The organism is Mycobacterium sp. NGS34, from assembly GCF_059812845.1.
The window spans coordinates 1-55,194 of record NZ_JCALDM010000002.1; the positions used below are offsets into that span (position 1 = coordinate 1).

Annotated in this window: 60 protein-coding genes (1 of these 60 only partly in view); 37 read left to right on the top strand and 23 right to left on the bottom strand. The window is 69.7% G+C overall.

The features are described from left to right. The 3 genes from AC5Y7V_RS04835 to AC5Y7V_RS04845 form a co-directional block, all read right to left on the bottom strand. On the bottom strand, positions 1-833 hold an 833-nt coding region (locus tag AC5Y7V_RS04835), incomplete at its 3' end, for a cyclopropane mycolic acid synthase family methyltransferase (RefSeq protein ID WP_499878934.1). A 144-nt stretch (positions 834-977) separates the two neighbouring features. Next, complete coding sequence (locus AC5Y7V_RS04840; RefSeq protein ID WP_499878935.1) at positions 978-1,991, bottom strand: prenyltransferase; 1,014 nt, start codon at positions 1,989-1,991, stop codon at positions 978-980. A gap of 13 nt (positions 1,992-2,004) precedes the next feature. Next, a complete protein-coding gene (locus AC5Y7V_RS04845; RefSeq protein WP_499878936.1) occupies positions 2,005-2,706 on the bottom strand; it encodes a TetR/AcrR family transcriptional regulator in 702 nt (233 codons plus the stop codon). A 133-nt stretch (positions 2,707-2,839) separates the two neighbouring features. Here AC5Y7V_RS04845 and AC5Y7V_RS04850 point away from each other — a divergent pair, with 133 nt between their 5' ends. The 6 genes from AC5Y7V_RS04850 to deoC all read left to right on the top strand — a co-directional run bounded on the left by AC5Y7V_RS04850 (position 2,840) and on the right by deoC (position 7,029). After that, the gene (locus tag AC5Y7V_RS04850) at positions 2,840-4,177 is read left to right on the top strand and encodes a DUF445 domain-containing protein (RefSeq protein WP_499878937.1); all 1,338 of its coding nucleotides are present in this window, start codon (positions 2,840-2,842) and stop codon (positions 4,175-4,177) included. A gap of 83 nt (positions 4,178-4,260) precedes the next feature. Beyond that, a complete protein-coding gene (locus AC5Y7V_RS04855) occupies positions 4,261-4,680 on the top strand; it encodes a helix-turn-helix domain-containing protein (RefSeq protein WP_499878938.1) in 420 nt (139 codons plus the stop codon). Between the two features lie 280 nt (positions 4,681-4,960). After that, positions 4,961-5,554 carry a heparin-binding hemagglutinin HbhA gene (hbhA, locus tag AC5Y7V_RS04860; RefSeq protein ID WP_499878939.1) on the top strand — a complete coding sequence of 198 codons (594 nt, stop codon included), beginning with the start codon at positions 4,961-4,963 and terminating at the stop codon, positions 5,552-5,554. A 100-nt stretch (positions 5,555-5,654) separates the two neighbouring features. Then, positions 5,655-5,918, top strand: a complete 264-nt coding sequence (locus AC5Y7V_RS04865; protein WP_499879609.1) for a DUF2516 family protein — start codon at positions 5,655-5,657, stop codon at positions 5,916-5,918. 4 nt (positions 5,919-5,922) lie between these two features. Then, the gene (locus AC5Y7V_RS04870; RefSeq protein ID WP_499878940.1) at positions 5,923-6,342 is read left to right on the top strand and encodes a DUF2599 domain-containing protein; all 420 of its coding nucleotides are present in this window, start codon (positions 5,923-5,925) and stop codon (positions 6,340-6,342) included. Further along, complete coding sequence (gene deoC, locus AC5Y7V_RS04875) at positions 6,343-7,029, top strand: deoxyribose-phosphate aldolase (RefSeq protein WP_499878941.1); 687 nt, start codon at positions 6,343-6,345, stop codon at positions 7,027-7,029. It abuts the gene before it with no gap. Here deoC and AC5Y7V_RS04880 read toward each other — a convergent pair. From AC5Y7V_RS04880 to AC5Y7V_RS04890, 3 genes are read right to left on the bottom strand one after another with little or no spacing between them, the layout of a single operon-like run. Beyond that, complete coding sequence (locus AC5Y7V_RS04880; RefSeq protein WP_499878942.1) at positions 7,026-8,066, bottom strand: LmeA family phospholipid-binding protein; 1,041 nt, start codon at positions 8,064-8,066, stop codon at positions 7,026-7,028. The genes deoC and AC5Y7V_RS04880 overlap by 4 nt on opposite strands. Beyond that, positions 8,063-8,905: a carbon-nitrogen hydrolase family protein gene (locus tag AC5Y7V_RS04885; RefSeq protein ID WP_499878943.1), complete on the bottom strand. Its 843-nt coding sequence runs from the start codon at positions 8,903-8,905 to the stop codon at positions 8,063-8,065. Before AC5Y7V_RS04885 ends, AC5Y7V_RS04880 begins: the two co-directional genes overlap by 4 nt. 10 nt (positions 8,906-8,915) lie before the next feature. Further along, the gene (locus AC5Y7V_RS04890) at positions 8,916-9,440 is read right to left on the bottom strand and encodes a DUF2505 domain-containing protein (RefSeq protein ID WP_499878944.1); all 525 of its coding nucleotides are present in this window, start codon (positions 9,438-9,440) and stop codon (positions 8,916-8,918) included. Positions 9,441-9,466: 26 nt separating this feature from the next. On the opposite strand from AC5Y7V_RS04890, the gene AC5Y7V_RS04895 reads away from it, so the two are divergent. Both AC5Y7V_RS04895 and AC5Y7V_RS04900 read left to right on the top strand, forming a co-directional pair. Next, positions 9,467-10,576 (top strand): UDP-N-acetylmuramate dehydrogenase, encoded by a 1,110-nt coding sequence (locus AC5Y7V_RS04895; RefSeq protein WP_499878945.1) that lies wholly within the window; start codon positions 9,467-9,469, stop codon positions 10,574-10,576. Positions 10,577-10,606: 30 nt separating this feature from the next. Beyond that, a complete protein-coding gene (locus AC5Y7V_RS04900; protein ID WP_499878946.1) occupies positions 10,607-11,965 on the top strand; it encodes a L,D-transpeptidase in 1,359 nt (452 codons plus the stop codon). On the opposite strand, the gene AC5Y7V_RS04905 is transcribed toward AC5Y7V_RS04900, so the two are convergent. Beyond that, complete coding sequence (locus AC5Y7V_RS04905) at positions 11,949-12,698, bottom strand: SDR family oxidoreductase (RefSeq protein ID WP_499878947.1); 750 nt, start codon at positions 12,696-12,698, stop codon at positions 11,949-11,951. The two genes, AC5Y7V_RS04900 and AC5Y7V_RS04905, sit on opposite strands and share 17 nt — an antisense overlap. Positions 12,699-12,871: 173 nt before the next feature. Between AC5Y7V_RS04905 and AC5Y7V_RS04910 the strand changes: the two genes are divergently transcribed. From AC5Y7V_RS04910 to regX, 6 genes are all read left to right on the top strand, one after another. Beyond that, the gene (locus tag AC5Y7V_RS04910; protein ID WP_499878948.1) at positions 12,872-14,179 is read left to right on the top strand and encodes an ROK family protein; all 1,308 of its coding nucleotides are present in this window, start codon (positions 12,872-12,874) and stop codon (positions 14,177-14,179) included. Positions 14,180-14,232: 53 nt separating this feature from the next. Then, on the top strand, positions 14,233-15,564 hold the full coding sequence (gene mshA, locus AC5Y7V_RS04915) for a D-inositol-3-phosphate glycosyltransferase (RefSeq protein WP_499878949.1): 1,332 nt from the start codon (positions 14,233-14,235) through the stop codon (positions 15,562-15,564). Further along, positions 15,561-16,076, top strand: coding sequence for a type III secretion system chaperone family protein (locus tag AC5Y7V_RS04920; RefSeq protein ID WP_499878950.1), 516 nt, complete (start codon positions 15,561-15,563; stop codon positions 16,074-16,076). Before mshA ends, AC5Y7V_RS04920 begins: the two co-directional genes overlap by 4 nt. A 26-nt stretch (positions 16,077-16,102) precedes the next feature. Then, on the top strand, positions 16,103-16,852 hold the full coding sequence (locus tag AC5Y7V_RS04925; RefSeq protein ID WP_499878951.1) for a phosphoglyceromutase: 750 nt from the start codon (positions 16,103-16,105) through the stop codon (positions 16,850-16,852). A 149-nt stretch (positions 16,853-17,001) separates the two neighbouring features. Continuing rightward, on the top strand, positions 17,002-18,222 hold the full coding sequence (locus tag AC5Y7V_RS04930) for a sensor histidine kinase (protein ID WP_499878952.1): 1,221 nt from the start codon (positions 17,002-17,004) through the stop codon (positions 18,220-18,222). A 28-nt stretch (positions 18,223-18,250) separates the two neighbouring features. After that, positions 18,251-18,934 (top strand): two-component sensory transduction protein RegX, encoded by a 684-nt coding sequence (regX, locus tag AC5Y7V_RS04935; RefSeq protein WP_046187060.1) that lies wholly within the window; start codon positions 18,251-18,253, stop codon positions 18,932-18,934. 86 nt (positions 18,935-19,020) lie between these two features. Here regX and AC5Y7V_RS04940 read toward each other — a convergent pair whose 3' ends face one another. Genes AC5Y7V_RS04940 through AC5Y7V_RS04950 form a run of 3 tightly spaced genes read right to left on the bottom strand, consistent with a single transcriptional unit; the run spans position 19,021 to position 22,153 of the window. Continuing rightward, positions 19,021-20,874, bottom strand: a complete 1,854-nt coding sequence (locus AC5Y7V_RS04940; RefSeq protein ID WP_499878953.1) for a GMC family oxidoreductase — start codon at positions 20,872-20,874, stop codon at positions 19,021-19,023. Continuing rightward, on the bottom strand, positions 20,871-21,200 hold the full coding sequence (locus AC5Y7V_RS04945; protein ID WP_499878954.1) for a hypothetical protein: 330 nt from the start codon (positions 21,198-21,200) through the stop codon (positions 20,871-20,873). The genes AC5Y7V_RS04940 and AC5Y7V_RS04945 overlap by 4 nt, the downstream gene beginning before the upstream one ends. Continuing rightward, positions 21,197-22,153: a tocopherol cyclase family protein gene (locus tag AC5Y7V_RS04950; RefSeq protein ID WP_499879610.1), complete on the bottom strand. Its 957-nt coding sequence runs from the start codon at positions 22,151-22,153 to the stop codon at positions 21,197-21,199. The genes AC5Y7V_RS04945 and AC5Y7V_RS04950 overlap by 4 nt, the downstream gene beginning before the upstream one ends. A gap of 76 nt (positions 22,154-22,229) precedes the next feature. Here AC5Y7V_RS04950 and AC5Y7V_RS04955 point away from each other — a divergent pair, with 76 nt between their 5' ends. Then, positions 22,230-22,952 (top strand): FadR/GntR family transcriptional regulator, encoded by a 723-nt coding sequence (locus tag AC5Y7V_RS04955; protein ID WP_499878955.1) that lies wholly within the window; start codon positions 22,230-22,232, stop codon positions 22,950-22,952. On the opposite strand, the gene AC5Y7V_RS04960 is transcribed toward AC5Y7V_RS04955, so the two are convergent. Further along, positions 22,953-23,738, bottom strand: a complete 786-nt coding sequence (locus AC5Y7V_RS04960; RefSeq protein WP_499878956.1) for a DUF3109 family protein — start codon at positions 23,736-23,738, stop codon at positions 22,953-22,955. Positions 23,739-23,833: 95 nt separating this feature from the next. Between AC5Y7V_RS04960 and AC5Y7V_RS04965 the strand changes: the two genes are divergently transcribed. The 9 genes from AC5Y7V_RS04965 to AC5Y7V_RS05005 all read left to right on the top strand — a co-directional run bounded on the left by AC5Y7V_RS04965 (position 23,834) and on the right by AC5Y7V_RS05005 (position 31,252). Continuing rightward, entirely contained in the window at positions 23,834-24,850 is a 1,017-nt protein-coding gene (locus AC5Y7V_RS04965; protein WP_499878957.1) for a Ppx/GppA family phosphatase, read from the top strand. After that, entirely contained in the window at positions 24,847-25,791 is a 945-nt protein-coding gene (locus AC5Y7V_RS04970) for an Rv0497 family membrane protein (protein ID WP_499878958.1), read from the top strand. The genes AC5Y7V_RS04965 and AC5Y7V_RS04970 overlap by 4 nt, the downstream gene beginning before the upstream one ends. Positions 25,792-25,807: 16 nt before the next feature. Then, on the top strand, positions 25,808-26,650 hold the full coding sequence (locus tag AC5Y7V_RS04975) for a sugar phosphate isomerase/epimerase family protein (RefSeq protein ID WP_499878959.1): 843 nt from the start codon (positions 25,808-25,810) through the stop codon (positions 26,648-26,650). A 13-nt stretch (positions 26,651-26,663) separates the two neighbouring features. Then, entirely contained in the window at positions 26,664-27,491 is an 828-nt protein-coding gene (locus tag AC5Y7V_RS04980; protein WP_499878960.1) for a thioesterase family protein, read from the top strand. Between the two features lie 28 nt (positions 27,492-27,519). Beyond that, positions 27,520-28,392: a pyrroline-5-carboxylate reductase gene (proC, locus tag AC5Y7V_RS04985; protein ID WP_499878961.1), complete on the top strand. Its 873-nt coding sequence runs from the start codon at positions 27,520-27,522 to the stop codon at positions 28,390-28,392. A 140-nt stretch (positions 28,393-28,532) separates the two neighbouring features. Then, a complete protein-coding gene (locus AC5Y7V_RS04990; protein ID WP_066917724.1) occupies positions 28,533-28,790 on the top strand; it encodes a cell division/environmental response transcriptional regulator in 258 nt (85 codons plus the stop codon). Between the two features lie 100 nt (positions 28,791-28,890). Further along, complete coding sequence (locus tag AC5Y7V_RS04995) at positions 28,891-28,992, top strand: 30S ribosomal protein bS22 (protein ID WP_003402602.1); 102 nt, start codon at positions 28,891-28,893, stop codon at positions 28,990-28,992. A 71-nt stretch (positions 28,993-29,063) separates the two neighbouring features. After that, positions 29,064-30,179, top strand: a complete 1,116-nt coding sequence (locus AC5Y7V_RS05000) for an SDR family oxidoreductase (RefSeq protein WP_499878962.1) — start codon at positions 29,064-29,066, stop codon at positions 30,177-30,179. Further along, entirely contained in the window at positions 30,161-31,252 is a 1,092-nt protein-coding gene (locus AC5Y7V_RS05005) for a lysophospholipid acyltransferase family protein (protein ID WP_499878963.1), read from the top strand. Before AC5Y7V_RS05000 ends, AC5Y7V_RS05005 begins: the two co-directional genes overlap by 19 nt. Positions 31,253-31,254: 2 nt before the next feature. On the opposite strand, the gene cmaA2 is transcribed toward AC5Y7V_RS05005, so the two are convergent. The 7 genes from cmaA2 to AC5Y7V_RS05040 form a co-directional block, all read right to left on the bottom strand. Further along, entirely contained in the window at positions 31,255-32,175 is a 921-nt protein-coding gene (gene cmaA2, locus AC5Y7V_RS05010; RefSeq protein WP_499878964.1) for a cyclopropane mycolic acid synthase CmaA2, read from the bottom strand. A gap of 12 nt (positions 32,176-32,187) precedes the next feature. Beyond that, complete coding sequence (locus tag AC5Y7V_RS05015; RefSeq protein WP_499878965.1) at positions 32,188-32,700, bottom strand: FAS1-like dehydratase domain-containing protein; 513 nt, start codon at positions 32,698-32,700, stop codon at positions 32,188-32,190. A gap of 43 nt (positions 32,701-32,743) precedes the next feature. Next, a complete protein-coding gene (locus AC5Y7V_RS05020; protein ID WP_499878966.1) occupies positions 32,744-33,652 on the bottom strand; it encodes an HAD family hydrolase in 909 nt (302 codons plus the stop codon). Positions 33,653-33,759: 107 nt separating this feature from the next. Further along, on the bottom strand, positions 33,760-34,434 hold the full coding sequence (locus AC5Y7V_RS05025; protein ID WP_499878967.1) for a hypothetical protein: 675 nt from the start codon (positions 34,432-34,434) through the stop codon (positions 33,760-33,762). 28 nt (positions 34,435-34,462) lie between these two features. Beyond that, on the bottom strand, positions 34,463-36,973 hold the full coding sequence (locus AC5Y7V_RS05030; protein ID WP_499878968.1) for a TNT domain-containing protein: 2,511 nt from the start codon (positions 36,971-36,973) through the stop codon (positions 34,463-34,465). Positions 36,974-36,977: 4 nt separating this feature from the next. Beyond that, positions 36,978-37,268, bottom strand: coding sequence for a WXG100 family type VII secretion target (locus tag AC5Y7V_RS05035; RefSeq protein ID WP_499878969.1), 291 nt, complete (start codon positions 37,266-37,268; stop codon positions 36,978-36,980). Next, a complete protein-coding gene (locus tag AC5Y7V_RS05040) occupies positions 37,261-37,572 on the bottom strand; it encodes a WXG100 family type VII secretion target (protein WP_499878970.1) in 312 nt (103 codons plus the stop codon). The genes AC5Y7V_RS05035 and AC5Y7V_RS05040 overlap by 8 nt, the downstream gene beginning before the upstream one ends. Before the next feature lie 64 nt (positions 37,573-37,636). On the opposite strand from AC5Y7V_RS05040, the gene AC5Y7V_RS05045 reads away from it, so the two are divergent. From AC5Y7V_RS05045 to AC5Y7V_RS05075, 7 genes are all read left to right on the top strand, one after another. Continuing rightward, entirely contained in the window at positions 37,637-37,906 is a 270-nt protein-coding gene (locus tag AC5Y7V_RS05045; RefSeq protein WP_499879611.1) for a glutaredoxin family protein, read from the top strand. 97 nt (positions 37,907-38,003) lie between these two features. Continuing rightward, complete coding sequence (locus AC5Y7V_RS05050; protein WP_499878971.1) at positions 38,004-39,374, top strand: glutamyl-tRNA reductase; 1,371 nt, start codon at positions 38,004-38,006, stop codon at positions 39,372-39,374. A 13-nt stretch (positions 39,375-39,387) separates the two neighbouring features. After that, the gene (hemC, locus tag AC5Y7V_RS05055; protein WP_499879612.1) at positions 39,388-40,332 is read left to right on the top strand and encodes a hydroxymethylbilane synthase; all 945 of its coding nucleotides are present in this window, start codon (positions 39,388-39,390) and stop codon (positions 40,330-40,332) included. 22 nt (positions 40,333-40,354) lie between these two features. Then, the gene (locus AC5Y7V_RS05060) at positions 40,355-42,022 is read left to right on the top strand and encodes a bifunctional uroporphyrinogen-III C-methyltransferase/uroporphyrinogen-III synthase (RefSeq protein ID WP_499878972.1); all 1,668 of its coding nucleotides are present in this window, start codon (positions 40,355-40,357) and stop codon (positions 42,020-42,022) included. After that, positions 42,022-43,002 carry a porphobilinogen synthase gene (gene hemB, locus AC5Y7V_RS05065; RefSeq protein WP_499878973.1) on the top strand — a complete coding sequence of 327 codons (981 nt, stop codon included), beginning with the start codon at positions 42,022-42,024 and terminating at the stop codon, positions 43,000-43,002. The genes AC5Y7V_RS05060 and hemB overlap by 1 nt, the downstream gene beginning before the upstream one ends. Before the next feature lie 13 nt (positions 43,003-43,015). Next, the gene (gene mce1N, locus AC5Y7V_RS05070; RefSeq protein WP_499878974.1) at positions 43,016-43,582 is read left to right on the top strand and encodes a transport-regulating membrane protein Mce1N; all 567 of its coding nucleotides are present in this window, start codon (positions 43,016-43,018) and stop codon (positions 43,580-43,582) included. After that, positions 43,579-43,815: a hypothetical protein gene (locus tag AC5Y7V_RS05075; RefSeq protein ID WP_499878975.1), complete on the top strand. Its 237-nt coding sequence runs from the start codon at positions 43,579-43,581 to the stop codon at positions 43,813-43,815. Before mce1N ends, AC5Y7V_RS05075 begins: the two co-directional genes overlap by 4 nt. Here AC5Y7V_RS05075 and AC5Y7V_RS05080 read toward each other — a convergent pair. Further along, entirely contained in the window at positions 43,812-44,126 is a 315-nt protein-coding gene (locus tag AC5Y7V_RS05080) for a hypothetical protein (protein ID WP_499878976.1), read from the bottom strand. The genes AC5Y7V_RS05075 and AC5Y7V_RS05080 overlap by 4 nt on opposite strands. Continuing rightward, a complete protein-coding gene (locus AC5Y7V_RS05085) occupies positions 44,127-44,783 on the bottom strand; it encodes a DJ-1/PfpI family protein (protein ID WP_499878977.1) in 657 nt (218 codons plus the stop codon). A gap of 74 nt (positions 44,784-44,857) precedes the next feature. On the opposite strand from AC5Y7V_RS05085, the gene AC5Y7V_RS05090 reads away from it, so the two are divergent. Continuing rightward, a complete protein-coding gene (locus AC5Y7V_RS05090) occupies positions 44,858-45,811 on the top strand; it encodes a GlxA family transcriptional regulator (protein ID WP_499878978.1) in 954 nt (317 codons plus the stop codon). On the opposite strand, the gene AC5Y7V_RS05095 is transcribed toward AC5Y7V_RS05090, so the two are convergent. After that, on the bottom strand, positions 45,808-46,239 hold the full coding sequence (locus tag AC5Y7V_RS05095) for an STAS domain-containing protein (RefSeq protein WP_499878979.1): 432 nt from the start codon (positions 46,237-46,239) through the stop codon (positions 45,808-45,810). The genes AC5Y7V_RS05090 and AC5Y7V_RS05095 overlap by 4 nt on opposite strands. A gap of 319 nt (positions 46,240-46,558) precedes the next feature. Here AC5Y7V_RS05095 and AC5Y7V_RS05100 point away from each other — a divergent pair, with 319 nt between their 5' ends. Next, the gene (locus AC5Y7V_RS05100; RefSeq protein ID WP_499878980.1) at positions 46,559-47,800 is read left to right on the top strand and encodes an acyltransferase family protein; all 1,242 of its coding nucleotides are present in this window, start codon (positions 46,559-46,561) and stop codon (positions 47,798-47,800) included. Between the two features lie 168 nt (positions 47,801-47,968). After that, positions 47,969-48,664, top strand: coding sequence for an Rv0518 family GDSL lipase (locus AC5Y7V_RS05105; RefSeq protein ID WP_499878981.1), 696 nt, complete (start codon positions 47,969-47,971; stop codon positions 48,662-48,664). A 226-nt stretch (positions 48,665-48,890) separates the two neighbouring features. On the opposite strand, the gene AC5Y7V_RS05110 is transcribed toward AC5Y7V_RS05105, so the two are convergent. Next, complete coding sequence (locus AC5Y7V_RS05110) at positions 48,891-51,005, bottom strand: acyltransferase family protein (RefSeq protein ID WP_499879613.1); 2,115 nt, start codon at positions 51,003-51,005, stop codon at positions 48,891-48,893. A 51-nt stretch (positions 51,006-51,056) separates the two neighbouring features. Beyond that, positions 51,057-51,917 carry an alpha/beta hydrolase gene (locus AC5Y7V_RS05115; protein WP_499878982.1) on the bottom strand — a complete coding sequence of 287 codons (861 nt, stop codon included), beginning with the start codon at positions 51,915-51,917 and terminating at the stop codon, positions 51,057-51,059. A gap of 106 nt (positions 51,918-52,023) precedes the next feature. On the opposite strand from AC5Y7V_RS05115, the gene AC5Y7V_RS05120 reads away from it, so the two are divergent. The 3 genes from AC5Y7V_RS05120 to AC5Y7V_RS05130 form a co-directional block, all read left to right on the top strand. After that, a complete protein-coding gene (locus AC5Y7V_RS05120) occupies positions 52,024-53,619 on the top strand; it encodes a phospholipase C (protein WP_499878983.1) in 1,596 nt (531 codons plus the stop codon). A gap of 91 nt (positions 53,620-53,710) precedes the next feature. Further along, the gene (locus tag AC5Y7V_RS05125; RefSeq protein WP_499878984.1) at positions 53,711-54,856 is read left to right on the top strand and encodes an LLM class flavin-dependent oxidoreductase; all 1,146 of its coding nucleotides are present in this window, start codon (positions 53,711-53,713) and stop codon (positions 54,854-54,856) included. Between the two features lie 3 nt (positions 54,857-54,859). After that, positions 54,860-55,194 carry the 5' end (the start) of an MFS transporter gene (locus AC5Y7V_RS05130; protein WP_499878985.1) on the top strand. The gene runs 1,006 nt beyond the window's last position, so 335 of the gene's 1,341 nt are visible here — the first part of the coding sequence; it begins with the start codon at positions 54,860-54,862; its stop codon lies off the right edge, out of view.

Here is a 55,194-nt window from a genome sequence, read left to right on the forward strand (position 1 = left end):
GTGTAGCCCTGGCGGAACAGCTTGGCGCAGCCGGTCAGGTACTTCATGTACCGGTCGTAGACCTGCTCCGACTGGGTCGCGATGGCCTCGTCCTTGTTGGACTCGAGCGCCGCGGCCCAGAGTTCCAGCGTCCTCGCGTAGTGCAGCTGCAACGACTGGATCCGGCTCAGCTTGAAACCGGCGTCGGCCGCGTGCTCCTCGACCGACGGGATAGTCGGCAGCCATCCGCCGGGGAAGATCTCGGCCAGGATGAACTGGGTGAAGTGGACGACCTCGTGGGTCAACGGGTTGCCCTGCGCCCTGGCCTCCTTGAAGGTCGGACGCGTGATGGTGTGCAGCATCATGACCCCGTCGGCCGGCAGCACCCGGTAGGCCATCTTGAAGAAGTGCCCCCACCGCTGGCGGCCGAAGTGCTCGAAGGCGCCGATCGAAACGATGCGGTCGACTGGCTCGTCGAACTTCTCCCAGCCCTCCAGCAGCACCCGCGCCGAGCGGTTCGTGTCCAGCTGGTCGAACGTCTGCTGGACGTGTTCGGCCTGGTTCTCCGACAGCGTCAGGCCCACGACGTTGACGTCGTACTTCTCGATGGCGCGGCGCAACGTGGCGCCCCAGCCGCAACCGATATCGAGCAGCGTCATTCCCGGCTCGAGCCCGAGCTTGCCCAGCGACAGGTCGATCTTGGCGATCTGCGCCTCCTCGAGCGTCATGTCGTCCCGCTCGAAGTAGGCGCAGCTGTAGGTCTGGGTCGGGTCGAGGAACAACCGGAAGAAGTCGTCGGACAGATCGTAGTGCGCTTGCACATTCCCGAAATGTGGCGTGAGCTGCACAGACATCAGCAGTAGAGCCTTTCTGTATCTCGGGTTCCGGACGGCCTGGCAACCCTGCGCCCCGGGTTTACCCCCGATGCATCCCCTGCATGCTAGCCGCTAAGGCCGTACAAGTCGCATTCCCGAAGTCGGCTTTGCGTCACACCCGGATCACAATGCCGTGTGCCACACGGCGCCCGCCGCAAGCCCGATGACCAGCAGCGCACCCGCCTGGCGCACGTGCACCCAGGCCAGCGCCGCGTACCACAGCGGCCACACCGGAAACTTCGGTGGCGGCTCGTCGGGCCTCGGGCGGCGGAAATACGGCCACACCTTCGCCAGCCGCGGCAGCGCCAATGCGACGATCAGCGCGGGCCACGGCATCGCCCCCACCGCGACGGCGACGGCCACCAGCGCATAGAAGCCGACCATCATGCCCAGCGTCACGGCCCGGGCGCGCGCCTCGCCGAGCAGCACGGGCAGGGTGCGGATGCCGAGCGGCTCGTCATAGGGGATCTTGTCGATGTGCTTGCCCATCAGCACCGTCGTGCACAGCAAGCCGTAGGGCAGCGATGCCACGACGACGTCCCAACCGACCGAGCCCACCGCGGAGTAGTAGGTGCCGCACACCATCAGCGGACCCCACACGACGAAGACGTCCGGTTCGCCGAGGCCGCGCTTCTTCAGCCGCAGCGGTGGCGCCGTGTAGGCGACGCTGAGGGCGAACCCGCCGAGCGCGAACGCCACCACCGGCCACCCCCTCGCCCACGCCAGCGTCACCAGGATGGCCAGATCCGCGACATTGACCAGCAGGATCGCCAGGACGAGCGTGCGGCGGCTGATCAGCCCCGAGAGCACCGGGTGCGGGGCGTACAGCGCGCGCGGGTAGGTGGCGCTGTCGGTGCCGACCTGGGTGTCGTAGAGGTCGTTCATCAGGTTGTTGGCGGTGTGCGCCAGCGTGATGCCCAGCACGGCCAGGACCAGCCAGCGCCAGTCCAGCCCGGGCTTGCCCACCGCCAGCAGGGCCGCCACCAGGCCGGCGACCAGGGTCATCGGCAGCACCGCGGCCCGGGTGACCACGAGCCACCGGGTCACGGCGTCGACCGGCCCGTCCGGGGGCGGGTTGGTGGTGCGCAGCGCGTACGCCCACGACCGCAGGCGCGAACCCGCGCTCACGTCAGGCATGGCGCCCCCCGGCTCATGGCTCCCGCGGCGGCAGGATCGGCGAGGGGTGCGGCTGTCCGCGGAACTTCTCCAGCGAGCCGCCCGCCTCGACGATCCCGCAGATCGCGCTCCAGCTCAGCATGGTCAGGTAGTCGATCAGCTCGTCGGCGCTCATCCGCGGGTCGGAGATCCAGGAGTGGGTGGCCAGCTGCACGCCGCCAACCATGATGTAGGACCACGTCTCCACCCCGCCGGTGTCCATCCCGGCCTCCTGCATGCGGCGCCGCAACATCATGGCCAGCATGCGGGCGATGATTCGCTCCGAGTCGGCGATCACCTTGCTCTTGGTGGGCGAGCTGTTGGCCATCACGAACCGGTAGGGCTCCGGCTCGTCGGCGACGGTCTCGACATACACCCGAATGATCTCGCGGGTCAGGTCGAAGCCGTCCAGGTTGGAGGTCAGCGCGCCCGCCATGTTGGGAATCAGCGTCGACTGCGCGAAGCGCATCAGCACCGCGGTGGTCAGGTCGTTCTTGTCGACGAAGTAGCGGTACAGCACGGTCTTGGAGACGCCGATCTCCGCCGCGATCTCGTCCATGCTCAGGAACCGGCCGTGCCGTCGGATCGCCACGATCGTGCCGTCGACCAGCTCGTTGCGGCGCTCCACCTTGTGTTGGTGCCAGCGCCGTTTGCGACCATCCGTCTTCACGGTCACAGCCGGGATCCGCTCTGCCACTCTCGCCGCTTCCCACTCATCAGACGCCCCCGATACTACGGCTTGCGCACGCCGTTCCGGCGGATGGGCCGCGCGTGCGCGGGCCGTCCGAGCAGGGCGGTAACACTAACTGGCCGCGGGGATACATGATGGTGTGGTGGCACACCGAGCCTCACCTGGCGGCGACGCACCGGCCGGGCAGCTTCGCACCTCCCTGGCGGAATCGTTCGCCGGGGCGGATCCCGAGGCCGATGCCCAGCGGCGGGTGGCGCTACGCCGGATGAAGATGGTGGCGCTGGGCTTCCTGGTCGGCGCCACGGGCCTGTTCCTGGCCTGCCGGTGGGCGCAGGCCCACGCGATCACGGCGACCTGGGTCGGCTACGTCGGTGCGGCCGCCGAGGCGGGCATGGTGGGCGCGCTGGCCGACTGGTTCGCGGTCACGGCGCTGTTCAAGCACCCGCTGGGGATACCGATTCCGCACACCGCGATCATCAAGCGCAAGAAGGACCAACTCGGTGAGGGCCTTGGCACCTTCGTGCGGGAGAACTTCCTGTCGCCGCCCGTCGTCGAGACCAAGCTGCGCGACGCCCAGGTGCCCAGCCGGCTCGGCAAGTGGCTCTCGGAGGCCGCGCACGCCGAGCGGGTGGCCGGCGAGACGGCGACGGTGCTGCGCGTGCTGGTGGAGCTGTTGCGCGACGAGGACGTCCAGCAGGTGATCGACCGGATGATCGTGCGGCGCATCGCCGAACCGCAGTGGGGCCCGCCGGTGGGCCGGGTGCTGGCCACGCTGCTGGCCGAGAACCGCCAGGAGGCGCTGATCCAACTGCTGGCCGACCGGGCGTTTCAGTGGTCGCTGAACGCCGGGGAGGTGATCCAGCGCGTGGTCGAGCGGGACTCGCCGAGCTGGTCGCCCCGGTTCATCGACCACCTCGTCGGCGACCGGATCCACCGCGAGTTGATGGACTTCACCGACAAGGTGCGCCGCAACCCCGACCACGAGTTGCGCCGCTCGGCGACGCGCTTCCTATTCGAGTTCGCCGACGACCTGCAGAACGACCCGGAGACCATCGCGCGCGCCGACGCGGTCAAGGAACAGCTGATGGCGCGTGACGAGATCGCCAACGCCGCGGCGACGGCGTGGAAGACGTTGAAGAGGCTGGTGCTCGAGGGGGTCGACGACCCCTCCAGCACCCTGCGGACCCGCATCGCCGACACCGTGGTCCAGATCGGCGAGTCGCTGCGCGACGACGCCGAGCTGCGCGACAAGGTCGACAACTGGATCGTGCGGGCGGCCCAGCACCTGGTCTCGGAGTACGGGGTGGAAATCACCGCGATCATCACCGACACGATCGAGCGCTGGGACGCGGAGGAGGCCAGCCGGCGCATCGAGCTGCACGTGGGTCGTGACCTGCAATTCATCCGGATCAACGGCACCGTGGTCGGTTCGCTGGCGGGGCTGATCATCTACGCCGTCGCGCAGCTGCTTTTCTAGGGGTGCTAACAAGTGCTTGCAAAAGCAAGCACTGGGTCGTAGTCTGGGGCCGTAAGCAACGCCAACCGACCCGAGGAGTATCGATGCCGCAGGAGGAGAAGCTCTCCGCCAAGGTGTCGACGGCGGCCTCCGACATGGCCTCCGACCTCGGCAGCTTCATCCGCGACCTGCGTGAGAACGCGCAAGTCTCGGTGCGGCAGCTGGCCGAGCGGTCCGGCGTCAGCAATCCGTACCTGAGCCAGGTGGAGCGCGGGTTGCGCAAGCCGTCCGCGGACGTCCTGAGCCAGATCGCGAAGGCGTTGCGGATCTCCGCCGAGGTGCTCTACGTGCGGGCCGGAATTCTCGAGCCCAGCGACAAGAACCAGGTGCGCGACGCCATCATCACCGACACGGCGATCACCGAGCGTCAAAAACAGATCCTGCTCGACATCTACGCGTCATTCGCCGAGCAGAACGAATCCAATTTCGAGGAGTGTCCGAGCGAATCCGACAGCGACGAGTGAGGCATTCGCAGTCGCGCCACTGACACCGATGACTTGGTGACGCATAGATGCCAAGCCGCTTGGTTACCCACAGGGAAGGGGTTTGACGCCAGGCCCAACCAAGTCCGGATGCCTGGCCACGCTGCGAACTCGATCAGCCGACCCGATCAATCAGGAGGTTCCCCCCGGCAAGTTGCGGGCCACGTCAATCCGCGGGTCTTGACCCAGTCCCCGCCTGCCCTTTCTCCCAGATCAGACACGCAGTAACCCCCATAAGAAACAAATTATGAAAGGAAACACCATGGCTGAAAACACGAACGTCGAGGACTTGAAGGCTCCGTTGCTGGCGGCGCTCGGCGCGGCCGACCTGGCCCTGGCCACCGTCAACGACCTGATCACCAACCTGCGTGAGCGGGCCGAAGAGACCCGCACCGAGACCCGCAGCCGGGTCGAGGAGCGCCGCGCGCGCCTGTCCAAGCTGCAGGAGGACCTGCCCGAGCAGTTCACCGAGCTGCGGGAGCGCTTCACCTCCGACGAGCTGCGCAAGGCCGCCGAGGGCTACCTGGAGGCCGCGACCAGCCGCTACAACGAGCTGGTCGACCGCGGCGAGGCCGCCCTGGAGCGCCTGCGCAGCCAGCGGCCCTTCGAGGACGCCTCGGCGCGCGCCGAGGGTTACGTCGACCAGGCCGTCGAGCTGACCCAGGAGGCGCTCGGCACCGTCGCGTCGCAGACCCGGGCGGTCGGTGAGCGCGCCGCCAAGCTGGTCGGCATCGACCTGCCCAAGAAGGCTGAGTCGACCAAGAAGGCTCCGGCCAAGAAGGCGCCCGCCAAGAAGGCTCCGGCCAAGAAGGCTCCGGCCAAGAAGGCCTCGGCCAAGAAGGTCACCCAGAAGTAGTTCCACGCGCGACTCCGAGTTGTCCCCGGACAACTCGGAGTCGACGTTTTGGACGGTGCCCGCATACCCTTGATGCGTGACCCACGCCGTGAGCATCGTCATGTTCGTCCTGCAGATCGCCGTCGCGCTGACGGCGCTGTACGCCTTCGTGCACGCCGCGCTGCAGCGAACCGACGCCTATACCGCCGCCGACAAGCTGACCAAGCCGGTGTGGTTGGTGATCCTCGGCGTGGCCGTGGCACTTTCGTCCGTCTTGAGTTTCGTGTTCGGCGTGCTGGGCATGGCGATCTCCGCCTGCGCCGCTGGGGTGTATCTGGTCGACGTGCGGCCGAAACTGCTTGAGATTCAGGGCAAGTCGCGCTAGCGGGATGAGAGCCCAGCTGGCCGCGCCGGCACTGGTCCTGGTCGCCCTGTTGTGCCCACCGGCCCCCGCGTCCGTCGCTAGGGCCGACGCCACCCCCGCACCCCCATTCGTCGACCACACCCAGTGGTCCCGCTGGCAGGGCCTGTTGAGCCTGCGGGTTTTTCCGACACCGTCCGGGCGGGTGGCCGCCAGACAGCCGGGCACCGCGGCGCAGGCCGACGAGGCCTGGGCGGAGGTGCTCGCGATGTCGCCGGACGCCGACACCCCCGGCATGCGCGCGCAGTTCGGCTGCCATTGGCAGCTCGCCGAGTTCGTGCAGCCGGGCAAGACCAGCTGGAACCTGGAGCCTTGGCGCCCGGTGGTCGACGACGCCGAAATGTTCGCCACCGGCTGCAATCCCGGCGGTCCGGAGGAAGGCTTCTAGGTGACGAGCCGACCCACGCGGGCCCGGCTTGCGGCCCTGATCGACCACACCCTGCTCAAACCCGAGGCCACCCGCGCCGACGTGGCCGCGCTCGTCGCGGAGGCGATCGACCTCGGTGTCTACGCGGTGTGCGTCTCGCCGTCGATGGTCCCGGCCGCGGCGCGGGCCGCCGGCTCAGGCGTCCGGGTGGCAGCGGTGGCGGGCTTTCCGTCGGGCAAGCATGTCCCGGCGATCAAGGCGCACGAGGCCGCGCTGGCAGTCGCGGCCGGCGCCGGCGAGATCGACATGGTCATCGACGTCGGCGCCGCGCTGGACGGTGACGTCGCCGCCGTGCGATCCGACATCGAGGCGGTGCGGGCCGCGGTGCCCCGAGCCGTGCTCAAAGTCATCGTCGAGTCGGCGGTGCTGCTGTCCGGGGCGGACGAGGGCACGCTGGCCGACGTGTGCCGCGCGGCCGAGGACGCCGGCGCTGACTTCGTCAAGACCTCGACCGGCTTTCACCCGGCGGGCGGGGCGTCGGTGCGCGCCGTCGCCGTGATGGCCGAGACCGTCGGCGGGCGGCTGGGCGTCAAGGCCAGCGGCGGCATTCGTACGGCCGCCGACGCGCTAGCGATGCTGGACGCCGGTGCGACCCGGCTCGGCCTGTCGGGCACCCGGGCGGTGCTCGACGGGCTCCGCGCTTCCTAGAGGTTGGCGAAGCAGGGGTCGGTGGTGTTGTCGTTCGGGATGCTGGCGTTCTGCGTCGAAAAGTGGGCTGTCACACCGGTATCGGTCACCTGCACGCTGTCGGCGTGGATGCCCAGCGGGTAGTTCTTGGTGAATTGCGCGGTGAAGTCGTCCAGCGTCGACTGCACCGATTCCTTCGGCATGGTGAAGCCCAGCGCGTTGAAGCTGACGATCTGCAGTTGCAGCCCGGTGCCGGACACCACCGGCTTGGCCGTGATGTTGTCCAACATGCCCTTCAGCTCGATGGTGCCGTCGGCCGGGTGAGTCGTCACGCTGTTGGTGACGAACGGACCCAGGACCGGGATCGCGTTCTGCACCGACTGCTTGATGCCGTCATTGGTCCAGGTGATGCTGGCGTCCAGCGAGCCGATGGTGCCTTTCGAGTTGGCGCTCGACTGGAGGCGGACGTCGCGGATGTTGAGGTCGAGCTTCATGCCCTTGGCGTCGCGGATGTTGTTGCCGGCCGTCTGCACCGAGATGTTGGTGTAGTGCTTCGTGGCGTGTTGCCACAGCATCAGCGGCGTCACGCCGAAGGAGGCGGTGGCCTGGTCCTTGACCTCGCACGCCACCGCCTGGGCGACTTTGGAGTTCGCCTCGTGACGGACGTACAGCTCGCCCCCGATCAGCGCGGCGATGAGGAGCGCGAAAACGATGATGCAGATCAGCGCGATGGACAGCGGGTCGCGAAGGAGGCGTCGTTTTCTCTTCACCGGTGCCGGCTCTTCGTCGGGCGTGGCGAGCTTCTCCGTCGGGCCCGCGGGCGGGACGGGCGGCGGCGGGTAGGGAGGCCGCGGCGGGTTCTGGTGCGGGACCGCCAACTGCTCGGTCTGCTGACCCGCAGCGGCCGGCGGCGGCGCCTGCTGCGCCGGACCTCCCGTGCTGATGCGTTCGGTCGGCCGCTCAGTCGGCGGCTGGCCGAAGGGGCCTTGGTTGCCGGGACGGGCCCATGTCGACGGGCCCTCGTTCGGTGGTCCTGGTGGGCCCTGTGGGTTCGTCACCCAACCGATTCTGCCCTATCCACCTGAGCAAAGTCGGAGCGGTTGCGCAGCACCGCGATGCTGTCCCGGGCCGCCGCGACCCGGTCGACGTCGATGTCGGCGACCACGAGCTGGGGGCCGTCCCCGGCCGAGGCGACCACCTCGCCCAGCGGCGAGACGACGAGACTGCCACCCACCCCCAGCGGCGCGCCCGCGCCGGACCCGGAATTGGTCAGGCCCTCGCCGGGATCGGCCTGACCGACCGCGGCGACGTAGCTCATCGAGTCCAGCGCGCGGGCCCGGGCCAGCAGCGTCCACTGGTCGAGCTTGCCGGGCCCCGAGCCCCAGGACGCGCAGACGACGATCAGCTGGGCGCCGCGGCGGGCGAGCTCGGTGTAGAGCGCGGGGAAGCGGACGTCGTAGCAAACGCTCAACCCCACCCGGACGTCGTCGACCTCGACCACCACCGGGTCGTGGCCCGGTGCGACGGTGCGCGACTCCGTGAAGCCGAACGCGTCGTACAGGTGGATCTTGTCGTAGTGGGCGTCCGGCCGGTTGGGGGCGCCCGGCCCGGCCACGATCAGCGTGTTCTTCACCCGTCCGTCGCCGGCCGGCGTGAACATGCCCGCGATCACGGTGATCCCGGACTCGGTCGCGATCGCGCGCACGCCGTTCGCCCAGGGCCCGTCGACGGGCTCGGCGATCGGGGCCAGGGGGACACCGAAGCGGCACATGGTCGCCTCGGGGAAAGCCACCAGCCGGGCGCCCGCGTCGGCGGCCCGGCGGGTGTGCTCGCGGACCAGCTCGAGGTTCGCCGCCGGATCCCTGCCACTGAGGATCTGCGCCAGGGCGATTCGCATGGGCGCAAGCCTAGGCGCTCTTGGCGATCCACTCCGCGGTCAACCGTTGTTCCCGGCTGACCAACTCGTCCAGCTGAGCGCCGATGAGCCGCTCCACCTTGCCGCCGATGATCGGGATCCGCACCTGGACGGTGACTTGGCACGTCAGCCGGGCGCCGCCGGAGTCGGCGAGCGGCGCCAGTTCCCCCGGGCCCGACACGTTCACCGGGGTATCGAGGATGCTGACCGCGATCGAGCCCATGGCGGTGCCGTCGACGAGGGGACCCCAGGTTTCCCGGCGCCTGATGCGGATGTCGCCCCGGTGTAGCTGCTTGACGACGGCGTGCAGGTTGTGGCTGCGCACCACCTGCAGCGTGACCACCTCGACGGTGCCGTCCCGTCCGGACTCGCCGCCGACCCGCATCGACTCCAGCTCCGCTTCGTCGACGGGAATGTCGGCCAGCCTGGCCCGCCAGTAGCCCTCCTCCTGGAAAGCCCGATGTACCTCTTCGACGCTTTCCTCGTACTCGGCCGACAACTCGAATGAATGCGGCATAGCTGGCCAGGCTACCGTTACGGGCCATGAAAACGAGCGGTGCCGGTTCGCTCTTCGCCGGCGCGCGTGTCGACGAGACGGTGCCGCTGGCACCGCTGACCACCTTGCGGGTTGGGCCGGTCGCGCGACGCCTGATCACCTGCGCCAGCACCGAGCAGGCGGTCGCGGTGTTGCGGCAGTTGGGCTCGGAAGCCCGGGCGACCCCGGTGCTGGTGTTTGCTGGCGGGTCGAACCTGGTCATCGCCGATACGTTGACCGACCTGACCGCGGTGCGCCTGGCGAACGACGGCATCACCGTGGACGGCAACGTGGTCCGCGCCGAGGCGGGCGCCGCGTGGGACGACGTGGTGGTCACGTCGATCGAGCACGGTTTGGGCGGGCTGGAGTGCCTGTCGGGCATCCCCGGGTCGGCCGGCGCCACGCCCGTGCAGAACGTCGGCGCCTACGGCGCGGAGGTGTCCGACACCATCACGCGGGTCCGGGTACTCGATCGCGAAAGCGGCGACGTGCGCTGGGTGGCGGGCGACGAGCTCGGCTTCGGGTACCGCACCAGCGTCTTCAAGCAGGCCTCCCACTCGGGCCGCGAAATCCCTTGGGTGGTAATGGAAGTCGAGTTCGCGCTGGATCCGTCGGGCCGCAGCGCGCCGTTGCGCTACGGCGAGCTGACGGCGGCGTTGAACGCGGGCAGCGGCGAGCGCGCCGACCCCGCAGCCGTGCGCGAGGCGGTGCTGACGCTGCGGGCGCGCAAAGCCATGGTGCTCGACGCGAACGACCACGACACCTGGAGCGTGGGTTCGTTCTTCACCAACCCGGTGGTGGCACCGGAGGCCTACGAGCGGCTGGCCGGCGACGTCGAGGGGCCGGTTCCGCACTACCCGGCGCCGGACGGGGTCAAGCTGGCGGCCGGCTGGCTGGTGGAGCGCGCCGGCTTCGGCAAGGGCTATCCCCAGCCGGGGCCCGGCGAACCCGAGGCGCCGTGCCGGCTGTCGACCAAGCACGCGCTCGCCCTGACCAACCGCGGCCGGGCGACCGCGGAAGACGTCATCGCGCTGGCCCGAACCGTGCGTGACGGAGTCCATGCTGTGTTTGGCATCACACTGAAACCCGAGCCTGTCCTGCTCGGCTGCAGGCTGTAGCGGCTAATTGCACGTTGCCGCCGAATTGTCGTGGCGCCGTTGGGGTCTATTCTCCCGGTATCTTTAGGTGTCGTGAGCACCTCCAGTTCCCCGCCGCCGGTTAACCGGCGTTTGGCCCTGGCGGCCCTCGGGCTCGGCGTGTTCGCCCCCAGCGTGTTGGCCGCCTGCGCGGGCACCGTGGCCAAGCAAGCCGAGAGCAAGAAGGAGCCGCCGGCGCCGCAGCTGAAGTTCCAGCCCGCGGACGCCGCCGCCGACGTGGTCCCGATCTCGCCGATCAGCGTCCAGGTGACCGACGGCTGGTTCCAGAAGGTGGCGCTGACGAACTCGTCGGGCAAGGTGGTCGCGGGGTCCTTCAACGCCGACCGCACGGTCTACACGACCACCGAGCCGCTGGGCTACGACGCCACCTACACCTGGAGCGGTTCGGCCGTCGGCCACAACGGCAAGGCGGTCCCGCTGAGCGGCAAGTTCGCCACCGTGGCGCCGAGCAAGAAGATCGGCGGGGCCTTCCAGCTGGCCGACGGCCAGACCGTCGGTGTCGCCGCGCCGATCATCATCCAGTTCGACGCGCCGATCAGCGACAAGGCGTCCGTCGAGAAGGCGCTCACCGTGACCACCACGCCGCCGGTCGAGGGCAGCTGGGCGTGGCTGCCCGACGAGGCGCAGGGGGCACGCGCGCACTGGCGTCCCCGCGAGTACTACCCGGCGGGCACTACCGTCAACGTCGACGCCAGGCTCTACGGACGGCCGTTCGGCGACGGTGCGTTCGGCGCCGACGACATCTCGCTGCACTTCCAGATCGGCCGCAAGCAGGTCGTCAAGGCCGAGGTCACCTCGCACCGCATCCAGGTCGTCACCGACGCCGGCGTCATCATGGACTTCCCGTGCAGCTACGGCGAGGCCGACAAGGCGCGCAACGTCACCCGCAACGGCATTCACGTGGTCACCGAGAAGTACGCCGACTTCTACATGTCCAACCCGGCGGCCGGCTACACCAACGCCCACGAGCGCTGGGCGGTGCGGATCTCCAACAACGGCGAGTTCATCCACGCCAACCCCTCGAGCGCCGGCGCGCAGGGCAACAGCAACGTCACCAACGGCTGCATCAACCTGTCCACCGCCGACGCCGCGGAGTACTACCCGACCGCGATGTACGGCGACCCGGTCGAGGTGACCGGCAGCTCGATCCAGCTGTCCTACTCCGACGGCGACATCTGGGACTGGGCGGTGGACTGGGACACCTGGGTGGCGATGTCGGCGCTGCCGCCCCCGACGGCGCACCCGCCGGCCACTCAGATTCCGGTGACCGCGCCGGTGACCCCGTCGAACGCCCCGACGCTGTCGGGGACGCCCACGACCACCACCACCTCGCCTAGCCCCGGCGGTTAAACCGCGTCGCGCTGGCCTGGTCGCGCGGCTTCATGACGATCAGGTCCAGGTCGACGTGGGACGGGCGCGAGGCGACGAACCCGATCACCTCGGCGACGTCGGCGGCCGTCAGCGGCGTTAACCCGGTGTACACCGCGTCCGCGCGCTGCTCGTCGCCGTCGAAACGGACCAGCGAGAACTCGGTTTCGACCGCGCCCGGGGCAATCTCGGTGAGCCGCACCGGTTTTCCGAGTAGCTCACCGCGCAGCGTCCGGTGCAGCGCGCCCTGGGCGTGTTTGGCCGCCGTGTAGCCGGCGCCGCCGTCGTAGGTCTCCAGCGCCGCGACCGAGGTGACGGTGACGATCAGGCCGTCACCGGAGTCGACCAGCTTGGGCAGCAGCGCTCGGGTTACCCGCAGCGTGCCCAGCACGTTGGTCTCCCACATCCATCGCCAGTGCTCGAGGTTGGCGTCGGCGACGGGTTCGAGGCCACGGGCGCCACCGGCGTTGTTGATCAACACGTCGACCCGGCCGAGCCGCTCCGCCAGCGCTTGCACCGCGGCATCGTCTGTGACGTCGGCCACAATGCCCGTCCCGCCGATCTCGTCGGCCAGCGCGTTGATCCGCTCCGCGCGACGGGCCACGGCGACCACGTGAAAGCCAAGGGCGGCAAGGACTTTGGCGGTCGCCTCGCCGATGCCGGAGCTCGCACCGGTGACCACCGCGACCCGTTGTTGCCCCCCAGTGCCGTTCATCGGAATAACTCTAATAAACGTGCTAAATTCTCGGAGTGCACCTCAGCGCCCTGTTCGACAACACCGCCGCGTGTCTTTGCGCGGCGAGTGCGTGTTGTTGCCGCGCACTTTGCCGCTCCTGACTTTTCAGGCGTGGCCGAAGCCGGCCATTCGAACTCGGACAAAGGACGCTCGTGCGCTCGACAACTCTCACCCACACCCATTCCCCCAGCCGCAAGGGCCCGCTGCGGTTGCACCGCCAGATCCTGCCCCCGGCTCTGCACATCTCCGATTCGGCCGCGGCATCGGTCTTCCGGGCCGTCCGGCTGCGCGGGCCGGTCGGCCGTGACGTCATCGCCGGCGTCACATCGCTGAGCATCGCCACGGTCAACCGGCAGGTCATCGCGCTGCTCGACGCCGGCCTGCTGCGCGAGCGCGCCGACCTGGCCGTCTCCGGCGCCATCGGACGCCCACGGGTGCCGGTGGAGATCAACCACGAACCGTTCGTGACGCTGGGCATCCACATCGGCGCGCGCACCACCAGCATCGTGGCGACCGACCTGTTCGGTCGCACCCTGGACACCGTCGAGACCCCGACCCCGCTCAGCGCGGCCGGGTCCGCGCTGGCGTCGCTGGCCGAGAGCGCCAGCCGCTACCTGCGACGCTGGCACCGCCGCCGCGCGCTGTGGGTCGGGGTGGCGATCGGTGGCACCGTCGACAGCGCCACGGGCCACGTCGACCACCCGAGGCTGGGCTGGCGGCAGGCGCCGGTGGGCCCCGTGCTGGCCGACGCGCTCGGACTGCCCGTCTCGGTGGCCTCGCACGTCGATGCCATGGCCGGCGCCGAGCTGCTGCTGGGCCTGCGGCGATTCGCGCCGAGCTCGCCCACCAGCCTGTACGTCTACGCCCGCGAGACCGTGGGCTATGCGCTGGTGATTGGCGGGCGGGTGCACTGCCCGACCAGCGGCCCCGGCACCATCGCGGCCCTGCCCGCCCACTCCGAGCTGCTCGGCGGCGCCGGCCAGCTGGAGTCCACCGTGAGCGACGAGGCCGTCCTGGCCGCCGCGCGCCGGCTGAAGATCCTTCCCGGCGTCGCCCCGGCGACCCGCATCAACGGGTCCGCGTCCGCGATGACCGACCTGCTGCGGGTGGCCCGGGCCGGCAACCAGCAGGCCAGGGAGCTGCTGGCGGAGCGGGCCCGGGTGCTCGGCGAGGCGGTCGCCCTGCTGCGCGACATGCTCAACCCCGACGAGCTGGTGGTCGGCGGGCAGGCCTTCACCGAATACCCCGAGGCGATGGAGCACGTGGAGGCCGCGTTCGCGGCCAGCTCGGTCCTGGCGCCGCGCGATATCCGCGTCACCGCCTTCGGCAATCGGGTGCAGGAGGCCGGGGCCGGGACGGTGTCGCTGGGCGGGTTGTATGCCGATCCGCTCGGCGCGATGCGGCGCGCCGGGGCGCTGGACTCCCGGCTGCGGGAGGTCGCGGACGAGTCGTCCGCTTAGCGCGAACAGCGCCCTTGGGGTCGTGCGGGGGCCCGTCCTGTAAAGATGAAAGAGTGCGGCACGACGACGTCCTCCGGCTGAACGGCCCGCGCCGTGTCGCGGTGTTGGCGGTGCACACCTCACCGCTGGCCCAGCCGGGCACCGGCGACGCCGGCGGCATGAACGTCTACGTGCTGCAAACCGCGCTGCACCTGGCCCGCCGCGGCATCGAGGTGGAGATCTTCACCCGGGCCACCGCGTCGGCCGACCCGCCGGTCGCCCACGTGGCGCCCGGCGTGCTGGTCCGCAACGTGGTGGCGGGCCCGTTCGAGGGCCTGGACAAGTACGACCTGCCGACCCAGCTGTGCGCGTTCGCGGCCGCGGTGCTGCGCGCCGAGGCGTCGCACGAGCCCGGTTATTACGACATCGTGCACTCCCACTACTGGCTGTCCGGGCAGGTGGGCTGGCTGGCCCGGGACCGCTGGGCGGTGCCGCTGGTGCACACCGCGCACACGCTCGCGGCGGTGAAAAACGCGGCCCTGGCCGACGGGGATGCGCCCGAGCCGCCGCTGCGCACGGTGGGCGAGCAGCAGGTCGTCGACGAGGCGGACCGGCTGATCGTCAACACCGAAGACGAAGCGCGGCAGTTGATTTCGATCCACCACGCCGATCCGGCGCGCATCGACGTGGTCCACCCCGGGGTGGATCTGGACGTGTTCCGCCCGGGGGAGCGCCGCGCCGCGCGGGCCGCGCTCGGCCTGCCGCTCGACGAGGACGTGGTGGCGTTCGTCGGGCGGATCCAGCCGCTGAAGGCGCCCGACATCGTGCTGCGCGCCGCCGCGAAACTGCCCGGGGTGCGCATCGTGGTGGCCGGCGGCCCGTCGGGCAGCGGTCTGGCCTCCCCGGACGGCCTGGTCCGGCTGGCCGGCGAACTCGGCATCACCGACCGGGTGACGTTTTTGCCGCCGCAGTCCCGCACCGACCTTGCCACGCTGTTCCAGGCCGCGAATCTTGTTGCGGTGCCTAGTTATTCGGAGTCGTTCGGGCTCGTCGCCGTCGAGGCGCAGGCGTGCGGCACCCCGGTGGTGGCCGCCGCCGTCGGCGGGCTGCCGGTGGCGGTGCGCGACGGGGTCTCCGGCGCTCTGGTGTCCGGGCACGACGTCGGTGACTGGGCGGATTCCCTCGATCGCCTGCTGCGCCTGCCCGCCGCGCGGGCGGAGGAGATGGGCCGCGCGGCCGCCGCGCACGCGGGCACCTTCTCCTGGGAGAACACCACCGACGCGCTGCTGGCCAGCTATCGGCGCGCGATCGGCGACTTCACCGCCCTGCGGCAGCGCCGGTCCCGGGACCGCGCGGCGATGCGCAAGCCTCGCCGCTGGACCACGCGCCGCGGGGTGGACGCGTGAATACCACGGTGCAGGCCGTGATCGAGCACACGCTGCGGTCGAGCGGGCTGACCTACTCGGAATTCCCCGGGGCGCACGGCGGGCTGCCGGGCCTGGTGGTGGAGCTGCCCGGGGAGCGCAAGCTCAAGACCAACACCATCCTGAGCGTCGGCGAGCATTCGGTGCGCGTGGAGGCGTTCGTGTGCCGCAAGCCCGACGAGAACCACGAGGGCGTGTACCGGTTCCTGCTCAGGCGCAATCGCCGGCTTTACGGAGTCGCGTACGCGCTGGACAACGTCGGCGACATCTACCTGGTGGGCCGCATGTCGCTGGCGTCGGTCGACGCCGACGAGATCGACCGGGTGCTGGGCCAGGTGCTCGAGGCGGTGGACTCGGACTTCAATACGTTGCTGGAGTTGGGTTTTCGCTCGTCGATTCAGAAAGAGTGGGAGTGGCGGGTGTCGCGCGGGGAGTCGCTGAAGAACCTGCAGGCGTTCGCGCACTTGATTGACGACGACGACTCCGACGACTGACAAGGCCGCGTGAGAGACTTTCCGGCATGGGAGACACTGCCACGCTGGTGCTGCTCCGCCACGGCGAGAGCGACTGGAATGCCCTCAACCTGTTCACGGGCTGGGTCGACGTCGGGCTAACCGAGAAGGGCCGGGCCGAGGCGGTGCGCAGCGGCGAGCTGATGACCGAACACGCGCTGCTGCCCGACGTGCTCTACACCTCGCTGCTGCGTCGCGCGATCACCACCGCGCACCTGGCCCTGGACACCGCCGACCGGCTGTGGATCCCGGTACGGCGCAGCTGGCGCCTCAACGAACGCCACTACGGCGCCCTGCAGGGCCTGAACAAGGCCGAGACCAAGGAGCGCTACGGCGAGGAGCAGTTCATGACCTGGCGGCGCAGCTACGACACGCCGCCGCCGCCGATCGAGCGGGGCAGCAAATTCAGCCAGGACACCGACCCCCGCTACGCCAACATCGGCGGCGGCCCGCTGACCGAATGCCTCGCCGACGTGGTGGCCCGTTTCCTGCCGTACTTCACCGACGTCATCGTCCCGGACCTGCGGACCGGCAAGACGGTCCTGATCGTCGCGCACGGCAACTCGCTGCGCGCCCTTGTCAAATACCTGGACGGAATGTCCGACGAGGAGATCGTCGGGCTGAACATCCCGACCGGGATTCCGCTGCGCTACGACCTGGACGCCGACATGCGCCCGGTGCTGCCGGGCGGAACTTATCTGGACCCGGAGGCCGCCGCGGCCGGTGCCGCCGCCGTTGCCAGCCAGGGGCGCGGCTGAGCGCGACCCGGCCCACCAGCAGCTTTTAAAGGCCTGTTTGCCAAACATCGCGTAAACGGGAGCGGAACACCTGTTGCGTAGGGTGTGACTTGTCCGATTTTGGCCGCGCTCCGCTAGGGCGGCGTTCACCAAATTTGTAGGATTTTGTTGTGACTGTGTTCTCGGCGCTGTTGCTGGCCGGGGTCTTGTCAGTGCTGGCACTGGCCGTGGGTGTTGCGGCCGGGGTCCGGCTGGCGCCGCGGGCGGTCGAACGCCGTCAGCAATCCACCACCGAATGGACGGGCATCACCGTCGCGCAGATGCTGCAACGCATCGTCGCGCTGATGCCGCTGGGAGCCGCGGTGGTGGATTCGCATCGCGACGTCGTCTATCTCAACGACCGGGCCAGGGAATTGGGCCTGGTGCGCGACCGGCAGCTCGACGACCAGGCCTGGCAGGCCGCGCAGCAGGCGCTCACCGGCGTCGACGTGGAGTTCGACCTGCGGCCGGCCAAACGCGCCGCGGGCCGTTCCGGGTTGTCGGTGCACGGGCAGGCGCGGTTGCTGAGCGAAGAGGACCGCCGGTTCGCGGTGGTTTTCGTCCACGACCAGTCCGACTACGCCCGGATGGAGGCCACCAGGCGCGATTTCGTGGCCAACGTCAGCCACGAGCTCAAGACCCCGGTGGGCGCCATGGCGCTGCTCGCCGAGGCCCTGCTGGCCTCCGCGGATGACTCCGAAACCGTTCGCCGGTTCGCCGAAAAGGTGCTGGTGGAAGCCAACCGGCTGGGGGACATGGTCGCCGAGCTGATCGAGCTGTCCCGGCTGCAAGGGGCCGACCCGTTGCCCAACGTCACCGATGTCGAGGTGGATACCGTTGTGTCCGAGGCGATTTCGCGTCACAAGGTGGCCGCCGAAAACGCCGACATCGAGGTGCGCACCGACGCGCCCAGCGGCCTGCGGGTGCTGGGCGACGAAACGCTGCTGGTGACCGCGCTGGCCAATCTGGTGTCCAACGCGATCGCCTATTCGCCCCCGGGTTCGCCGGTGTCCATCAGCCGTCGGCGCCGCGGCGACAACATCGAGATCGCCGTGACCGACCGCGGCATCGGGATCGCGCTGGAAGACCAGGAACGGGTCTTCGAGCGATTCTTCCGGGGGGACAAGGCGCGTTCGCGCGCCACCGGCGGCAGCGGGCTGGGGCTCGCGATCGTCAAACACGTTGCGGCCAACCACAACGGCAGCATCGGCGTGTGGAGCAAGCCGGGAACCGGATCGACGTTCACGCTGTCGATTCCGGCCTACAAGGACGGCGACGAGGAACCCGAGCAACCGCGGGGTCGCGAGGTGCGGCCCAATCGGTCACAACGAGAGGAAGAACTAAGTCGATGACCCGCGCTTATGAGAAGGAGTGGCGCACATGACCAGTGTGCTGATCGTGGAGGACGAGGAGTCGCTGGCCGATCCTCTGGCATTCCTCCTGCGCAAGGAGGGCTTCGAGGCCACCGTGGTAACCGACGGACCCGCGGCGCTCGCCGAGTTCGACCGCGGCGGGGCCGACATCGTGCTGCTCGACCTGATGCTGCCGGGCATGTCCGGCACCGACGTGTGCAAGCAGCTGCGCGCCCGTTCCAGCGTGCCGGTGATCATGGTGACCGCGCGCGACAGCGAGATCGACAAGGTTGTCGGCCTCGAGCTGGGCGCGGATGACTATGTCACGAAACCCTATTCGGCGCGCGAGTTGATCGCGCGGATCCGCGCGGTGCTGCGCCGGGGCGGCGACGACGACTCCGAAATCAGCGATGGCGTGCTGGAGTCCGGGCCCGTCCGCATGGACGTCGAGCGCCACGTCGTCTCCGTCAACGGTGACACGATCACGTTGCCGCTCAAGGAATTCGACCTGCTCGAATACCTGATGCGCAACAGCGGGCGGGTGCTGACCCGCGGCCAGCTGATCGACCGGGTGTGGGGCGCGGATTACGTCGGCGACACCAAGACGCTCGACGTGCACGTCAAGCGCCTGCGCTCGAAGATCGAGGCCGACCCCGCCAATCCGGTGCACCTGGTCACGGTGCGCGGGTTGGGATACAAGCTCGAAGGCTAGTCGCCCGCGTCGTGTGCGCTCACGGCGTTTGAGTGTGAAGCCCGGGCGGGGATTGTGCATTCAGGGCGCCCAGGATGCACACGCGGTCAACGCGCGCTGACCACCTCGTCGGCCACCCCCAGTGCCAGCGCCATGATCGACAGCTGCGGGTTCACCTCCGGGCAGCTGGGCAGAATCGACGCGTCGGCGACCCACACGCCGTCCACGCCGCGCAGGCGCCCCGTTTCGTCGACCGGGCACAGCTGCTCGTCGGCGCCCGCGGCCGCGGTACCCGTGGGGTGAAAGGCGGCCAGATGCAGGCTTCGCGCGTGGCTTCGGGCCAGCGCATCGCGCAGCGCGGGCAGCGACGTCACCGTCGGCGCGGCGGGCAGGCCCGTCAGCACCTCTACGGCGCCCGCCTCGAACAGCAGCCGGCCCATGGCCTCGATCGCGACCGTCAGCTTGGCCGCGTCGGTCCGGGCGAGGTTGTAGCGCACCAGCGTCTCGCCGCGCACCGAGGACACCGAGCCGACGCCGCGATCGGCCACCATCGCGCCGAACGTCGCGACCTGGGGCGCGCGGTCCAGCCAGCCGAGCAGCTCGGCGCCGTAGCCCGGATAGACCATCGAGCCCATCCCCGGCGGCGTGGAGGTCGCTTCGATCAGCACGCCGTGGGACTCGTGGAACTCGTGGACGGCCGCGCTTTGCAGCACCCCGTGCCATGCGACGACATCGTCGTCGAAACGCCCGGCCAACATCATCGCCGGATGCAGCGCGAGATTTCTCCCGAGGCGGGGATGCGCACCAAAACCGCTGCGCCGCAATAGCCCCGGCGTCTCGGTGGCCCCGGCGGCGACGATCACTGTGTCCGCGAGGACGTCGAGCGCGGTGCCGTCGGGCCGGCGGGCGCGCACCCCACGAGCGCGCCCTTGCCGGTGCAGCACCCGCTCGACGCGGGCCTGGGAGATGATCCGCGCCCCCGCCGCGCACGCCTGCGGCAGCGCGTTGAGGTGCACGCCGAACTTCGCGTTGCGCGGACAGCCGATCGCGCACTGGCAGCACCCCTCGCAGCCCGGTGCGTTGCGCGGGATGGGCGCCGCCCGCCAGCCCAGCGTCGCGGCGGCGTCCAGCAACAGCCGCCCATTGCGGCCCATGATCTCCAGCGGCACCGGCGCCACCCGCAGCGTGCGCTCGACGTCGTCGAGACGCTCGTTCAGCCGGTCCGGATCGGCCAGGGCAAGGCCGAAGTCGTCGCGCCAGCGCCGCACCACGCCGGTCGGCGGCCGGTAACACGTCCCGGAGTTCACCACCGTGGTGCCGCCGACCGCTCGGCCGATGGGCAGCACTACCGACGGGCGGCCCAGCGCGACAGTAGCCCCCGCGCCGCGGTACAGACCGGCGTAGCGGTCGATCGGGTGGGTGCTGCGGAACTCCTCGACCGTCCAGCGGCGTCCCTCCTCGAGCACGACGGTGTCCAGGCCGGCCCGCGCCAGGGTGCGCGCCACCATCGCGCCGCCGGCGCCGGACCCCACGACGACGGCGTCGGCGGCGACGACGGAGCGGCTCTCGGCCGCGGGGGTGATGTTCAAGGGCGCGTCGGGACGGGCGACGTCGTGTCGCTGGGCTCGCGAAAGCAGTTCCGGCGCATAGGTTTCGGCGCCGTTGGCGAGCAACACGACCGCCTTCATCGCCTCGACCGCCGCGCCGGCGTCGGGGCCGAGCGCCGCGACGCGCCGCAGCACCCGGTCCCGCTGGCCGGCGTCGAGGCGGGACAGCGAGCGGCCGCTGGTGAGATAGCTGGCCGCGGCGACCGAGAGCAATCCGGCGCGCACGGCCCACCGCGAGGTCGCGGGCAGCCGCCTCAGGTAGCGGTCGACGCGCTCGGCGAGCTCGGCCGGCGCCGGACCGCCGCGCTCCTCGGGAAGCAGCGCGGCCCCGAACGACGCGGCGAGACGGCTCATATGATGCGCCCGAGCCGGCGCCCCAACTTGATGAAGAACGGATAGGTGGCGAAGATGGCGCCGGCCGCGGCGTGCAGCGGCCAGCCCGCCCGGGCGGTATCGACGCCGAAAACACCGCTGTTCCACATGAAGTCGCGCCCGTTCTGGGCGCGGAAGGGCCGCCAAAGCACCCCGAGGCCGGGCACGTTGTTGTAGAGCCCGAACGAGCCGCCGAAGAAGACGCCGAGCGTGGCGGCCTCCGCCAGATCGCGGCGGTCCGAGGGCACTCGCCGCTCGATGAGCACGCCGGCGGCGAAGAGCAGGGGCGGGTCGAGAGCAAAACTCACGTCGGGATCCTTTCGTTGATCTGTGGTGCGTCGGCGCCGCGCAGCCCGACCTCGGCGTGCCCGGTTCCCAGCACCGACCAGTGCCGGTCGTCGACTTCGATGTGGATGTCGGCCTGCTCGGTGTTGGTGCACACCGCGCGCCCGCCGTCGGGATCGGTGTAACCCAGGCTCACGCACCGCTCCGGTGGTTGGTCGACCCGGATGAGCACCCGCCGACCGCCGATGCGTCCCTCCAGCTGCCAGTGCCGCACGCCCAGCGTCGTGCGCATCCGCAGCGACGGCAAAGGGCTTGCGGGCCAATCTTTTCCGTCGATACGGAAGCGGACGAACGCCAGCGGCGCGAGGCGGCGCAGCCCCGGCTTGTGGGACACCGCCGTTACGGCCTCCACGACGTCGCCGTCGCCGAGGTCGGCGTGGATCCATCCCCAGCGCCGGGCGTTGCCGTGCCCGTAGATGTGGGCGACGCCGCCGCGCCAGCCGTCGACCCGGACCGCGGCGTCCGCGACGCTCAATGAGCCGGCGAACTCGGCGGTGGGCGCGAGGACCACCTGGGCGCCGGGCAACAATTCGCGCTCCCACGCCCCGCGCGGGAACGTCCACAGCGGTGTGCCGGCGTCCTTCCACGACAGGTCCCACGCGAGCGATCCGGCGCGCCCGGAGAGCTTTTCCGGCGCCGCACGCACCCCGGCCGCGTCGAACCACGCGTCCCCCGCCGCCGGCGCGGCGGGCGCGGGGCCGAATCGCTCGGTTCGCGGCGGGCCGTCGGCCGCGAACCAGGTCGCCCAGCCGTGCGCGTAGGGGGCGTCCGCCGCGTGCAGCGGGGCCACCGTCTCGCAGTGAATCCACAGCCCGGCCCGCGTCACCGGATCCGACAGGGTGGCGTACCAGACCTCCAGGCGGCCGGCCTTGCCCCGCCAGCGCGGAGCAGTGGCCGATCGCATCTCGTCGTCCATGTGCTCACCTCCGATCGCGACGCGGGTGCGCGCTTGATGCCCCATACCCGGTTGGTCCACTATATTGGTTGAGCCAATGAACCAGTCAAGTGCGCTGCAACCGCCGGATCGACAGCGGGTCGACGAACAGATCGCCGCGTCGATCGCCGACGCCATCCTCGACGGCGCCTTCCCGCCGGGCTCGACGCTGCCGCCCGAGCGGGAGCTGGCCGAACAGCTCAACGTGAACCGCACGTCGCTGCGCCTCGGGCTGGCCCGCCTGCAGCAGATGGGCCTCATCGAGGCCCGGCACGGCAGCGGCAACGTGGTGCGCGACCCCGAGGCGCTCACCCATCCCGCGGTGGTGGAGGCGCTGGTCCGCAAGCTCGGCCCCGAGTTCCTGGCCGAGTTGCTGGAGATCCGGGCGGCGCTGGGCCCGTTGATCGGCCGCCTGGCCGCGCAACGGGCCGCGCCCGAGGACGCCGAGGCGTTGCGCGCCGCGCTGGCGGCGGTGGCCGGCGCCGACGGGCCCGCGGCGTTGCAGGCCGCGGACCTCGCCTATTTCCGGGTGTTGATCCACAGCAGCCGCAATCGTGCGCTGGGGTTGATGTATCGCTGGGTCGAGCACGCGTTCGGCGGCCGCGAGCACGAGCTCACCGCGGCCTACGACGACCCCGGCCCGGTAATCGGCGACCTGCGGGCGATCACCGACGCGGTGCTGGCGCGCGACGCCGAGGCTGCCGCCGCGGCGGTCGAGGGCTACCTAAACGCGAGCGCGCTGCGAATGGTGTTGTCGTACCGGAAGACTCAGGGGGCCTGATTACTCGGCCACCCTGGTGGCCGGGTGCACCGCGATGAGACCTAACTTGCTGCGCCGCTTGCACATTGCCGCCAACTCGGCGTAGGCCTTGGCGCCGAGCAGCTCGATGAGTTCGTCGGCCATGCTTTCCCAGACCTGCTTGGCGCCGACGTGGGCGGCCGGGTCGCCCGTGCAGTACCAGTGCAGGTCCGCGCCACCGGAACCCCAGCCGCGGCGGTCGTATTCGGTGACCCAGGTTTTGAGGATCTCGGTGCCGTCGGGGAGGGTCACCCACTCCTGGCTGCGCCGGATGGGCAGCTGCCAGCAGACGTCGGGTTTCATGGTCAGCGGCGCCACGCCCAGCTTGAGGGCCTTGGTGTGCAGCGCGCATCCGGCGCCGCCGGCGAAGCCCGGCCGGTTGAGGAAGATGCAGGCGTCCTTGTGCTTGCGGGTGCGGTACTGGGGCTGGCCGTCATGCTCGTCGAGTTCGAGATAACCCTTGCGGCCCAAGCCCTTTTCGCGGAATTGCCAATCGTCGTCGGTCAGTCTCTTGACGGCATCGTCGAGCCGCGCGCGGTCGTCGTCGTCGGACAGGAACGCGCCGTGCGAGCAACACCCGTCGTCCGGGCGTCCCTCGACCGTGCCGCGGCAGGCCGGGGTGCCGAACACGCACGTCCACCGCGACAGCAGCCAGGTGAGGTCGGCCGCGATCAGGTGCTCGGGGTTGTCCGGGTCGTAAAACTCCACCCACTCACGGGCGAAATCCATTTCGACCTCTTGGCCCGGCTCCGGGTGCGAATCCGCCATTTTGTCAACGTTAGTCCACGATTCCGCCTGGTGACCCTGCTGACACACGGCCGCCCTCCGCGGCGCACCCCCTGCGGCGCGACTAGTTTGTTTCTGTGCGGTTAGGTGTGCTCGACGTGGGCAGCAACACGGTTCATCTGTTGGTGGTTGACGCCCACCGCGGTGGGCATCCGACACCCATGAGTTCCACGAAGGCCACCCTGCGCCTCTCGGAGTCCATCGACAGCTCGGGAAAGATCACCAAGCGCGGCGCCGACAAGCTGGTCTCGACCATCGAGGAGTTCGCCAAGATCGCGGACAGCTCCGGCTGCGAGGAGCTGATGGCCTTCGCCACCTCGGCGGTCCGCGACGCCGAGAATTCCGACGACGTGCTGTCGCGGGTCCGCAAAGAGGCCGGCGTCGAGCTGGAGGTGCTGGGCGGCGTCGACGAGTCGCGGCTGACGTTTTTGGCGGTGCGCCGCTGGTACGGGTGGAGCGCCGGGCGGATCATCAACCTCGACATCGGCGGGGGCTCGCTGGAGCTGTCCAGCGGCGTCGACGAGGAGCCCGAGGTGGCGCTGTCGTTGCCGCTGGGCGCGGGGCGGTTGACCCGCGAATGGCTGCCCGACGATCCGCCCGGGCGGCGCCGCGTGGCGATGCTGCGGGACTGGCTGGACGCCGAGCTCGCGGAAACCTGCGAGAAGGTGCTCGACGCCGGCGCCCCCGATCTCGCGGTCGCCACGTCCAAGACGTTCCGGTCGCTGGCGCGGCTCACCGGGGCCGCCCCGTCGGCGGCCGGACCGCGGGTGAAGAGGACGTTGACGGCGAACGGCCTCAGACAACTCATATCTTTCATCTCTAGGATGACGACCGCTGACCGGGCCGAATTGGAGGGAGTGAGCGCCGAGCGGGCACCGCAGATCGTGGCGGGTGCCCTGGTGGCCGAGGCGAGTATGCGAGTGCTGTCGATCGAAGCGGTGGATATCTGCCCGTGGGCATTACGGGAAGGTCTCATCTTGCGAAAACTCGACAGCGAAGCCGACGGAACCTCCCTCGTCGGCAGCTCCGTGCGCGATGCTGGAGGCCAGAAGGCTGATCGGAACGCCAACCGATCGAAGGGCGACAAATCATGACCGGACCACACTCCGAGACCGAGAGCCCCGGCACCCGGCCGATCTCGGTGGCCGAACTGCTGGCCAGGAATGGGACGATCGGCGAGCCGTCGGTCACCCGGCGTCGCCGCCGTCGGCGCGGCGACAGCGACGCGGTCACGGTCGCCGAGCTCACCGGCGAAATCCCCGTCATCCGTGACGACGAAACCGAACACGGCGCCAACGGAACGGTCCAGGTCAGCGAGCCGGCCGCCGAGCAGGTCGCCGAGGACCGGCCCAACGCCCCGTACTGGTCCGAACCCGAGCCGCGCTGGCCCAAGTCACCGCCGGAGCCGCAACGGCTGACCGGACCCGTGCGCAGCGCCTACCCGCGACCCCTGCCGCACGCCGACGCGCCCGCCGACCGCACCGGCCAGTCCGGCGCCGAGGGCATGAGCCCGGACCCGGTCGATCACTACGCCGACCTTCCGGTGGACGTGATGGACTCCGAGGTCCGCGACGCCGAACCGGCGTCGGAGGACTCGGCCTACGTTCGCTCCTACCTGCAGTCCGATTCCACCCTGTTCGGCGGGCAGACGCTGGCCGACGAGGTGGCGCGGCGCCGCGGCGCCGAGCGGGGCGCGGATGCGCCGGCCGAAGCAGACGAAGACCGCCTCGGCGTCGAGGCCGAGCGCGCGCATGAGGCGCCCGGCCGGCTCACGGCGCTGTGGCGGGGAACGCTGATCGTGTTGCAGTCGATGCTGGCCGTCGCGTTCGGCGCCGGGCTGTTCGTCGCGTTCGACGAGCTGTGGCGCTGGAACAGCATCGTGGCTTTGGTGCTGTCGGTGCTGGTCATCCTCGGCCTGGTGGTGGGGGTCCGGGTGGTCCGCAAGACCGAGGACATCGCCAGCACGCTGATCGCCGTGGCGGTCGGAGCGCTCATCACCCTGGGACCGTTGGCGCTGTCGTTGCAGTCGGGCTAGGCGCCACCCACCGACAGTGCGCCCAGCAATCAAAGTCGGCCTGTCGACGGCCTCGGTCTACCCGTTGCGGGCCGAGGCCGCCTTCGAATACGCGGACCGGCTCGGGTACGACGGCGTCGAGCTGATGGTCTGGAGCGAATCGGTCAGCCAGGACATCGCCGCGGTCAAGAAGCTGTCCCGGCGCTATCGCGTGCCGGTGCTGTCCGTGCACGCGCCCTGCCTGCTGATCTCGCAGCGGGTCTGGGGCGCCAACCCGATTCCCAAGCTGGACCGCAGCGTGCGGGCCGCCGAGCAGCTCGACGCCCAGACCGTCGTCGTGCATCCGCCGTTTCGCTGGCAGCGGCGCTACGCCGAGGGGTTCAGCGAACAGGTCGCCGCCCTGGAGGCGTCCAGCGACGTCAAGGTGGCCGTGGAGAACATGTTCCCGTTCCGGGCCGACCGGTTCTTCGGCGCCGGCCAGTCCCTGGAACGGATGCGCAGGCGGGGCGGCGGACCGGGCCCGGCGATCTCGGCGTTCGCGCCGTCCTACGACCCGCTGGACGGCAACCACGCGAATTACACGCTGGACCTGTCCCACACGGCGACCGCGGGCACCGATTCGCTGGACATGGCCCAGCGGATGGGCGAGGGCCTGACCCATCTGCACCTGTGCGACGGCAGCGGCCTGCCCGCCGACGAGCACTTGGTCCCCGGGCGCGGCACCCAACCCACCGCCGAGGTGTGCCAGATGCTGGCCGGCGGCCGCTTCGCCGGCCACGTGATCCTCGAGGTGTCCACGTCCAGCGCGCGTTCGGCGCACGAGCGCGAAGCCATGCTCACCGAATCGCTGCAATTCGCGCGCACCCACCTGATGCGCTGATTCTCAGGAGACCATGAACGCCAAATTCACCGCCGCGATGACGTTGCGGGAGGCCGGCCCCGGCGTCTACGAGGGCGAGCTCGACAAGCACTGGACGATCGGGCCCAAGGTGCACGGCGGCGCGATGCTGGCGCTGTGCGCCAACGCCGCCCGGACCGCGTGCGGTGAAGGCCCGGACGGACCCCAGCCGGTGGCCGTGTCCGCGAGCTTCCTGTGGGCGCCGGATCCGGGGCCGATGCGGTTGCTGACCTCCTTCCGCAAGCGCGGCCGCCGGATCAGCGTCGTCGACGTCGAGCTGATGCAGGGCGAGCGCACCGCGGTGCACGCCGTGGTCAACCTCGGCCAGCCGGAGCACTTTCCGCCCGACGGCTCGCACGCGCCGCTGCTGTCGGCGAACCCGGTCGCCGACCTGATGCCACCGGAGCCGCCCGACGACGTCGAGCCGATAGGCCCCGGCCACCCGCTGGCCGGCCTGGTGCACCTGGGCGAGGGTTGCGACGTGCGGCCGCTGCTGTCGACGATGCGGCCCCGCGACGGGCACCCGCCGGTGATCCAGATGTGGGCCCGCCCCCGCGACGTGGCCCCGGACGCGCTGTTCGCGCTCATGTGCGGGGACGTGTCGGCGCCGGTGACGTTCGCCGTGGACCGCACCGGCTGGGCGCCCACCATCCAGCTGACGGCCTTCCTGCGCGCGTTGCCCGCCGACGGCTGGCTGCGAATCATCGCCACGTGCGTGGAGATCGGGCACGACTGGTTCGACGAGGACCACATCGTCGTCGACCAGCTGGGCCGCCTGGTGGTGCAAACGCGCCAGCTGGCGATGGTGCCCGCCGCTCGCTAGCGCTCGCTGTCTGGAATGCTTTCCTCCCATGGCGAGAATCGCGATCATCGGCGGCGGAAGCATCGGCGAGGCGCTGCTGTCGGGGCTGCTGCGCGCCGGCCGGCAGGTCAAGGACCTGGTGGTGGCCGAACGAGTGCCCGAGCGCGCCAAGTACCTGGCGGACACCTATTCGGTGCGTCTGGCCTCGCTCACTGAAGCGGTGGACAACGCCACCTTCGTCGTCGTCGCGGTGAAGCCGGCCGACGTCGAGACGGTGCTCGGGGAGCTGGCGCGTGCCGCCGGCGCGGCCGAGACGGACAGCGCCGAGCAGGTGTTCGTCACCGTCGCCGCCGGGATCACGATCACCTACTTCGAATCCAAGCTGCCGGCCGGGACGCCCGTCGTCCGGGCGATGCCGAACGCCGCGGCGCTGGTGGGCGCGGGGGTGACCGCGCTGGCCAAGGGTCGCTTCGTCACCGAACCGCAGCTCGAGGAGGTGTCGGCCCTGTTCGACTCCGTCGGCGGGGTGCTCACCGTTCCGGAATCGCAGATGGACGCCGTGACCGCGCTGTCCGGCTCCGGCCCGGCGTATTTCTTCCTGATGGTGGAGGCCCTGGTGGACGCCGGCGTCGCGGCGGGGCTGAGCCGCCAGGTCGCCACCGACCTGACCGCGCAGACGATGGCCGGCTCGGCGGCGATGCTGCTCGAGCGGATGGACTCCGAGCGCGCCGTCGCGGGGGAGCAGCCGGGGATGCACGCGGACGCGTCGGCGGCCCAGCTGCGCGCGACCGTCACCTCGCCCGGCGGCACGACCGCCGCTGCGCTGCGCGAACTGGAGCGAGGGGGATTGCGGGTGGCCGTCGACGCCGCCGTCCAGGCCGCGAAAAAGCGCTCTGAGCAGCTAAGAATTACATCGGAATAATTTGAGATTTCCGGATTGATTGTCCCTCACCAGTACCATTAACCCCACTAGTCCCGCTATTCTCCTCTTTGTATGCACGTGTGGGTGCCAGCGGAGGGGAAGCCGCTGGCATTGCGCGAGCCTGACACGATTGGGTTGCGATGACGTCTACGAACGGGCCATCGGCGCGAGATTCCGCTGCTAAGGGGCGGGACTCCGGTTCCGGCGATGGCCAGCAGGCCAGGACACAGTTTCTTACCGTCGCCGAGGTGGCAGCGCTGATGCGCGTCTCCAAGATGACGGTGTACCGCCTGGTGCACAACGGCGAGCTGCCGGCGGTCCGGGTGGGCCGCTCCTTCCGGGTGCACGCCAAGGCCGTCCACGACATGCTGGAGACTTCGTACTTCGACGCGGGCTGACCGTTACCTGCCGCGGTTGCCGGTTTGGTGTTCCATGCTGACCGCCGGGTAAAGTGTCCGGGTCAAGCAGGAGCAGGTCCCCGGTCAGATAGCGGAGTTCATGGGTTCAGTAATCAAGAAGCGGCGCAAGCGAATGTCGAAGAAGAAGCACCGCAAGCTGCTGCGTCGCACTCGGGTGCAGCGCAGAAAACTCGGCAAGTAAGCGCTAGCCGGCCCTGTCGACCGTCACGCCGCCTTAACGCCGTCGCCTCGCCAGCCCGTTAGGCTGTTTGAGTGGATCAGTCGAGCGGGGAGGGTGCCGGAACGAGCGGCACCGTGCACTACCCCAAAGTTGTGCTGGTTACCGGCGCGTGCCGGTTTCTGGGCGGCTACCTGACCGCGCGGCTCGCCCAGAACCCGTTGATCAAAGGGGTCATCGCGGTCGACGCGATCGCCCCCAGCAAGGACATGCTGCGCCGCATGGGGCGCGCCGAATTCGTCCGCGCCGACATTCGTAATCCCTTCATTGCCAAGGTGATCCGCAACGGCGACGTCGACACGGTGGTGCACGCCGCGGCGGCGTCCTACGCGCCCCGGGCCGGCGGCAGCGCGGCGCTGAAGGAAATCAACGTGATGGGCGCGATGCAACTCTTCGCGGCCTGTCAGAAGGCGCCCTCGGTGCGCCGCGTGGTGTTGAAGTCGACCTCCGAGGTGTACGGGTCCACGGCACACGATCCGGTGATGTTCACCGAGGACAGCAGCAGCCGCCGACCCTTCCGCGACGGATTCGCCAAGGACAGCCTCGACATCGAGGGTTACGTGCGCGGCCTGGGCCGGCGCCGCCCCGACATCGCGGTGACGATCTTGCGGCTGGCCAACATGATCGGCCCGGCGATGGACACGACGCTGTCACGGTATCTGGCGGGGCCGTTGGTCCCGACGATGTTCGGCCGGGACGCGCGATTGCAGCTGCTGCACGAGCAGGACGCGCTGGGCGCGCTGGAGCGCGCCGCGATGGCGGGCAAGGCCGGCACCTTCAACATCGGCGCGGACGGCATCATCATGCTGTCGCAGGCGATCCGCCGGGCCGGCCGAATCCCGGTGCCGGTACCCGGTTTTGGGGTGTGGGCGCTGGATTCGCTGAGACGGGCTAATCGCTATACCGAAATCACTCGCGATCAATTCAATTACTTGAGTTACGGCCGCGTGATGGACACCACGAGAATGCGGACGGAGCTCGGCTTCCAGCCGAAATGGACGACGGCCGGGGCGTTCGACGACTACGTTCGCGGCCGTGGCTTGACTCCCATAATCGACCCTGATCGGGTACGCTCCCTGGAGGGTCGCGCCATAGCGTTAGCGCAGCGCTGGGGAAGCCGAAATGCAATTCCATGGGGTGGGGGCAGGTAGGTATCGTGGCGGGCGAAACCAGAGCGAACGTCATTCCACTGCATACAAATAGGGGTCGGGTAGCGGCTCGCCGGAGAGCCGATCAGCGGGCGGATTCGTCCCGTCAACATCCCTCGATGCTCACCGATCCGCGGGGGCGGGCATCTGCCGAACAAATCGCCGCGGTCGTCCGCGAAATCGACGAACATCGGCGCGCGGCGGGTGCGACGTCCACGGCCGAGGCGCCGCTCAACGATCTTGCGCAGAAGGTCGCCGGGGTCGCCGGCTTCCTGCGGCAGCGGTTCACCGGCGACTACACCGTCGACGAGTTCGGGTTCGATCCGCACTTCAACAGCGCGATCGTCCGGCCTTTGCTGAGATTCTTCTTCCGGTCCTGGTTCCGGGTGGAAGTCAGCGGCATCGAGAACCTGCCCAGCGAGGGCGCCGCGCTGGTGGTGGCCAACCACGCCGGGGTGCTGCCGTTCGACGGGCTGATGCTCTCGGTGGCGGTGCACGACGAACATCCGGCGGAGCGGGACCTGCGGCTGCTGGCCGCCGACATGGTGTTCGACCTGCCCGTGGTCGGCGAAGCCGCCCGCAAGGCCGGCCACACCATGGCCTGCACGACCGACGCGCACCGCCTGCTGGCCGCGGGAGAGCTCACCGCCGTGTTCCCGGAGGGCTACAAGGGGCTGGGCAAGCGCTTCGAGGACCGCTACCGGCTGCAGAGGTTCGGCCGCGGCGGCTTCGTGACGGCGGCGCTGCGCACCAAGGCCCCGATCATCCCGTGCTCGATCGTCGGGTCCGAAGAGATCTACCCGATGCTCACCGACGTCAAGCTGCTGGCGCGGCTGTTCGGGCTGCCCTATTTCCCGATCACCCCGCTGTTCCCGTTGGCCGGGCCTGCGGGCCTGGTGCCGCTGCCGTCGAAGTGGCGCATCGCGTTCGGCGAACCGATCTACACCAACGACTACGCCGCCTCCGACGCGGAAGACCCGATGGTCACCTTCGAGCTGACCGACCAGGTGCGCGAGACCATCCAGCAGACGCTGTACCGGCTGCTGGCCGGCCGCCGCAATATCTTCTTCGGCTAGAGCTACTTGACGAGGGTGAACTGGCAGACGTCGGTGTACCCGTCGCGGAACAGGTCCGAGCAGCCGCGCAGGTAGTGCATGTAGATGTCGTAGGTCTCCTGCCCCTTCAGGGCGATTGCCTCGTCCTTGTGCGCCTCGAGCGCGTCGGCCCAGGTGTTCAGCGTCGGCACGTAGTTCTTGCCGATCCGGTGGTAGCGCTCGACCTTCCAGCCGGCGTTCGACGAATAGTGGTCGACCTGCCGGATCTGCGGCAGCCGGCCGCCGGGGAAGATCTCGGTCAGGATGAACCTGATGAAGCGCAGCAGGCTCATCGGTGTCGTGAGGCCCAGCTCTTTGCCCTCCTCGGCGGTGGGCACGATGATCGAGTGCAGCAGCATCCGGCCGTCGTCGGGGGTCAGGCTGTAGAACTTCTTGAAGAAGGTGTCGTAGCGCTCGAACCCGGCGTCACCGGCGCCGTCGGCGAAGTGCTCGAACGCGCCCAGTGACACGATGCGGTCCACCGGCTCGTCGAACTCCTCCCAGCCCTGGATGCGCACCTCCTTGCGGCGCGGGCTGTCCATCTCCTCGAACTTGGCCTTGTCGTGGGCGTACTGGTTTTCGCTCAGCGTCAACCCGATCACGTTGACGTCGTACTCGGCGACGGCGTGCCGCATGGTCGAGCCCCAGCCGCAGCCGATGTCGAGCAGCGTCATGCCCGGCTCGAGGTTGAGCTTGTCCAACGAGAGCTTGCGCTTGGCGTACTGCGCCTCTTCCAGCGTCTTGGTCAGATGATTCGGGTCCGGATTCTCGTCGAAGTACGCGCAGCTGTAGGTCATCGACGGGTCAAGCCAAAGCTTGAAGAACTCGTTGGACTTGTCGTAGTGGGATCGGACGGCTTCGACCGGCGGCTTCAGCTGTGTGCCACCCGGTTGATCCTGTGACATTGGAATCGACCCTTACTTTCCGGCTGATATTGATGCGACCGCGGCGACGGTTTCTTCAGCGCCAGCGTCCTGGTATGCAGCTTCCCCCAGCATCGTAACGACGCTAGTGACCACCGGTTTGCCTTCCGCGTCTGTGACTTCGCTGCGGATTTCAACGATCACGGCCCCATGGGATTCGATCACCGAATCCAGATAGGTGTCGAAGTACAGCCTATCGTTCGCAAGGATCGGGCGGTAAAACTGGAATTTCTGGTCGCGGTGCATGACCCGGGCGATGTTGATCGGGATGTCGAACTTGGTGAAGATCTCCAGCTGCACGCGGCGTCCCGCGACGGCCAGGAAGGTCAGGGGAGCGAGCAGCGCGTCGTAGCCGGCGTCAGCGGCGTCGGTCTCGCTGAAGTGCGTCGGGTGGTCGTTTTTCACCGCGACCGCGAACTCGCGTAACTTCTCGCGTCCGACCTCGAAGTAGTCGGGTGCCCGATAGTGGCTACCGATGAGGTCTTGGGTTCCTTGGGGGAGTGTCATGGCGCTTGCTCTCCGCTCGAATACGTCTCAGCGGCGCAGCCTATCAGCGTGATTGGCGCCGCGATGCCACCGCCGCCAGCGCGCCGCCGGCCGCGCCCAGGGCCAGCGCCGACGGCACCCCGATCCGCGCGGCCTTGCGAGCGGTCCGGAAGTCGCGAATCTCCCAGCCCCGTTCGCGGGCCAGGGCCCGCAGACGGGCATCGGGATTGATCGCCACTGCGGTGCCCACCAGCGACAACATCGGCACATCGTTGTAGCTGTCCGAATACGCGGTGCAGCGTTTGAGATTCAGGCCTTCGCGGATCGCCAGCGAGCGCACGGCGTGGGCCTTGCCGGGGCCGTGCAGGATCTCGCCGACCAGCCTGCCGGTGAAGACGCCGTCGACCGATTCGGCGACGGTCCCCAGCGCGCCGGTCAGGCCAAGCCGGCGGGCGATGGTCGCCGCGAGCTCGTATGGCGTTGCGGTGATCAGCCACACCTGCTGGCCCGCGTCGAGGTGCATCTGGGTGAGCTCGCGGGTGCCGGGCCAGATCTTGTCGGCGATGATCTCGTCGTAGATCTCCTCGCCCAAGGCGACCAGCTGCTCGACGGAGCGGCCCTCGATGAAGGCGAGGGCCTTACGCCGCCCGGCCGCGACGTCGTTGCTGTTCTCCTTGCCCAGCCACTGAAACTTGGCCTGGGCGTAGATGAATCCGAGGACGTCGCGATAGGTGAAGTAGTTGCGGGCGGCCAGCCCGCGGCCGAAATGGACGGCCGAGGAGCCCTGCACGAGCGTGTTGTCCACGTCGAAGAACGCGGCCGCGGTCAGGTCGATGGGCGGCTGGGGGCGACCCTCGTCGGCGGCGCTCGCGGCCTGCAGGTCCTCGAGTGCGCGTTCGGCGCTCGCGTTGTCGACCAGCGCATCCAGGTCGGCGCGGCCGGTGTGCTCGCCGCCCGACTCAGAGGAAGTCATCGCCCAACCTCCTAGATCGCTGTGCCGCCTGGTGATCCGGCGGGTGCCCGGTATCCAACCCTATCCGGCTGGTGGCGAGGGGGCGTTGACGTGTGCCAGGGCGTTCGCTAGAGCTGGACCTGAGCGGTAATGCTTTCCGGCAACCCTTGCAGCAGTTCTGCCGTCAGCTCTTCGAACGACAGGGCAAGGACTTGCATCATCGGTTGTTCGTAATCCATTGCAAATCCGTAAGAGCCCGGATTGTCTTCTAGTGTGTATCTCCGTAGATGTTGTTCTGCATAGTCCCTATCCAGGGTCGGTCTTTCCACGGCTAAAAAGTCGATTATCTCCGGGCCCGCCGCCGCGACACGAATCCGCGCATCAAGCCCGCGCGCCTCCCAGTCCAGGAATACCGATTTCAGTCTTATGTTGCGACCGCTTCGGATACCATTTCCTATTCTCGCAACAATGTACTTACCGGCATCGGCGAAGCGGGAGAAGATCGCCTCTGTCCGTTCGCTTCGCTCTGTTTCTCGTTCATGCTTTAGCGAATGCAATACGCAAATGTATCCTTCCGGCTTCCGCGCGATGATCCATGCCCCCCAATCGCCCGACTCGGCCCACTCGGGCCACTGGCGAAGCTTCTCCGAATAGTCCGAACGAAAGTACAGACGATCCTCTACCCATTCGGCTTCGTCGTATGGCCCCTCTCCGACGGAGTTGGCGATCTTGCGCCACAGTTCGTAGTACCGAATCACCTCTGCGGCTTCGTCTGCGGTGCCCGCACCTCTGTCGATCTGCACCCTACAAACTCTCCTCTCGATATCCGAGCTATCCCCAGTCCAGATAACCCTTGTCGATTAAGAAACTGATCAGCACTGTCTCACCCTCTTCGTCGACGACCACCCACTGTGTCCCGCCGCCGGGCTGGCCAAATGCGTCAGCCACTTTTCCGTATCGGACTTCCCACCCGTCGGGCAATTCTTTACCTGTGCCGTGAAACCGATTGTAATCGCCAGATGAACCCGGGGCCAGGCCGCGGTCAGGATAGCTGTCGCCGACAGCGCCCATAAAATCACCTCTAGCGTCGCTGACCTCCCCAATTCTGTCCAGCCACGCCTCCTTCGGAATGCTTCGGGCAGTTTCCCATTTGCCGTCTGCGAAGCCATTAGCTTCCGGCCACTTCCACGTGCTTTTCGCGGGATCCCAGAATGCGTTCAAGATTTCCTGGGCGTTCATTCCCTCATAAGGACTGTGCAGTGCTGACTCGGCGAGTTCTCGAGGGCAGCCGTGTTTTATGAGATCGTTCACGAGCTGCTGGGGTGATTCGGCGAGCGCCAGCTGCGCCTGGTGCCACGGCTTCAGATCCGACGGCGCGGGGACATCCGTTAGATGCCCGTTGGCGTCGTCATCGGGCGGCGCACCGTCGTGCGGCTGGTGCGGCCCGGGCGGCTTGTCGCCGTCGCCAGGCAGATGCGGCGGGGCGCCGTCGCCGGGCGGATGGGGGCTTCCGCCGTGTGGCGGGTGTGATTCGGGCGGATGAACGGGCGGCTCTCCACCGTGGGGTGGGGCGCCGAACGGCGGTGGTGTTTCGGCCGGGAGTCCGCCCGCAGGGGAGGTGGGCAGGTGCGGTGCCGTGGCGGCGGGAGCGGCGGCCGCGGGCTGTTCGGCGAGCGCGGAGCTGGGAACCGGTTCGCTGGGCGTTCCGACGGGTGAGGCCGGAAGGTGAACGGGCTCAGGCGGTTTCGAGTGGGTGAGCGGCGCTTGCTCCACCGGCGCGGAAACCGGCGGCTTGCCCGCGGACTCCGGTGGGATCGCGACAGGTTTGGGCGCCTCGCCGGCGGGTGGCTTCTCGACGATCGGTGGCTTGGATTCCGTCGGGCTGTGCGGCAGCGGGCCATTGGCGGGCCCGGGCGCCGGCTTGGGCGCGGGCGCGGGGCTTCCCGATTCCGGCGGCTTGGCGACAGGCGGTGGCTCTGCCGGCGGCTTCGGCGGTTCGAATGACGGGGGTTTGGGCAGCTCCGGCGGCGGCTTCAAACCCCTGAGCGCATCACGGCCGATCTTGCCCAGCTTCGACAACGGGCCGCCGGGCAGGGCCAGCGTGGCGATGTCGATGACGGATCTGCCGGCGGCCTCGGCCGGGTTCTTGTCCCACTCGTCCCAGTGGACGACGCTCTTGCCGAGCTGTTTCCACGACTCCCCGAAGCCAGGCGCGTGTTCGCCGCCCAGGCCGACGAGCGGCAGGGCGCCCTTGATCTCGCCGGCCATGTCCTTGCCGTAGCCAAGCGGGTCGAACATCATCCGGACGCTGCTGACGTCCCACAGGCCCTTGAGCATTCCGCCGGCTTCCGACCACGCGCCCTTGGCGTACTGCCCGACCTGGTTGAGGGCCCGCCCCACATCCGTGCCGTGCAGGAACTGATCCCACTCCCGGGCGGCGTGCCGTCCCATATCGGTGACGATCGTGGTGGCCGCGGCGAGGGCGGAGCCGATTTCGGCCTGCAGTGCTTCGGCCTCGGCGGCGAAGTTGTCGACCACCGTGCGAATGTCGTTGGCGATCTTCCGGATTTCGTCTTCGTCGTCGTCGGTCAGGAATTCCCAGACCTCTTTGATTCCCGTCAGCGGGTCGCAGATGCGGGCCAGCAGGTCCAGGATCGCGGCGTGCACCCGGTCGACCTTGGCGGCATAGCTGGTGAGCTGGGCCGCGATGTTCTGGCATTGCTGCACGAGGCTGGTGGTGCTGCTGAAGGCGTCCGTGAACGCGCGATCGATGGCGGCGCCTTCGGGAATCTGCTGGGCGCGAATGGCGGTCATCGGGCCGCCGGTGCCGAGGATTTCGGCGAGCCCGAACCTGGTGCCCGCGGCGCTCCACGCGGCGGCCGCGGCGCGCAGCTTCGCCGAATCGCCGGTCGGCCAGATCATTCCGATGTACGGGGCCACCCATCCCCAACCCGCCGGGGCGCCGGTGCCGGCCCCCACCGACGACGGCGCGGAGCCCGCCAACAGCGGCGCGGTCACCGACGGCGTCGGAAGCGATCCGCCGCCGCCGCCGACGTTGGACATCGCCTCGGCCAGCGAGTAGTTATGCGCCGACATCCGCACGCCGTCGCCGAGACTGCACAACCCGTTTCGGGTGGCCGCCATCGCCTCGATGAGCTTGGTCGCCGAACGGTCGTAGCTGTGGCCGAGCGCCGCGCCGACGGGATCGTCGCCGGCCATCCCGGCGCATCCCGACAGCGCCGCGGTCAGGGTCGAGATCACCGAACCCAAACCCTCGCCGGCCGTCACCACCTCGGCGCCCGCGTGCTCGAGACCCGCCGGGTCGCACGCCAGCGGGGCCATTAGCTCACGACCACATGCCCAGATTCGTCGACATGGCGCCGGTGTAGTTGCGGTGCGCGGTCGCGCCGGCGGTCCGCAACTGGGCCAACGCTTCGCGCATCATCGCCTCACCGCGGGCCCAGCGCCGATGCGCCTCGGCATGTGCCGCCGCGCCTTCTCCCGTCCAGGCGGCATGCAAACGCGATACGCGAGAATCGATTTCGGTCAGCATCTCTTCGGCCCGGCGCTGAAACTCGGACATCCGCTGCACCGCGTCGGACAACGCCTCGGGGTCGACACGAAACGCCTCAGCCACGGCAAACCCCGCGCATCGTCTCCGCGGCGGCCGACTCGTTGTCCCCATAAAGCCCGCCGGCCTGGGCCACCAGGTGCGCCAGTATCGACAAGCCCGCCTGAACCTCACGGGCCCCCTGATGCCACAGCTGCCACGCCGACCCGTAGGCGTCGCCCGACGCGCCGCGCCAGCCGCCCAGCATCTGGCCGACCTGATCGTCGAGGTCCGCGAGCTCAGCCATGAGATGCTCGGCCGCGCCGCCCAGCGAGACCGCAAAATCCTGCATCACCGCCGGATCGACGTGCAGTGTCCCATCAGCCCCCATACCCGCAAGCTAGTGAATGCAGGGCGGTCCCACAATTCACCGCGGACGCCCCGCCGCTGCCACACTGGAGTCCATGACAAGCCGGCGGCGAGTCGAGCTGCTAACCCGAGACGGCTGCACCCTCTGCGAGCGGGTGCACGCCCGGCTGGCCGAACTGGCCGGTGAACTGAATTTCGAGCTGACCACCACCGACGTCGACGCCGCGGCGGCGTCGGGCGACCCCGGATTGCGGGCCGAGTTCGGCGACCGGCTGCCGGTGGTGCTGCTGGATGGGCTCGAGCACAGCTACTGGGAAGTGGACGAGCCCCGGCTGCGGGCCGATCTGGCCCACTAGCGGTCGGCATTCATTTGGTAGCCCAGCTGATTAACGTTTACCGTGGACACCAGTTCAGTTACTGGAGAAGCAAGGGAGCTGGCCAGGTGATGCTGCCGTGAGCGTCCTGCTCTTCGGGGTTTCGCACCGCAGTGCGCCGGTCTCCGTCCTCGAGCAACTCAGCATCGACGAAGCCGATCAGGTCAAGATCGTCGATCGGGTGTTGCAGTCGCCGCTGGTGACCGAGGCGATGGTGCTCTCGACATGCAACCGGGTCGAGGTGTACGCCGTCGTCGACGCGTTCCACGGCGGGTTGGCGGTGGTCGGCCAGGTGCTGTCGGAACACTCCGGCATGTCGATGGGTGACCTGACCAAGTACGCCTACGTGCGCTACAGCGAGGCCGCCGTCGAACACCTCTTTGCCGTCGCCAGCGGCCTCGATTCGGCGGTGATCGGCGAGCAGCAGGTACTCGGCCAGGTGCGCCGCGCCTACGCCGCCGCCGAGACCAACCGCACCGTCGGCCGGGTCCTGCACGAGCTGGCCCAGCGGGCTCTGTCGGTGGGCAAGCGGGTGCATTCCGAAACCGCCATCGACGCCGCCGGCGCCTCGGTGGTGTCGGTCGCCCTGGCCATGGCCGAACGGCGGCTCGGCGGGCTGGCGGGCAAGACGGCCGTGGTGATCGGCGCCGGGGCGATGGGCGCGCTGTCGTCCGCGCACCTCGCCCGGGCCGGCATCGACCGCGTCCTGGTGCTCAACCGGTCCCTGACGCGCGGGCAGCGGCTGGCCCGCAAGATCCGCGAGTCCGGCGTGCACGCGGAGGCGCTGACCCTCGACCGGCTGGCCGACGCGCTGGCGGACGCCGACGTCGTGGTCAGCTGCACGGGCGCGGTCAGCCCCGTGGTGTCGCTGGCCGACGTGCACCACGCCCTGGCCACCGCGCGCCGGGACGAGGCCAACCATCCCCTGGTGATCTGCGACCTGGGCATGCCGCGCGACGTCGACCCTGCGGTGGCCGGGCTGCCCGGCGTCTGGGTCGTCGACGTGGAGCGCGTCCAACACGAGCCGTCGGCGCACGCCGCGGCCTCCGACGTCGATGCCGCCCGCCACATCGTGGCCGCCGAGGTCGCCACCTACCTGGCTGGCCAGCGGATGGCCGAGGTCACCCCGACGGTGACCGCCCTGCGCCAGCGCGCCGCCGACGTCGTCGAAGCCGAGCTGCTGCGCCTCGACAACCGGCTGCCGGGCCTGGAGAGCGCCCACCGCGAGGAGGTGGCCCGCACCGTGCGGCGGGTGGTGGACAAGCTGCTGCACGCGCCGACGGTGCGGATCAAGCAGCTGGCCAGCGCCCCCGGCGGCGACAGCTACGCCGAGGCCCTGCGCGAACTCTTCGAACTCGACCAGACCGCTGTGGACGCCGTCGCCGCCGGCGAATTGCCCGTGATGCCAAGCGGTTTCGACGCCGGCATGCCAAAACCGTCCGGCGAGTAGCCGATTGGCGCACGTGATCCGGATAGGCACCCGGGGCAGCCTGTTGGCCACCACCCAGGCCGGCGTCGTCAGGGACGCCCTGATCGCCAACGGCCACCCCGCCGAGCTGGTGACCATCGCGACGGCGGGTGACCGGTCGTCGGCGCCCATCGAGAGCCTGGGTGTGGGCGTCTTCACCACGGCGCTGCGCGAGGCCATCGTCGACGGGCGCGTGGACGCCGCGGTGCACTCGCACAAGGATTTGCCCACCGCCGACGACCCGAGGTTCACCATCGCGGCGATACCGCCGCGCAACGACCCCCGCGACGCGCTCGTCGCCCGCGACGGGCTGGTGCTGGGGGAGTTGCCGGCGGGTTCGCTGGTGGGCACGTCGTCGCCGCGACGGGCCGCACAGCTTAGAGCATTGGGTCTCGGTTTGGAAATCCGCCCCCTACGAGGCAACCTAGATACCAGGTTGAACAGGGTAAGCAGTGGTGATCTTGACGCGATCGTGGTCGCCCGGGCCGGTCTGGCCCGGCTGGGCCGCCTCGGCGATGTCACCGAGACGCTAGAGCCGGTGCAGATGTTGCCAGCACCGGCTCAAGGCGCGCTCGCCGTCGAATGCCGCGCCGGCGACGAGCTGGCGGCGGTGCTGGCGGAGTTGGACGACGCCGACACGCGCGCGGCGGTCACCGCGGAGCGAGCCTTGCTGGCCGAACTGGAGGCCGGTTGCTCCGCACCGGTGGGCGCGATCGCCGAAGTGGTCGAGTCCATCGATGAGGACGGCCGGGTCTTCGAAGAGCTGTCGTTGCGTGGCTGTGTGGCGGCGCTGGACGGGTCGGATGTGATCCGGGCGTCCGGAGTCGGCACTCCCGGTCGGGCGCGAGAGCTAGGGCTTTCGGTCGCCGCGGAGCTGTTCGAGCTGGGCGCGCGGGAGCTGATTGGGGGGGCGCGGCAAGACCCCGCGCGAGGAAACTGAAGAGAGTCACTTGGGAGCGACAATGACGACGCGAGGGCGTAAGCCGAGACCGGGCCACATCACGTTCGTGGGCTCGGGCCCCGGCGACCCGGGACTGTTGACGACACGGGCCGCCTCGGTGCTGGCCAACGCCGCCCTGGTGTTCACCGACCCCGACGTGCCCGAGCCCGTGCTCGCGCTGATCGGCAAGGACCTGCCACCGGTCTCCGGCCCGGCGCCGGCGGACCCGGCCGCCGCGACGCCCGGGGATGCTGCCGACGGCGACGCCGCCCAGGCGGCGCCCGCGGTGATCTCGGCCGGCCCCGACGTCCGTCCCGCCCTCGGCGAGCCCGCGGAGGTGGCCAAGACGCTGGTCGCCGAGGCCCGTTCCGGCGTCGACGTGGTGCGGCTGGTGGCCGGCGATCCGCTGACGCTCGACGCCGTCATCACCGAGGTGAACGCCGTCGCGCGCAGCCACCTGCACGTCGAGATCGTGCCCGGCCTGGCCGCCACCAGCGCGGTGCCCACCTACGCCGGCCTGCCGCTGGGCTCGTCGCACACGGTCGCCGACGTGCGCGACCCGCACGTCGATTGGGACGCTTTGGCGGCGGCTCCCGGCCCGCTGATCCTGCAGGCGACCGCGTCGCACCTGGCCGACGCGGCCCGCGCGCTGATCGAGCACGAACTGGCCGAGGGCACCCCCTGCGTGGTGACCGCGCAGGGCACCACCTGCCAGCAGCGTTCGGTCGAGACCACGCTGAGTGGGCTGACCGACCCGGCCGTCGTGGGCAGCACCGACCCGGCCGGCCCGATGACCGGCCCGCTCGTGGTGACCATCGGCAAGACGGTGGCCAGCCGGGCGAAGCTGAACTGGTGGGAAAGCCGCGCGCTGTACGGCTGGACCGTGCTGGTGCCCCGCACCAAGGACCAGGCCGGCGAGATGAGCGAGCGGCTGACCTCCTACGGCGCGCTGCCGATCGAGGTGCCGACCATCGCCGTCGAGCCGCCGCGCAGCCCGGCCCAGATGGAGCGGGCCGTCAAGGGCCTGGTCGACGGCCGGTTCCAGTGGGTGGTGTTCACCTCCACCAACGCGGTGCGCGCGGTGTGGGAGAAGTTCGGTGAGTTCGGGTTGGACGCCCGCGCGTTCTCCGGCGTCAAGATCGCCTGCGTCGGCGAGTCCACGGCCGACCGGGTCCGCGCCTTCGGGATCAGCCCCGAGCTGGTGCCGGCCGGCGAGCAGTCCTCGCTCGGTCTGCTCGACGACTTCCCGCCCTACGACAGCATTTTCGACCCGGTGAACCGCGTCCTGCTGCCGCGCGCCGACATCGCCACCGAGACGCTGGCCGAGGGGCTGCGCGAGCGCGGCTGGGAGATCGAGGACGTGACCGCGTACCGGACGGTGCGCGCCGCGCCGCCGCCGGCGGCCACCCGCGAAATGATCAAGACGGGCGGCTTCGACGCGGTCTGCTTCACGTCGAGCTCGACGGTGCGCAACCTGGTCGGCATCGCCGGCAAGCCGCACGCCCGGACGATCATCGCGTGCATCGGCCCCAAGACGGCCGAGACCGCCGCCGAGTTCGGCCTGCGGGTCGACGTTCAGCCCGACACCGCGGCCGTCGGCCCCCTGGTCGACGCCCTGGCCGAGCACGCCGCGCGGTTGCGGGCCGAGGGCGCGCTGCCGCCGCCGCGTAAGAAGAGCCGCAGGCGCTAGTGGCGTACCCGCGGCAGCGCCCGCGCCGGCTCCGCTCGACCCCCGCGTTGCGTCGCCTGGTGGCGCAAACGTCCCTGGAGCCAAGGCATTTGGTGCTGCCGATGTTCGTCGCCGACGGAATCGACGAACCGCGGCCCATCGCGTCGATGCCGAACGTGGTTCAGCACGACCGGGATTCGCTGCGGGCGGCCGCCGAAGAGGCCGTCGCCGCCGGCGTGGGCGGGCTGATGCTGTTCGGCGTGCCGCGCGAGCAGGACAAGGACCCGACGGGCTCGGCCGGCACCGACCCCGACGGAATCCTCAACGTGGCGCTGCGCGACCTGGCCAAGGATCTCGGCGACGCCACCGTGCTGATGGCCGACACCTGCCTGGACGAGTTCACCGACCACGGGCACTGCGGCGTCCTGGACGCCCGGGGCCGGGTGGACAACGACGCCACCCTGGCCCGCTACGTCAAACTGGCTGTGGCGCAAGCGGAGTCGGGCGCGCACGTGGTCGGACCGAGCGGGATGATGGACGGCCAGGTGGCCGCGATCCGCGACGGCCTGGACGCCGCGGGCTACGCCGACGTGGTGATCCTGGCCTACGCGGCGAAGTTCGCCTCGGCGTTCTACGGCCCCTTCCGCGAGGCGGTGAGCTCCAGCCTGTCCGGGGACCGGCGCACCTACCAGCAGGAGTCGGGCAACTTCCGTGAGGCGTTGCGCGAGATCCGGCTGGACCTCGACGAGGGCGCCGACATCTTGATGGTCAAGCCCGCGATGGGCTACCTGGACGTGGTGTCCGCGGCGGCCTCGATCTCGCCGGTGCCGGTGGCCGCCTACCAGGTCTCGGGGGAGTACGCGATGATCTGCGCCGCGGGCGCCAACGGCTGGATCGACGAACGGGCCGCCGCGCTGGAGTCGTTGACGAGCATCCGGCGCGCCGGCGCCGATATCGTGCTCACCTATTGGGCCGCGGACGCGGCGGGCTGGCTTTCGTGAGACGGGGCGCGCTTTGACATCGGAGACCACGGTGAACGGCGCCGAACCACGGCCGCTGTTCTACGAGCCCGGCGCGAGCTGGTGGTGGGTGGCGCTGGGCCCCGCGTCGGCCGGCGCGATGGTGCTGATCGAAATCTGGAGCGGCGCCAAGGTGTCGCTGGTCGTCCCGGCGATCTTCCTGGTGCTGGTGTCGGCGTTCGTGGGGTTGCAGGTGAAGGCGGCGCGGATCCACGTCTCCGTCGAGCTGACCGAGGACGCCTTGCGGCAGGGCACCGAAACCATCCTGGTGCGCGAAATCGTCAAGGTTTATCCGGCGCCGGAGCACCACGAGGCGTCCGGCAAGGAGCTGGCCAGGTGGCAGTCCGCCCGGGCGCTCGGCGAATTGGTGGGCGTGCCGCGCGGCCGGATCGGGATCGGCCTGAAGCTGACCAACGATCGCACCGCCCAGGCCTGGGCGCGCCGCCATCGTCACCTGCGCGCGGCGCTGACGCCGCTGGTTCAGGAGCGGGTGGAGCCCGCCGGATCCGACCTCGCCGACAACGATCGCGACGACGACTTCGAAGACGGGTCGCCGTCGTGATCGGCCGCGTCCGGGCCCTGGTCGCGCTCGCCCTGGCCTGCGCGGCGCTGGCGAGCGCGGGGATCGCCTGGGCGCACGCGCGCCACACGGTCCGCGTCGCGCCCATCGCCGACGGGCAGCCGTTCACCACGTCGCTGGTCTACAACCCCCAGCTGCTGTTGCTGGCCCTGGTGCTGGTGACGACCGCGGGAGTGCTGGCGGTGCTGGGCATCGCGCGGCTGCGGCGGGGCTAGGGGCTCGGGGACCGGCTGCTGCGCGTGCCCGCCACTGCCGACCGCGGCAGCCGACCGGCCCGCGAATGGCCGCCGAGTGAATCGCCGTCGACGACGACGTCGAAAGCCAGATTGAGCCGCATCGGCTTGGTCACCGACTGCCGCCAGGTCACTCGGTCCCCATCTATCGAAATGTCCTGCAGCGCAACGGTTTCACCCTTGTAGGTAGCCGTCCCGGCGGCGCCGTCGACGGCCTGGTCGAAGGTGTAGGACACCGCCAGAGAGCCGATCGGCGTCTTGATGGTGACGTCCCATTCACCGAACACGCTCATTCACACCTCCATCGGTTCGCGCCCGGCCGGAGTCCACACCGTGCCGCGGCGCTCGTACTCGAACATGTCCTCGACCGCCCGCGCGATCCGCGGTCCGTAGGAGCGCTCCAACAGATACAGCGCCAGGTCCAGGCCGGAGGTGACTCCGCCGGCGCTGATCAGGTCGCCGTCGTCGACGACCCGTGCCCGCACCGGGTGCACCCCCGCCGCTTCGAGAAGGTCCATGCCGAGGTGATGGGTGACCGCGTGGCGGCCCTCGATCAGCCCGCTCATCGCCAACACCAGCGAGCCGCCGCAGACGGTCGCCACGGTGACCGCGGGATTGGCGAACGCCTCGCGCATCAGCGGTGTCAGTGCGGTGTCGGTCGCCCGGGCCAGCAGCACCGGGATCGTCGCCACCCCGTCGTCCGGGTCGCCCGCAATCGGCCCGTTCGCGCCCGGAACCACGACGTATCCCGGCTTGCCGGGATCCAGCGCGCCGCCCGCCGTGAGCGCCAGGTGACGGGTGCCGCTGACGACCGGACGCGCGCCCTCGGCCGAAACGAGCTCGACGGCGAGGTCTCCGCCAACCGCGTCGCCGCCGGCGGCAAGCACCTCGAACGGGGCGACGACGTCGAGCGGGTCGAACCCGTCGAACATCACGATCTGCGCATACACCCGTACGAGGTTTGCCGACGCGGGCGCCGCCGGCCAGTGGCCAAACAGCCATGTTTCGCCGGTATATTGCCAACATGCACCGCGTGGTGGCTGTCGCGCTGCCGGACACCGTCGCCTTCGACCTGGCCACTCCCGTCGAGGTTTTCGGCCGAGCCCGCCTACCCGACGGCTCGCCCGGATACGACGTCCGCGTGTGCGGCGCCGAGCCCGTGGTGACCGCGGGACCCATGCGCATCGCGACCGAGCTGGGCATCGACGCCCTCGCCGAGGCGGATACCGTCGTCGTGCCCGGCCGCAACGACGTCACGACGCCGGTCCCGAAGGACGTCACGGCCGCACTGAAAGCCGCGTACGCCAAGGGGATTCGGATCGCTTCCATCTGCAGCGGTGCCTTCACACTCGCGGCGGCCGGGCTGCTCGACGGCAAGCGGGCGACCACGCATTGGCTGGCCGCGGAGCAGTTCCGGGTCGCGTTTCCCGCCGTCACGCTCGATGCCGACGTGCTCTACGTCGACGAGGGGCGGGTGCTCACGTCCGCGGGTGCGTCGGCGGGCCTGGACCTCTGCCTGCACATGGTCGCCCGCGACTACGGGGCCGCGGTTGCCGCCGAGGCGGCGCGGCTGGCGGTGGCGCCGCTGCATCGCAGCGGCGGGCAGGCGCAGTTCATCGTGCGCAACCGGCGGCCCGGCAATACCGAACTCGGCCCGCTGCTGGCATGGATTGAGGAACACGCGTGCGAGGAGCTCAGCCTCGTCGACGTCGCGGCCGAAGCGTCCAGCAGCGTCCGCACCCTCAACCGTCGATTTCAGGCCGAAACCGGTCAAACTCCCATGCAGTGGGTCACCGGCGTGCGGATCCGGCACGCGCAGGAACTGTTGGAGCGAACGCCCGACAGCATCGAACTCATCGCCCGCCAGGTCGGCTTTCGGTCAGCGTCCAGCTTTCGGGAACAGTTCAGACGGGTCGCCGGGGTGTCGCCACAGGGTTATCGGAACACGTTCCGGGAGCGGGGCCTCGAGAAAAACTAAGCCGTCTTCTTGATGAGCGGCAGCACGAGCTGACGGCGGCTGACGATGGCCTCGGCGAGGTTGCGGAGCGCCTCGTGCGGGGAGCGCGCGATCGGGAACTCGCCCTGGTCGCCCAGCAGCCCGGTGATCGCGGGGCCGGCGACCAACGTCCACTCCACCCCGGCGGCGCGGCAGTCCTCGTCGAACCGGCGCACCAGCGAGATCCCGGCCGCGGCAAAGTGGCCCACGCCGCTCAGGTCGAGCACTACGGGGTTGCTCCCGAGGGTGTATCGCCACAGGTACTCGCTGACCCGCTCGACGTTGCCGGCGTCGACGTCGCCGCGGACGGTCACCACGGTCGCCAGGTGACGGCAGTGGGCGCGAATCTGGGCGCCGCCGCAATCGAACGTGCCGTAGCCGTGCCGAGTCGCGACATCGGTGATCGTCATGAGCGCCCCATTCCCTTCGGACCTGTCCCCTTAAAGGTGCCCGCTAAATCTAAGGAGACCGAAAGCCGGCCCTAACTCTTTGCTAAGAAGCCACTTTCGGGGGCTCTGGCCTGGGCCGAAGCAACGTCGGCGGCTTGCGCGCGGCGACGCGGGCCGCCCGCCGACATCCCGTGGCACGCCACGGCCCATCACGCGATCGACGCGCTCGCGCTGTTACGCTTCGTTGGCTGCCGGTTGTCGGTCGGGGGGCTTGTCATCGCCCGGTCAGCCGGCACCCATAGGGATACGAAACAGCGAGAGTCCAGGCGGAAAGAGCAACGTGCGCGGCGCAGAAATCAGGGGTGAGATCAAGGCCCTGACCGGACTGCGCATCGTCGCCGCGGTGTGGGTGGTGCTGTTTCACTTCCGGCCGATGCTGGGCGACGCGTCGCCCGACCTGCGCGACTCCCTCGCGCCCGTGCTCAACTGCGGGGCCCAGGGCGTCGACCTTTTCTTCATCCTCAGCGGGTTCGTGCTGACCTGGAACTACCTCGACCGCATGGGCCGGTCGTGGTCGATGCGCGCCACCCTGCACTTCCTGTGGCTGCGGCTGGCAAGGGTGTGGCCGGTGTATCTGGTGACGCTGCACCTGGCCGCCCTGTGGGTGATCTTCACCCTGCACGTCGGGCACGTGCCGTCGCCCGACGCCGGCCAGCTCACCGCGATCAGCTACGTGCGCCAGATCCTGCTGGTGCAGCTGTGGTTCCAGCCGTTCTTCGACGACTCCAGCTGGGACGGGCCGGCCTGGTCGATCAGCGCGGAATGGCTGGCGTACTTGCTCTTCGGCGTGCTCGTCCTGCTGATTCTGCGCATGAAGCAGGCGACCCGGGCGCGCAGCCTGATGGTGCTGGCGTTCGCCGCGTCGTTGCCGCCGGTGGTGATGCTGCTGGCCAGTGGCCACTTCTACACACCGTGGAGCTGGCTGCCGCGGATCGTGACGCAGTTCGTCGCCGGCGCCCTGGCCTGTGCGGCCGTGCGCAGATTGCGGCTGACCGATCGCGGTCGCCGCGTCGCCGGGTACGTGTCCCTGCTCCTCCTGGCGGCCATGGTGGGCGTCCTGTACTGGTTCAACGCGCACCCGATCGGCGGTGTCGTGGAGAACGACAGCGGCGGGGTGGTCGACATGCTGTTCGTTCCGCTGGTCATCGCGCTGGCGATCGGCGTGGGTGGCCTGCCGCGGATGCTGTCCACCCGGGCCATGGTGTACGGCGGGCAGATCTCGTTCTGCCTGTACATGGTGCACGAGCTGGTGCACACCGCCTGGGGATGGGCGGTCGAGCAGTTCGAGCTCACGCCGCAGGACAACCCGTGGAAGTGGAACGTCGTCGGGCTGTTCGCGATCGCCGTCGGCATGTCGATCCTGCTGTATCACTTCGTTGAAGAGCCGGCCCGCCGCTGGATGCGCAGGATGGTCGACGTCCGGCCCGCGAGCGCGCAACCCGAACCGGCCGGCGACCCGGTCAGCGCCAAGGTTCGCCCGATCGAGGATGCGCGGGAAGCGATTTCGGCCCGCGCGGTGTGAGATTTACCTCGGCGCGCGAATCGGGTCGCGCCCGGAACCCGTCGATACCATGGCGATAGCGCACGGCCGCCATTGCGCGGATTGACGCCCGGGTCGCGTCGTTTCCTCGTACGATTCCGTTGATTTGGATGCGGCGCACGACGATGCAGCTTTCGGGGGGAGGTAGCGGTGAGTCGCCTGGTCACGCTCTTGCTCGGCCTCGCCCTGGTGGCGGGTGTCGTCCTCGCGGACCCGGCGCGGGTTCGCGGCTACCAGACCATGACCCTGGATTCGCGGCTGAACCACGTGGCCGTGGTCGGCGACTCCTACACCACGGGAACGGACGAGGGCGGCCTGGGCCCGAAGTCGTGGACCGCCCTGGCCTGGCACACGCTGGCCCAGCGCGGCGTGCGGGTGGTGCCGGACGTGTCGGCCGAGGGCCGGGCCGGCTACGGCGTGCCGGGCGACCACGGCAGCATCTTCGAGGACCTGACCGGCAGGGCGGTCAAGCCCGAGGATGCGCTGGTGGTTTTCTTTGGGTCGCGCAACGACCAGGGCTTCCATCCGGAGGATCCCGAGCTGCTGGCCGCCAAGGTGCGCGACACCTTCGGTCTGGCGCGGCTCCGGTCGCCGTCCGCCCGGCTGCTGGTGATCGGGCCGCCTTGGCCGACGGCCGACGTGCCCGATTCCGTCCTGGAGATCCGCGACGTTCTCAACGGCGCGGCGCGGGCCGCGGGGGCGACGTTCGTCGATCCGATCGGCGATCGCTGGTTCGTCGACAGGCCCGACCTGATCGGACCCGACGGCGTGCACCCCAACGATGCGGGACATCAGTATCTGGCGGACAAGATCGCGCCGCTGATCGGCATGCAGCTGTCTCGGTGATCGCTCGGTGACAAGCTAAAGCCTCAGGCGCGCAAGGCTTTAGGCTAGTCGTCCGCGTGGCGCTCGTAGTCCCATTGCTCCAGGCGCGTTTGCAACTGCATCAGGCCGACGCCCGCGACGGGCGCGATGGCCGCAATGCAGATCAACAGCAGCGGAGTCATCTTGAAAACCTCCAAACACCTTTCACTGATATGACGTTCGTCCGCGGCGAGAAGTTCATTACGCGTCACCCATCCGCCAGCGCGCGGTCCGCCAGCGCACCGATCACCGGCGTCAGCAGTTGCGCGTATTCGGTCGTGATGTGGTTGTCGTCCCGGAAAACCAGAGTGTTGCCGACGATCACCGGGCAGCGGTCGGCGGCGCAGAACAGGTCGGTCAGGTCGGCGTACTGCCCGCCCGCGACGGTGGCCGCCGCCCGCTCGGCGCCGATGCCGTCTTCGTCGAGCGCGGCGGATCGGGCCGGCGCGCACGCGGTGGCGTCGTCGAGGTGACCCGACAGGCAGGCGGGCACGGGGCCGTGCGGATCGGGGGCGGGGCCGAGGACGAGCACGTTCGCGCCGGTGCTGCGCAAGTCTTCGACGGTGCGGCCCAGGGTGTCGATCCACGCGGGATCGTATGAGGTGAAACCGAAGTCGGCCCCGTAGCGCCGGCTCATGTCCAGCACGACCAGGCGGGGGCGCTCGGCCTTCAGCCGGTCCATGATCTGGCCGCGCCACTGGACGCATTCGGTGTATTCGCGGCCCAGATAGGGGCTGGTGATATGGAGGTCCTGCAGCGGGCAGGTCACCTTGGCCAGCGCCTCCAGCCGCCAGTGCCGCTGCTCGGCGATCCGCTCGAAGGCCGGCTCCCACATGGCGGCGTGCGAGTCGCCGACCAGGGCCACCGTCGTCGGTGACGCGAGATCGCCCGTCGCGCACTCGCTTTGACCGACGTCGCGCCACGAGCGCACGCATCCGTTGACGAAGACGGCGGCCTTGTCGGCGGGTGCCTTGGCCAGCGGCGGGTCGAGGTTGGACGGGACGGCCCGCAGCGCCACGGACGCGGCGACGGCCTCGCGCACCTGCGCGAGGGCCTGGCGCAGCGCCGCTTCGGTTTGGCTGACGGCGGGGACGTTCGGCGCGGGCACCGCGACGATGTTGGCCTTCGGGGCCGCCACCCCATGACCCGCCGGCACCGGCGTCAACGCCAACAACAGCACGCACGCGCAGGCGGCCGCCGCGCTGGCGGCGCCGGCCACCGCGAGGCTGGCCGTCACCGATTGGCGCAGGGCGGCGGCGAACCGGCCGGGGTCCTCGACCAGGTGCAGCGTGATCACGGCGAGGCCGGCGGAGACGGCTGTCGCGGTCAGCCGGGCCGGTAGCCCGGCGGGCTCGCCCAGCAGCGCCGGCATGAGCAACAGCACCGGCCAGTGCCACAGGTACCACGAGTAGGACACCCGCCCGACGGCGCGCATCGCCGGCTTGCACAGCACGCGGCCGGCCCCGAGGCCGCCCGTCACGCTGCCCGCGCCGATCACCAGCGCGGTGCCCAGCACGGGCAGCAGCGCCGCGGTGCCGGGGTAGGGGGTGCCGGCACCCAGCTGGGTGCAGGTGAGCACGATCAGCCCCAGACCGCCCCACCCGGCGATGGCCGCGGGCAACAGGGGCAGCTTGCGCCACTGCGGGATCGACAGGGCCACCAGGCCGCCGGCCGCCAGCTCCCAGGCGCGGGTGGGCAGCGAGAAGAACGCGAAGGCCGGCGACGTGCGGGTCCACAGCACGCCCGCCGCCAGCGACGCCGCGCCGACCACTGCGAGCACCACCGCGTACGGCGCGGCCCCGCCGTCGCCCCTTTTCGCGCGCCGGACCAGCCACGCGGTGCCGATGATCAGCACCGGCCACACCAGATAGAACTGCTCCTCGACGCCGAGTGACCAGTAGTGCTGGAACGGCGAGGGGACGTCGGAGGACAGGTAGTCGGTGCCGCGCAGGGCGAACCGGTAGTTGCCGACATAGAGAGCGCTGGCGATGCCGTCGAGAAACACGCTGCGCGCCTGCAGGGGTGGCAGCACCGCGGCCGCCGCCGCGGCGGTGACGACGCCGACGGTGGCCGCGGCGGGCAGCAGGCGCCGGGCGCGCGCGCCGTAGAACCGGCCCAGCCGGACGGTGTCGGTGGTGGTGACCTCGCGCCACAGCAGGCGGGTGATGAGGAAGCCGGAGATGACAAAGAAGACGTCCACGCCGATGTAGCCGCCGGGGAGTCCCGGGATGCCCGCGTGGTAGAGGACCACGGCGATGACCGCGACCGCGCGCAAGCCCTCGATGTCGGGCCGGAAACCCTTCCGGGAGGTACGCCGCTCCACTCGACGTGGGCCGCTGGCGAGCACTTCCTGCCGGACTGTCATCTGAGTGGCCTAGGTCGCCATCCAGGTCAGCTCGCCCGGCAATTGCGTTCGCCAGTAGCCCATGTCGTGTCCGCCGAGGGAGAAACTGCCCGCCGGCTTGGTCTTCAGCTGGGCAACGAATTGCCTTGTGGCGAAATAGAAACGGTCGAAGGTGCCGCAGTCGACGCGCAGCGGAATCGAATTTAGCGCCGGCACGCCCACGACGCTGTTCTGCACCCAGTCGTCGTAGCTGTCGAAGGCTCCCTCCTCGCTGCCGGTGAAGGAGGTGTACAGCGCCGGGCTGATCGCGCAGATCCCGGCCGTGCGCGCCGGGCCCAGCTTGGCGCCCAGGTGCAGCGCCCCGTAGCCACCCATCGACCACCCCATGAAAGCCACCCGGGAGGTGTCGAAACCCATCGACGACAGCATGGGCAACAACTCGTCGAGCACCATCGCGCCAGGATCCTCGCCCGAGGCCCTGTGGTGCCAGTAGCTGTTGGCGCCGCCGTCGACACCCACCACCGCGAATGCCGGCTTGCCTTCCTTGACCAACTGCGCCAACGCCTTCTCGACACCGCAGTCGAGCATCATGTTGGCGTCGCCGTCCTTGCCGTGCAGCGCGATGACCGGACGCAGGGTGCCGGCTTCGGCCTTCTGTCCCGGAGGCAGGGCGATCACCCAGTTGGTCTTGGCGCCGCCGCGGGCCGCCGAGACGAAGGAACCGGTCAGTCTGTTCGGCAGGTTGCTGCTGGCTGCCGACGGCTCGAACGGGGCGGGAGCCGCTTGCGGCTTGATCGGATCCAGCAGGGCGCCGAGGGCGAACACGCCAGCGGCCCCCAGGCTGGCACCGGCGCCCATCCGGAGCACCGCCCGGCGTGTCAGGTCAGGCATGATCGCAATGATGCCGCGCCGAGCCGGCATTACCGGCCGAGCCACGCCGTATTGGAAGCATTGCGTGATCTGGCGTGATCAATTGGTCACGAAGAGGAGATCTTTGATGGACCGTACGGCGCGTTTCGCCGCGGCGCTGGCGGCACTCGTCCTCGTCGCCGCGTGCGGGCATCGGCCGGCGAGCCCGGCCGCGGAGCCGGCGACCACCACGCCGATCCGCCACCTGGTGGTGATCTTCGAGGAGAACGTCTCCTTCGACCACTACTTCGGGACATACCCGCGGGCCGCGGGCGTGGACGGCCAACCGTTCACCGCCCGGCCGGGCACCCCCGCGGTGGACGGCCTGACCCCAGAGTTGTTGACGCACAATCCCAATTCGGTGCAGCCGATGCGCCTCGGCGGGCCGGGCCAGATCGTGACCTGCGATCAGGACCACGAATACCAGGCCGAGCAATTGGCTTTCAACGGCGGCGCGATGGATCGGTTCGTCGAGCACACCGAGGGCGAGGCCTGTCCGGCGCCGTCGTTCAGCACCCCGGGTCTGGTGATGGGCTATTACGACGGCAACACGGTGACCGCGCTGTGGAATTACGCGCAGCACTACGCGATGAGCGACAACTTCTACAACACCACGTTCGGCCCGTCGTCCCCCGGTCACATCAACCTGATCTCGGGCCAAACGCACGGAGTGGCAAACAAATTCATGCCCGGCGGCAAACCGTTCCCGCCGCACATGGTGATCGACGAAACCGGCAACGGGCGGGGCACCCTGATCGACGATTCGCAACCCCTCGGGGACGACTGCTCCTCTCGCGACCAGGTGCAGTTCGCCGCCGACAACAAGAACGTCGGCGACCTGCTCAACGCGAAGGGCATCACGTGGGGCTGGTTCCAGGGCGGCTTTCGGCCCACCACCCGCAGGCCCGACGGCAGCGCGGAGTGCGGCGCCACGCACAACGTCGGCGAAACCCTCGGCGGGACCGGCAAAGCCGGGGCGTTGCCGTTCGGAACCAAACCCGACTACGTCCCGCACCACGCGGCCTTTCAGTACTATCCGTCCACCGCCAACCCGCATCACCTGCCACCGAGCGCGGCCGACCAGATCGGGCGCGGCGACCAGGCCAACCACCAATACGACCTGTCCGACTTCTGGGCCGGCGCCGACGGCGGCCACCTGCCGGCGGTGAGCTTCCTCAAGCCGCCCGCCTACCAAAACGGGCACGCCGGTTACTCCGACCCGCTCGACGAACAGCGGTTCCTCGCCGAGACGATCAACCACCTGCAGCGGCTCCCGCAGTGGCGGGACATGGCGATCGTCGTCGCCTACGACGACTCCGACGGCTGGTACGATCACAAACCCTCGCCGACCGTGAACGCCTCCGCCACCCCCGAGGACGCGCTGAACGGTCCGGGCCGGTGCGGCGATCCGGCCGCCGCCCCCGCCGCCTACCAAGGCCGCTGCGGATACGGCCCGCGGCTGCCGCTTCTGGTGATATCTCCTTATGCCCGAACGAATTTCGTCGACCACACCCTGACCGACCAGACGTCGATCCTGCGGTTCATCGAGGACAACTGGAGCACCGGCCGCATCGGCGACCACTCGTACGACGAGCGCGCCGGCGCGCTGACCGCGATGTTCGATTTCACCCGCCCCGCCCAACCGGCGCTGGCGCTGGACCCCCACACCGGCAACCCGCAATAGCGTCAAACCCGGATCCAATCTCGCAGGTTTCAACCCTCGCGCCACCCGCCGGCGTCCCGCACGATCGGAGGTTGGACGAGAGGGAGGGCGAATGAGCCTGGCGTTTCACTGGTTCCTGCCGACGTACGGGGATTCGCGGAATCTGGTCGCGGGCGGGCACGGCACCGCGATGCACGGCGACCGGCCCGCGACCCTGCGCTACCTGCACCAGATCTGCGCGGCCGCCGAGGACAACGGTTTCGAGGCGGTGCTCACACCGACCGGATTGTGGTGCGAGGACGCGTGGTTGACGACGGCGATGCTGATCGAGGGCACCGAGACCCTGAAGTTCCTGGTCGCGTTCCGGCCCGGGCTGCTCAGCCCCACCCTGGCCGCGCAGATGGCCGGGACGTTCCAGCGGCACTCGGCCGGTCGGCTGCTGCTCAACGTCGTCACCGGCGGCGAGCCGCACGAGCAGCGTGCCTACGGCGATTACCTGGACAAGGAATCGCGCTATGGTCGGACCGCCGAGTTTTTGCATGTGGTGCGCCAACTTTGGACCTCGCGGGAACCGGTCACCTTCGCCGGGGACCACATCCGCATCGACGGCGCGCAGCTGAACAACCCGCCCGACCCGATCCCCGCGGTGTTCTTCGGCGGGTCGTCGCCCGCCGCCGGGCCGGTCGCGGCCAAGTACTCCGACGTCTACCTCACCTGGGGCGAACCGCGGAAGGCGGTCGCCGAAAAGCTCGACTGGGTGCGCGGGCAGGCCGCCGATAACGGCCGGATCCTGCAGTACGGCTTGCGGATTCACGTGATCAGCCGCGACACGTCCGAGCAGGCGTGGGCCGAGGCCGACCGGCTGCTCGCCGCGGTCGACCCGGCCGACGTCGAGCGGGTGCAGGCCAGCCTGGCGCGCAGCGAGTCCGAGGGCCAGCGCCGCATGCTGGACCTGCACGGCGGCGACAGCGGCCGGCTCCTGGTCGGCCCCAACCTGTGGGCCGGGGTGGGTCTGGTGCGCGGCGGCGCGGGCACCGCGCTGGTCGGATCGCACGCCGAGGTCGCCGAACGGCTGGCCGAGTACGCACGCCTGGGCATCAGCCACTTCATCCTGTCGGGCTACCCGCACCTGGAGGAAGCGTATTGGTTCGGTGAGGGCGTCCTGCCGCTGCTCGAACGAAAAGGCTTGTGGCAGCACCCCAACCGCCAAGCGCAGCCGGCACCGGCGACGCCGTTCGCGATCGCGTCCGCGCAGTAGCCCATGGCAACCACGCTGCCCGCCGCGGCCGTCGCCGCGCCGCACAACAACGAGGAATCCGAGGCCGAACGCCGTCGACGGCTGCGCATCGTGGTCGCCGCCAGCCTGCTGGGCACCACGGTGGAGTGGTATGACTTCTTCCTGTACGCCACCGCGGCGGGCCTGGTGTTCAGCAAGGTGTTCTTCCCCAACGAAACCTCATTGGTGGGAACGCTTCTGGCGTTCGCCACGTTCGCCGTCGGGTTCGTCATGCGGCCGATCGGTGGCCTGGTGTTCGGGCACATCGGGGACCGGATCGGTCGCAAGCGCAGCCTGGCGCTGACGATGCTGATCATGGG

What these genes read in the sequence shown, in the direction of transcription:
- AC5Y7V_RS04890 (WP_499878944.1), bottom strand. Translation starts at nt 9,440, where the DNA reads ATGCCGCATTCATTCGAGTTGTCGGCCGAGTACGAGGAAAGCGTCGAA.
- AC5Y7V_RS04865 (WP_499879609.1), top strand. Translation starts at nt 5,655, where the DNA reads ATGTTCGTCCTGCAGATCGCCGTCGCGCTGACGGCGCTGTACGCCTTC.
- AC5Y7V_RS04855 (WP_499878938.1), top strand. Translation starts at nt 4,261, where the DNA reads ATGCCGCAGGAGGAGAAGCTCTCCGCCAAGGTGTCGACGGCGGCCTCC.
- AC5Y7V_RS05030 (WP_499878968.1), bottom strand. Translation starts at nt 36,973, where the DNA reads ATGGCCCCGCTGGCGTGCGACCCGGCGGGTCTCGAGCACGCGGGCGCC.
- AC5Y7V_RS04990 (WP_066917724.1), top strand. Translation starts at nt 28,533, where the DNA reads ATGACGTCTACGAACGGGCCATCGGCGCGAGATTCCGCTGCTAAGGGG.
- AC5Y7V_RS04895 (WP_499878945.1), top strand. Translation starts at nt 9,467, where the DNA reads ATGAAAACGAGCGGTGCCGGTTCGCTCTTCGCCGGCGCGCGTGTCGAC.
- proC (WP_499878961.1), top strand. Translation starts at nt 27,520, where the DNA reads ATGGCGAGAATCGCGATCATCGGCGGCGGAAGCATCGGCGAGGCGCTG.
- hbhA (WP_499878939.1), top strand. Translation starts at nt 4,961, where the DNA reads ATGGCTGAAAACACGAACGTCGAGGACTTGAAGGCTCCGTTGCTGGCG.
- AC5Y7V_RS04955 (WP_499878955.1), top strand. Translation starts at nt 22,230, where the DNA reads ATGAACCAGTCAAGTGCGCTGCAACCGCCGGATCGACAGCGGGTCGAC.
- AC5Y7V_RS04995 (WP_003402602.1), top strand. Translation starts at nt 28,891, where the DNA reads ATGGGTTCAGTAATCAAGAAGCGGCGCAAGCGAATGTCGAAGAAGAAG.
- AC5Y7V_RS05095 (WP_499878979.1), bottom strand. Translation starts at nt 46,239, where the DNA reads ATGACGATCACCGATGTCGCGACTCGGCACGGCTACGGCACGTTCGAT.
- AC5Y7V_RS05120 (WP_499878983.1), top strand. Translation starts at nt 52,024, where the DNA reads ATGGACCGTACGGCGCGTTTCGCCGCGGCGCTGGCGGCACTCGTCCTC.
- regX (WP_046187060.1), top strand. Translation starts at nt 18,251, where the DNA reads ATGACCAGTGTGCTGATCGTGGAGGACGAGGAGTCGCTGGCCGATCCT.
- AC5Y7V_RS05020 (WP_499878966.1), bottom strand. Translation starts at nt 33,652, where the DNA reads ATGACTTCCTCTGAGTCGGGCGGCGAGCACACCGGCCGCGCCGACCTG.
- AC5Y7V_RS04870 (WP_499878940.1), top strand. Translation starts at nt 5,923, where the DNA reads ATGAGAGCCCAGCTGGCCGCGCCGGCACTGGTCCTGGTCGCCCTGTTG.
- AC5Y7V_RS04905 (WP_499878947.1), bottom strand. Translation starts at nt 12,698, where the DNA reads ATGAACGGCACTGGGGGGCAACAACGGGTCGCGGTGGTCACCGGTGCG.
- AC5Y7V_RS04885 (WP_499878943.1), bottom strand. Translation starts at nt 8,905, where the DNA reads ATGCGAATCGCCCTGGCGCAGATCCTCAGTGGCAGGGATCCGGCGGCG.
- AC5Y7V_RS05060 (WP_499878972.1), top strand. Translation starts at nt 40,355, where the DNA reads ATGACGACGCGAGGGCGTAAGCCGAGACCGGGCCACATCACGTTCGTG.
- AC5Y7V_RS04980 (WP_499878960.1), top strand. Translation starts at nt 26,664, where the DNA reads ATGAACGCCAAATTCACCGCCGCGATGACGTTGCGGGAGGCCGGCCCC.
- AC5Y7V_RS05080 (WP_499878976.1), bottom strand. Translation starts at nt 44,126, where the DNA reads ATGAGCGTGTTCGGTGAATGGGACGTCACCATCAAGACGCCGATCGGC.
- AC5Y7V_RS04925 (WP_499878951.1), top strand. Translation starts at nt 16,103, where the DNA reads ATGGGAGACACTGCCACGCTGGTGCTGCTCCGCCACGGCGAGAGCGAC.
- AC5Y7V_RS04940 (WP_499878953.1), bottom strand. Translation starts at nt 20,874, where the DNA reads ATGAGCCGTCTCGCCGCGTCGTTCGGGGCCGCGCTGCTTCCCGAGGAG.
- AC5Y7V_RS04950 (WP_499879610.1), bottom strand. Translation starts at nt 22,153, where the DNA reads ATGGACGACGAGATGCGATCGGCCACTGCTCCGCGCTGGCGGGGCAAG.
- AC5Y7V_RS05115 (WP_499878982.1), bottom strand. Translation starts at nt 51,917, where the DNA reads ATGCCTGACCTGACACGCCGGGCGGTGCTCCGGATGGGCGCCGGTGCC.
- AC5Y7V_RS04840 (WP_499878935.1), bottom strand. Translation starts at nt 1,991, where the DNA reads ATGCCTGACGTGAGCGCGGGTTCGCGCCTGCGGTCGTGGGCGTACGCG.
- AC5Y7V_RS05090 (WP_499878978.1), top strand. Translation starts at nt 44,858, where the DNA reads ATGCACCGCGTGGTGGCTGTCGCGCTGCCGGACACCGTCGCCTTCGAC.
- AC5Y7V_RS05015 (WP_499878965.1), bottom strand. Translation starts at nt 32,700, where the DNA reads ATGACACTCCCCCAAGGAACCCAAGACCTCATCGGTAGCCACTATCGG.
- cmaA2 (WP_499878964.1), bottom strand. Translation starts at nt 32,175, where the DNA reads ATGTCACAGGATCAACCGGGTGGCACACAGCTGAAGCCGCCGGTCGAA.
- AC5Y7V_RS05005 (WP_499878963.1), top strand. Translation starts at nt 30,161, where the DNA reads ATGGGGTGGGGGCAGGTAGGTATCGTGGCGGGCGAAACCAGAGCGAAC.
- AC5Y7V_RS05040 (WP_499878970.1), bottom strand. Translation starts at nt 37,572, where the DNA reads ATGGGGGCTGATGGGACACTGCACGTCGATCCGGCGGTGATGCAGGAT.
- AC5Y7V_RS04960 (WP_499878956.1), bottom strand. Translation starts at nt 23,738, where the DNA reads ATGGCGGATTCGCACCCGGAGCCGGGCCAAGAGGTCGAAATGGATTTC.
- AC5Y7V_RS05125 (WP_499878984.1), top strand. Translation starts at nt 53,711, where the DNA reads ATGAGCCTGGCGTTTCACTGGTTCCTGCCGACGTACGGGGATTCGCGG.
- AC5Y7V_RS04970 (WP_499878958.1), top strand. Translation starts at nt 24,847, where the DNA reads ATGACCGGACCACACTCCGAGACCGAGAGCCCCGGCACCCGGCCGATC.